Origin of the sequence: Mesorhizobium sp. CO1-1-8, from assembly GCF_020164875.1 — a bacterium.
In the GTDB taxonomy this organism is placed as follows: Bacteria; Pseudomonadota; Alphaproteobacteria; order Rhizobiales; family Rhizobiaceae; genus Mesorhizobium.
On sequence record NZ_JAIUGZ010000029.1, the window covers coordinates 1 to 57297 of the forward strand.

Annotated in this window: 54 protein-coding genes, 1 tRNA gene and 1 pseudogene (1 of these 56 only partly in view); 26 read left to right on the forward strand and 30 right to left on the reverse strand. The window is 62.2% G+C overall.

The window, feature by feature from the left end:
• Positions 1-384 precede the first annotated feature (384 nt).
• From leuA to LB558_RS32065, 4 genes are all read left to right on the forward strand, one after another.
• A complete protein-coding gene (gene leuA, locus LB558_RS32050; protein WP_224701308.1) occupies positions 385-2124 on the forward strand; it encodes a 2-isopropylmalate synthase in 1740 nt (579 codons plus the stop codon).
• 184 nt (positions 2125-2308) lie between these two features.
• The gene (locus LB558_RS32055) at positions 2309-4084 is read left to right on the forward strand and encodes a tetratricopeptide repeat protein (protein ID WP_224701310.1); all 1776 of its coding nucleotides are present in this window, start codon (positions 2309-2311) and stop codon (positions 4082-4084) included.
• Positions 4085-4279: 195 nt separating this feature from the next.
• Positions 4280-5083: an alpha/beta fold hydrolase gene (locus LB558_RS32060; protein ID WP_224701312.1), complete on the forward strand. Its 804-nt coding sequence runs from the start codon at positions 4280-4282 to the stop codon at positions 5081-5083.
• A 114-nt stretch (positions 5084-5197) separates the two neighbouring features.
• The gene (locus LB558_RS32065) at positions 5198-5815 is read left to right on the forward strand and encodes a hypothetical protein (protein ID WP_224701315.1); all 618 of its coding nucleotides are present in this window, start codon (positions 5198-5200) and stop codon (positions 5813-5815) included.
• Here the strand turns inward: LB558_RS32065 and LB558_RS32070 are convergent.
• Positions 5799-6722 carry a metallophosphoesterase family protein gene (locus LB558_RS32070; RefSeq protein ID WP_127257568.1) on the reverse strand — a complete coding sequence of 308 codons (924 nt, stop codon included), beginning with the start codon at positions 6720-6722 and terminating at the stop codon, positions 5799-5801. The two genes, LB558_RS32065 and LB558_RS32070, sit on opposite strands and share 17 nt — an antisense overlap.
• Before the next feature lie 53 nt (positions 6723-6775).
• Here LB558_RS32070 and LB558_RS32075 point away from each other — a divergent pair, with 53 nt between their 5' ends.
• A complete protein-coding gene (locus LB558_RS32075) occupies positions 6776-7270 on the forward strand; it encodes an NUDIX domain-containing protein (protein WP_224701317.1) in 495 nt (164 codons plus the stop codon).
• On the opposite strand, the pseudogene LB558_RS32080 reads toward LB558_RS32075, so the two are convergent.
• Positions 7271-8262, reverse strand: a pseudogene (locus tag LB558_RS32080) (glutathione S-transferase family protein).
• Positions 8263-8536: 274 nt separating this feature from the next.
• Here LB558_RS32080 and LB558_RS32085 point away from each other — a divergent pair.
• The 6 genes from LB558_RS32085 (at position 8537) to LB558_RS32110 (ending at position 13354) form a co-directional block, all read left to right on the forward strand.
• Positions 8537-9073 carry a GNAT family N-acetyltransferase gene (locus LB558_RS32085; protein WP_224701319.1) on the forward strand — a complete coding sequence of 179 codons (537 nt, stop codon included), beginning with the start codon at positions 8537-8539 and terminating at the stop codon, positions 9071-9073.
• A gap of 61 nt (positions 9074-9134) precedes the next feature.
• On the forward strand, positions 9135-9896 hold the full coding sequence (locus LB558_RS32090; protein ID WP_224701321.1) for a 3-hydroxyacyl-CoA dehydrogenase: 762 nt from the start codon (positions 9135-9137) through the stop codon (positions 9894-9896).
• 6 nt (positions 9897-9902) lie between these two features.
• Complete coding sequence (locus LB558_RS32095; RefSeq protein WP_224701323.1) at positions 9903-11078, forward strand: CaiB/BaiF CoA transferase family protein; 1176 nt, start codon at positions 9903-9905, stop codon at positions 11076-11078.
• 31 nt (positions 11079-11109) lie between these two features.
• Positions 11110-11889 (forward strand): HugZ family protein, encoded by a 780-nt coding sequence (locus LB558_RS32100; protein ID WP_224701325.1) that lies wholly within the window; start codon positions 11110-11112, stop codon positions 11887-11889.
• 152 nt (positions 11890-12041) lie between these two features.
• Positions 12042-12386 carry an ArsR/SmtB family transcription factor gene (locus LB558_RS32105; RefSeq protein WP_013529913.1) on the forward strand — a complete coding sequence of 115 codons (345 nt, stop codon included), beginning with the start codon at positions 12042-12044 and terminating at the stop codon, positions 12384-12386.
• Positions 12387-12550: 164 nt separating this feature from the next.
• Positions 12551-13354, forward strand: coding sequence for a TrmH family RNA methyltransferase (locus LB558_RS32110; protein ID WP_224701327.1), 804 nt, complete (start codon positions 12551-12553; stop codon positions 13352-13354).
• Between the two features lie 2 nt (positions 13355-13356).
• Here LB558_RS32110 and LB558_RS32115 read toward each other — a convergent pair whose 3' ends face one another.
• Both LB558_RS32115 and LB558_RS32120 read right to left on the reverse strand, forming a co-directional pair.
• The gene (locus LB558_RS32115) at positions 13357-14493 is read right to left on the reverse strand and encodes a hypothetical protein (protein WP_224701329.1); all 1137 of its coding nucleotides are present in this window, start codon (positions 14491-14493) and stop codon (positions 13357-13359) included.
• A 240-nt stretch (positions 14494-14733) separates the two neighbouring features.
• Complete coding sequence (locus LB558_RS32120) at positions 14734-15270, reverse strand: DUF1134 domain-containing protein (protein WP_224621527.1); 537 nt, start codon at positions 15268-15270, stop codon at positions 14734-14736.
• Positions 15271-15661: 391 nt separating this feature from the next.
• Here LB558_RS32120 and chpT point away from each other — a divergent pair, with 391 nt between their 5' ends.
• Both chpT and LB558_RS32130 read left to right on the forward strand, forming a co-directional pair.
• Positions 15662-16291, forward strand: coding sequence for a histidine phosphotransferase ChpT (gene chpT, locus LB558_RS32125; protein WP_224701331.1), 630 nt, complete (start codon positions 15662-15664; stop codon positions 16289-16291).
• A gap of 238 nt (positions 16292-16529) precedes the next feature.
• A complete protein-coding gene (locus tag LB558_RS32130) occupies positions 16530-16934 on the forward strand; it encodes a response regulator (RefSeq protein WP_224701333.1) in 405 nt (134 codons plus the stop codon).
• 102 nt (positions 16935-17036) lie between these two features.
• On the opposite strand, the gene ctrA is transcribed toward LB558_RS32130, so the two are convergent.
• Positions 17037-17732 carry a response regulator transcription factor CtrA gene (gene ctrA / locus LB558_RS32135; RefSeq protein ID WP_006203583.1) on the reverse strand — a complete coding sequence of 232 codons (696 nt, stop codon included), beginning with the start codon at positions 17730-17732 and terminating at the stop codon, positions 17037-17039.
• 452 nt (positions 17733-18184) lie between these two features.
• Here ctrA and LB558_RS32140 point away from each other — a divergent pair, with 452 nt between their 5' ends.
• Complete coding sequence (locus tag LB558_RS32140) at positions 18185-18562, forward strand: flagellar export protein FliJ (protein WP_127257582.1); 378 nt, start codon at positions 18185-18187, stop codon at positions 18560-18562.
• Positions 18563-18787: 225 nt separating this feature from the next.
• On the forward strand, positions 18788-19078 hold the full coding sequence (locus LB558_RS32145; protein WP_224701335.1) for a zinc-binding dehydrogenase: 291 nt from the start codon (positions 18788-18790) through the stop codon (positions 19076-19078).
• 92 nt (positions 19079-19170) lie between these two features.
• On the opposite strand, the gene LB558_RS32150 is transcribed toward LB558_RS32145, so the two are convergent.
• On the reverse strand, positions 19171-19446 hold the full coding sequence (locus LB558_RS32150) for a DUF1153 domain-containing protein (RefSeq protein WP_013529904.1): 276 nt from the start codon (positions 19444-19446) through the stop codon (positions 19171-19173).
• A gap of 288 nt (positions 19447-19734) precedes the next feature.
• Between LB558_RS32150 and mnmA the strand changes: the two genes are divergently transcribed.
• The gene (gene mnmA / locus LB558_RS32155) at positions 19735-20925 is read left to right on the forward strand and encodes a tRNA 2-thiouridine(34) synthase MnmA (RefSeq protein ID WP_224701337.1); all 1191 of its coding nucleotides are present in this window, start codon (positions 19735-19737) and stop codon (positions 20923-20925) included.
• A 57-nt stretch (positions 20926-20982) separates the two neighbouring features.
• Here the strand turns inward: mnmA and LB558_RS32160 are convergent, their stop codons facing one another.
• Positions 20983-21948: a Gfo/Idh/MocA family protein gene (locus LB558_RS32160; protein WP_024504501.1), complete on the reverse strand. Its 966-nt coding sequence runs from the start codon at positions 21946-21948 to the stop codon at positions 20983-20985.
• Positions 21949-22188: 240 nt separating this feature from the next.
• On the opposite strand from LB558_RS32160, the gene LB558_RS32165 reads away from it, so the two are divergent.
• The 7 genes from LB558_RS32165 (at position 22189) to LB558_RS32195 (ending at position 30737) form a co-directional block, all read left to right on the forward strand.
• A tRNA-Met gene (locus LB558_RS32165) sits at positions 22189-22265 on the forward strand.
• Positions 22266-22519: 254 nt separating this feature from the next.
• Positions 22520-22828, forward strand: coding sequence for a hypothetical protein (locus LB558_RS32170; protein ID WP_224701339.1), 309 nt, complete (start codon positions 22520-22522; stop codon positions 22826-22828).
• 6 nt (positions 22829-22834) lie between these two features.
• Positions 22835-23098, forward strand: coding sequence for a hypothetical protein (locus LB558_RS32175; RefSeq protein WP_224701341.1), 264 nt, complete (start codon positions 22835-22837; stop codon positions 23096-23098).
• 448 nt (positions 23099-23546) lie between these two features.
• Positions 23547-24194 carry a response regulator transcription factor gene (locus LB558_RS32180; RefSeq protein WP_224701392.1) on the forward strand — a complete coding sequence of 216 codons (648 nt, stop codon included), beginning with the start codon at positions 23547-23549 and terminating at the stop codon, positions 24192-24194.
• Positions 24195-24551: 357 nt separating this feature from the next.
• The gene (locus LB558_RS32185) at positions 24552-27503 is read left to right on the forward strand and encodes a DUF5801 repeats-in-toxin domain-containing protein (protein WP_224701343.1); all 2952 of its coding nucleotides are present in this window, start codon (positions 24552-24554) and stop codon (positions 27501-27503) included.
• A gap of 109 nt (positions 27504-27612) precedes the next feature.
• A complete protein-coding gene (locus LB558_RS32190) occupies positions 27613-29391 on the forward strand; it encodes a type I secretion system permease/ATPase (protein WP_224701345.1) in 1779 nt (592 codons plus the stop codon).
• On the forward strand, positions 29388-30737 hold the full coding sequence (locus LB558_RS32195) for an HlyD family type I secretion periplasmic adaptor subunit (RefSeq protein WP_224701347.1): 1350 nt from the start codon (positions 29388-29390) through the stop codon (positions 30735-30737). Before LB558_RS32190 ends, LB558_RS32195 begins: the two co-directional genes overlap by 4 nt.
• Positions 30738-30758: 21 nt before the next feature.
• On the opposite strand, the gene LB558_RS32200 is transcribed toward LB558_RS32195, so the two are convergent.
• The 8 genes from LB558_RS32200 to LB558_RS32235 all read right to left on the reverse strand — a co-directional run bounded on the left by LB558_RS32200 (position 30759) and on the right by LB558_RS32235 (position 39183).
• On the reverse strand, positions 30759-31595 hold the full coding sequence (locus LB558_RS32200) for a sulfite exporter TauE/SafE family protein (protein WP_224701349.1): 837 nt from the start codon (positions 31593-31595) through the stop codon (positions 30759-30761).
• 95 nt (positions 31596-31690) lie between these two features.
• Complete coding sequence (gene pldH, locus LB558_RS32205) at positions 31691-32437, reverse strand: pyridoxal 4-dehydrogenase, SDR-type (RefSeq protein ID WP_127265377.1); 747 nt, start codon at positions 32435-32437, stop codon at positions 31691-31693.
• 33 nt (positions 32438-32470) lie between these two features.
• A complete protein-coding gene (gene ppaT / locus LB558_RS32210; protein ID WP_224701351.1) occupies positions 32471-33649 on the reverse strand; it encodes a pyridoxamine--pyruvate transaminase in 1179 nt (392 codons plus the stop codon).
• Positions 33650-33674: 25 nt separating this feature from the next.
• Positions 33675-34481, reverse strand: a complete 807-nt coding sequence (pldA, locus tag LB558_RS32215; protein ID WP_224701359.1) for a 4-pyridoxolactonase — start codon at positions 34479-34481, stop codon at positions 33675-33677.
• Between the two features lie 47 nt (positions 34482-34528).
• Positions 34529-35464, reverse strand: a complete 936-nt coding sequence (locus LB558_RS32220) for a putative B6 ABC transporter permease subunit 1 (protein ID WP_224701361.1) — start codon at positions 35462-35464, stop codon at positions 34529-34531.
• A gap of 3 nt (positions 35465-35467) precedes the next feature.
• The gene (locus LB558_RS32225) at positions 35468-36565 is read right to left on the reverse strand and encodes a putative B6 ABC transporter permease subunit 2 (RefSeq protein WP_224701363.1); all 1098 of its coding nucleotides are present in this window, start codon (positions 36563-36565) and stop codon (positions 35468-35470) included.
• The gene (locus LB558_RS32230; protein WP_224701365.1) at positions 36562-38130 is read right to left on the reverse strand and encodes a putative B6 ABC transporter ATP-binding protein; all 1569 of its coding nucleotides are present in this window, start codon (positions 38128-38130) and stop codon (positions 36562-36564) included. Before LB558_RS32230 ends, LB558_RS32225 begins: the two co-directional genes overlap by 4 nt.
• Before the next feature lie 78 nt (positions 38131-38208).
• A complete protein-coding gene (locus LB558_RS32235; RefSeq protein ID WP_023809929.1) occupies positions 38209-39183 on the reverse strand; it encodes a putative B6 ABC transporter substrate-binding protein in 975 nt (324 codons plus the stop codon).
• Positions 39184-39335: 152 nt separating this feature from the next.
• On the opposite strand from LB558_RS32235, the gene LB558_RS32240 reads away from it, so the two are divergent.
• Positions 39336-39761, forward strand: a complete 426-nt coding sequence (locus LB558_RS32240) for a hypothetical protein (RefSeq protein WP_224701367.1) — start codon at positions 39336-39338, stop codon at positions 39759-39761.
• Positions 39762-39800: 39 nt separating this feature from the next.
• Here the strand turns inward: LB558_RS32240 and LB558_RS32245 are convergent, their stop codons facing one another.
• The 9 genes from LB558_RS32245 to LB558_RS32285 all read right to left on the reverse strand — a co-directional run bounded on the left by LB558_RS32245 (position 39801) and on the right by LB558_RS32285 (position 48898).
• Positions 39801-40811 carry an ABC transporter substrate-binding protein gene (locus LB558_RS32245; protein ID WP_224701369.1) on the reverse strand — a complete coding sequence of 337 codons (1011 nt, stop codon included), beginning with the start codon at positions 40809-40811 and terminating at the stop codon, positions 39801-39803.
• Between the two features lie 38 nt (positions 40812-40849).
• Positions 40850-41665 carry an ABC transporter permease gene (locus LB558_RS32250; RefSeq protein WP_224701371.1) on the reverse strand — a complete coding sequence of 272 codons (816 nt, stop codon included), beginning with the start codon at positions 41663-41665 and terminating at the stop codon, positions 40850-40852.
• Complete coding sequence (locus tag LB558_RS32255) at positions 41662-42492, reverse strand: ABC transporter ATP-binding protein (protein ID WP_224701373.1); 831 nt, start codon at positions 42490-42492, stop codon at positions 41662-41664. The genes LB558_RS32250 and LB558_RS32255 overlap by 4 nt, the downstream gene beginning before the upstream one ends.
• Before the next feature lie 130 nt (positions 42493-42622).
• Positions 42623-43552, reverse strand: a complete 930-nt coding sequence (fhmpcd1, locus tag LB558_RS32260; RefSeq protein WP_318011692.1) for a 5-formyl-3-hydroxy-2-methylpyridine 4-carboxylate 5-dehydrogenase — start codon at positions 43550-43552, stop codon at positions 42623-42625.
• On the reverse strand, positions 43552-44172 hold the full coding sequence (locus tag LB558_RS32265; RefSeq protein ID WP_224701375.1) for a glutathione S-transferase family protein: 621 nt from the start codon (positions 44170-44172) through the stop codon (positions 43552-43554). The genes fhmpcd1 and LB558_RS32265 overlap by 1 nt, the downstream gene beginning before the upstream one ends.
• A gap of 26 nt (positions 44173-44198) precedes the next feature.
• On the reverse strand, positions 44199-44609 hold the full coding sequence (locus tag LB558_RS32270) for a RidA family protein (RefSeq protein ID WP_013529860.1): 411 nt from the start codon (positions 44607-44609) through the stop codon (positions 44199-44201).
• Between the two features lie 6 nt (positions 44610-44615).
• The gene (locus tag LB558_RS32275) at positions 44616-45749 is read right to left on the reverse strand and encodes an LVIVD repeat-containing protein (RefSeq protein ID WP_224701376.1); all 1134 of its coding nucleotides are present in this window, start codon (positions 45747-45749) and stop codon (positions 44616-44618) included.
• A gap of 79 nt (positions 45750-45828) precedes the next feature.
• Complete coding sequence (locus LB558_RS32280; protein ID WP_024505127.1) at positions 45829-46980, reverse strand: cupin domain-containing protein; 1152 nt, start codon at positions 46978-46980, stop codon at positions 45829-45831.
• A gap of 289 nt (positions 46981-47269) precedes the next feature.
• The gene (locus tag LB558_RS32285; RefSeq protein WP_224701377.1) at positions 47270-48898 is read right to left on the reverse strand and encodes a GMC family oxidoreductase; all 1629 of its coding nucleotides are present in this window, start codon (positions 48896-48898) and stop codon (positions 47270-47272) included.
• A 204-nt stretch (positions 48899-49102) separates the two neighbouring features.
• On the opposite strand from LB558_RS32285, the gene LB558_RS32290 reads away from it, so the two are divergent.
• Positions 49103-49780 carry a FadR/GntR family transcriptional regulator gene (locus tag LB558_RS32290; RefSeq protein ID WP_013529856.1) on the forward strand — a complete coding sequence of 226 codons (678 nt, stop codon included), beginning with the start codon at positions 49103-49105 and terminating at the stop codon, positions 49778-49780.
• Positions 49781-49822: 42 nt separating this feature from the next.
• Positions 49823-51370, forward strand: coding sequence for a GMC family oxidoreductase (locus LB558_RS32295; protein ID WP_224701378.1), 1548 nt, complete (start codon positions 49823-49825; stop codon positions 51368-51370).
• Between the two features lie 58 nt (positions 51371-51428).
• Here the strand turns inward: LB558_RS32295 and LB558_RS32300 are convergent, their stop codons facing one another.
• The 6 genes from LB558_RS32300 to LB558_RS32325 all read right to left on the reverse strand — a co-directional run.
• Entirely contained in the window at positions 51429-52181 is a 753-nt protein-coding gene (locus LB558_RS32300; RefSeq protein WP_224701380.1) for a GGDEF domain-containing protein, read from the reverse strand.
• A 218-nt stretch (positions 52182-52399) separates the two neighbouring features.
• The gene (locus LB558_RS32305) at positions 52400-53080 is read right to left on the reverse strand and encodes a thermonuclease family protein (protein WP_224701382.1); all 681 of its coding nucleotides are present in this window, start codon (positions 53078-53080) and stop codon (positions 52400-52402) included.
• Between the two features lie 57 nt (positions 53081-53137).
• A complete protein-coding gene (locus LB558_RS32310; RefSeq protein WP_224701384.1) occupies positions 53138-54337 on the reverse strand; it encodes an ABC transporter substrate-binding protein in 1200 nt (399 codons plus the stop codon).
• Positions 54338-54426: 89 nt separating this feature from the next.
• Positions 54427-55182: a lytic transglycosylase domain-containing protein gene (locus tag LB558_RS32315; RefSeq protein ID WP_224701386.1), complete on the reverse strand. Its 756-nt coding sequence runs from the start codon at positions 55180-55182 to the stop codon at positions 54427-54429.
• Between the two features lie 32 nt (positions 55183-55214).
• Positions 55215-55586, reverse strand: a complete 372-nt coding sequence (locus LB558_RS32320; RefSeq protein WP_224701388.1) for a hypothetical protein — start codon at positions 55584-55586, stop codon at positions 55215-55217.
• A 60-nt stretch (positions 55587-55646) separates the two neighbouring features.
• The coding region annotated (locus LB558_RS32325) for a type I secretion C-terminal target domain-containing protein (RefSeq protein ID WP_224701390.1) crosses the window boundary (this coding region is incomplete at its 5' end): on the reverse strand, positions 55647-57297 show 1651 of its 2457 nt. 806 nt of the annotated region lie beyond the right edge of the window.

Genomic DNA, 57297 nt, shown 5'->3' on the forward strand with positions numbered 1-57297 from the left:
CCAGCCTCCGTTCGCTGAAGATCAAACCGGACAACTCACGTGCTACCTAATCCGGACAACTCGTGTGCTTACGACACCCGCCATGCGGCCCCACTTGCCTCTCACAAGCCGCTCCTGTAAGAGAACCGCCATGAACACGCGCGCCACCAACGCTTCCCGTCCGACCGGTTTTTCCGGCGAGACCGTGCGCGCGCTGGCTTCGACCGTGCTTCTTCTCGGCCTTATCGGCGATCGCCGGGTTCGCTGAAGGAGCGCCCGGCGGTCGAACCGCCGCGCAAGCGCATGCTCCTTGGCAATCACATCAAGCGAACGAAATTCTGGTAAAGGCGCCGCTCGCCATCAATCCACCGAAGGTGGATCCATGAGCCGCCGGGAGAAACGACGATGAACGCACGAGAAGAAATCCGCTCCGATGCCGCGGTAGCCGACACGGATTTGGCTAAAGGGATGCCCGACGCGGCCCGCAAATATCAGCCCTATCCGACCGTCGGCCTCACCGACCGGACCTGGCCGTCGAAGGTGATCGACAAGGCGCCGATCTGGTGCTCGGTCGACCTGCGCGACGGCAACCAGGCGCTGATCGACCCGATGGGTCATGAGCGCAAGGCACGCATGTTCGGCCTGCTGCTCGACATGGGCTTCAAGGAGATCGAGATCGGCTTCCCGTCGGCATCGCAGACCGATTTCGACTTTGCCCGCTGGTGCATCGAGGAAGGCAACGTACCCGCCGATGTCTCGCTGCAGGTGCTGGTTCAGTGCCGGCCGGAGCTGATCACCCGCACCTTCGAGGCGCTGAAGGGCGCCACCAACCCGATCGTCCATTTCTACAATTCGACCAGCGAATTGCAGCGCCGCGTCGTCTTCGAAAAGGACGTCGGCGGCATCAAGCGGATCGCCACCGACGCCGCCAAGATGATCACCGACATGGCGGCCAAGGCCGGCGGAGGTTTTCGTTTCGAGTATTCGCCGGAAAGCTTTACTGGCACCGAGCTGGAAGTGGCGCTGGAGATCTGCAACGCCGTCACCGAGATCGTCAGGCCGACGGCGGACAACAAGCTGATCATCAACCTGCCGTCGACGGTCGAGATGTCGACCCCCAATATATATGCCGACCGTATCGAGTGGATGTGCCGTAACCTCGACAACCGGGAGAACCTGCTGGTTTCGCTGCATCCGCACAACGACCGCGGCACCGGCATCGCCACCACCGAACTCGGCCTGATGGCCGGCGCCGACCGTGTCGAAGGCACGCTGTTCGGCAATGGCGAGCGCACCGGCAATGTCGACATCGTCACGCTGGCGCTGAACATGTACACGCAAGGTGTCGATCCGTTGATCGACTGCTCCGACATCAACCGGATGAAGGACGTCTACGAATATTCGAACCAATTGAAGATCCCCGAGCGCCACCCCTATGTCGGCGAACTCGTCTACACCGCCTTTTCCGGTTCGCACCAGGATGCCATCAACAAGGGCATGAAGGCGCTGAAGAAGGCCAATACGAGCCTGTGGGAAGTGCCCTATCTGCCGATCGACCCGGCCGATGTCGGACGCAGCTACGAAGCCATCATCCGCATCAATTCGCAGTCCGGCAAGGGCGGCATCGCCTATGTGCTGCAGGCCGATTACGGCCTCAACCTGCCGCGCAATCTGCAGATCGAGTTCAGCCAGGAAATCCAGGCGATCACCGATGCCGAGGGCAAGGAAGTGCCGGCCAGGCGCATCTACGAGCGTTTTCTCGAGACCTATGTCGACCAGCCCGGCGCGCGGCTGAAATTCCTCGATCACCACACCTATCCCAGCACCGAGATCAAGGGCCGGCGCGTCGTCGAGGCGGTCATCCTCGACAACGGCAAGGAAGTGACGATTACAGGCACGGGTACCGGCCCAATCGATGGCTTCGTCAATGCGCTGTCGCGCCATGTCGGTGTCGAGATGTCGGTGCTCGACTATTCCGAGCACTCTATGCAGCGCGGCTCGAACGCCTCGGCCATTTCCTATGTCGAGATGGAGTATCCCCAGGGCAAGTTGTTCGGCGCTGGCATCAACACCAACATCGTCGCTGCCTCACTGGAAGCGGTGATGTCCGCCGCCAACCGTATCGTCGGTAAAAAAGCCGGCTGACGCCCGCCGGGAACAAAGATCGGAACCGGCTCAGTCTCGTGATCGGTTCCGATCTTTCGGGCCATTAACCACCGCGGGATTATCCAGTGGGTACGTGATCGCATAATGGGGTGTACACTTGTGTGGGGGGGCGGGAGCTATATGATCACGCCTCAACCTGTGCCGACTTCGAGAGGATCGACACTTGCAGCATGCCACGCCTGCCGCCCCCGCAGTGCGCGAGACACTGGAGCGACTGCTTGCCAGCCAAACGTTCGGCCGATCCGAACGCGCGCGCAAGCTGCTGCGTTATCTTGTCGAACGTGAACAGGCCGGCGAAGCCGACAGGCTCAAGGGCTTTTCCATTGCCATGGATGTTTTCGGCAAGGACGGCGATTTCGATCCGTCCACCGATGCCGTGGTGCGGGTGCAGGCAGGCAGGCTGCGCGAGCTTCTGCAACATTATTTTGCCAATGAGGGAATTGCCGAGCCGGTCCGCATCGCCATTCCGCGCGGCGGCTATGTTCCTGCCTATGAATTGAACGCGATCCGCCTGCCGGATATTGCCGAGGCTGTTCCCGAACTCAGGCTGGACGGCGCCGCATCCGCCGATCGGTCAAACGAAGCCGGCACGGGCATGCTGGACGCGACGTCTCTGGCTTCCGTACCGTCTTCGCCTGCCCCCTCGGTGGCGCGCCATCTCCGCTTTTTCTGGATGGCGATCGCCTTGGTCATCGCCATGCTGGGCGTACTGATCCTTCGCCAGGGCAGCACTGCCTTGCTGGCAGGCGGCGACATCTCGGCAATGCCGGAGACCGCTGGCGCAACCGCAAGCATCACATCGTCGGCAAGGGCTGACGCCCTGCCGCAAGTCTATATCGGACTCAAGGCTGACGGCCCCGACGCCAGCCGTGTCGCCGCATCGCTGCGCGCCGGCCTGAGTGGCTTCGATACGATCGACTTCATCGGCCGCGACGCCGCCAGCGGTCCGGCCGACGACGCTGCGAGCTTCATATTCGACGTCCTGCCTGGACCGGACGCGGGCGATATCACGATCGAACTGCAAAGCATGGCGTCCGGACGGGTGCTTCTATCGCGCAATCTCACCCCCGCCGACAGCGCACCCGCCGCGGTCGAAGACCGTATCGCCGACATGCTGAGCTCGGCACTCCCCGCCTCCGGCACCATCTACAACTATATCGAGCAGACCGGCACACCAAACGGTCTGACGCAATGCCTGCTGCTCAACGGCAAATATTATCTCGACCAGAACGCCAGGACCCATGAGGCAGCCTATCGTTGCCTCGAGAAGCTGGCTAATGGTGGAACCAAGTCGTCGCTCGTCTATTCGGAACTTGCCTCCCTGCATCTCGAGGCGGTGTCCGATCATTACGCCTATCCGCCCAATGCGACGATTGAAACAGCCGTCGAGTTTGCCCATCGCGGCGTGCAGATGGGTCCGACCAGCCCTTATGCGCATCGCTCCTACGGCTATGTCAGTTCGCGCCTGGGCAATACGGACGAAGCGATCCGCTGGATGCGCAAGGCCTATGAACTCAACCCCTACGATCTCGGCATGGCCGCCGCTTACGGCTACGGGCTGATCTTCGCCGGACGATATGCCGAGGGAACGCCGATCCTCGATCATGCGGCGGAGACCTTCAGCGGGCACCCGACATGGTGGGATTATGGGCTGTTCGCCGGTGAACTCATGCTCGGCGACATGAACAAGGCAGTCGCGGCCAGCATGGCACTGAGAACGACGGCAACGAAATCACACTATCTGGCGGCACGGCTGGTCGGCGCCAAGGCTGCCGGACAGGATCATCTGGTGAGCACTCTGCTGAAACAGCTGACCACCGAGTTCCCCAAATTTGCCGCCGATCCGCGGGCGACTTTCGTCGAGCGGAAATATCCGGCCGACCTGACCGACCGTCTGGTCCAGGCACTCCGCGCTGCCGGGCTCGGCAGCCAAAGCTGACACCATCGACGTCCGCGCACTGGCTGCGCCACGCCCCGATGGATTTCCTGCGCTCCGATCGCCGATGCCGATTGGTCGCCAAGTTCTGTACACAATCGTACAAATCGCGAAAATTTTACTGGTCATCACGTTGGACTAGGCGCAATTCAGCCACGATTGGTGTCGCGCATTCTGCAATAACAAAAAATCAGCTTCATGACCGCATCACTTTTTGCCGCCGAAGAGGGTGTTGGCTCGAAGGCCATCGTCCTGCTGCACGGTTTCGGCGGCTGCCACGATGTATGGCGCGAGGTGATTTCCGCCCTGACGCCTTCCACGCATACGCTGGCCTATGATCTGCCCGGGCATGGGATGTCGCTCGATTTTCCTGCCGCCGGTCCGGCCAGGGTGGCGGCCAAGGCCGTTCTGGCCGATCTCTCGGAGCGTCGCCTGAAGCGCGTTCATCTCGTGGGCCACTCGATGGGCGGTGCCGTGGCGGCGCTGATGGCGCTGGCCGAGCCCGAAAAGATAGCCTCGCTGACGCTTCTGGCGCCGGGCGGCCTTGGCCCCGAAATCAATGGAGCGCTGTTGCGCCGCTATGCCGAAGCCGCGGATCGGTCCGAGATCCGCTCCTGCCTCGCCGTCATGTCGGGACCTTCAGCCCTACCGCTCGAACATACCGTGGACATCCTTTGGGAAATGCGCAGGCGACCCGGCCAACTCGAAAAGCTCGTAGAGATCGCAGCCGCAATGACCGTGGACGATCGGCAAGGCGTCATCCCGCACAATCGCCTTGACGGGCTGAACATGCCGGTGATGGTGGCATGGGGAACCAACGATGCGGTGCTGCCCTTTACCCAGGCGGATGACCTGCCGGCGCATTTTCACGTGCACCACGTGCTGGAGGCCGGCCATATGCTGGCGGAGGAAGCCCCCGACCTCGTTGCCGAGATCATTCGCCGCAACATCAACCGCCGCGCCAGGCCGCATCGCCAGAAATTCGCGGCAGCAGCCAGCTGACCTTTTTTCGCGCACGATAACCCTCCTGAGCACCCTATGCCGTCGATCTCGCCAGTGCATTTTGCCGGCGGCTGTGTTAACCCGGTGTTAACCAAACCCACGAGGCAGACGCCGATGAAGGAAGCAGGCGAGAAGACCATCGACCAGTCGAAGAAACTGTCCGACGCCATCCGTGACGTCAAAAATGCCTTCGCCGATCGCGACGACGTCGTCGTCGACATGCGCGAAGCGCATCGCATGCGTCTCGATTTGCTTGCCGCCGAGCTGGCGCCGGTTTTTGCCGATGTTCCGGCCGACATGGACAATTTCGACTTTGTCATCTCGTCCGGCTTGCAGCCGCGCCTGTGGATCGACGCCATCAGCCATGTCGCCATGGGCCGCGACCGCCGCACCTATCGCTTTCTCAAGGACACTCGCATCGGCCGGGTGGTGCTTGCCGAATCCACCGAGATGAAACCGGTTGCCGATTCCGTGACGCGCTATGTCGCCGAGCGCATCGTCGAGCGTCAGAGGATGCTGGAAGGCGGCGTCGAACCCGCCGTCGCCGGCCTGAAACGTGCGTATGTGCCAGAAGCCGAGCCGCCGCTGCACGCGACGGAGCGCGGCAAACGCTGGTCGGCCCTTCTGTCCGGGCTTGGCCTGGTCGCTGCCGGCGCACTGGTCGGCCTTGTGGTGTCGGTCGTCCTGTTCTGGGACCGCATCGTGGCCATGGTTGTCAATTTGCGGCCATAGCGGCCTCGGTGCCAAGCTCCACCGTCTGCAGATCGGATGGCGGTATGGACGGCCCGGTCAGGCCGCGCCGTGTCAGCCGGATTCGCCAATTTCCCTTTTCACCGTCGATGTCGAACAGATTATACTGCGCCGCCGGGTGCTTGCCGCCCGGCGCCTGGCCGGCGGCAGCGACACCGACCGCCGGGATCCTGACGCCTCGACCGCCGATGAAGAACAGCGACGGCAGATGCGAATGGCCGTGCAGCACAAGGTCGGCGCCGTGGCGGCGAATGATCTTGTTGAAGCGGGCGATGCCGAACAGCCGCTTGTGCTGCGGGACCGCGCCGCGCACCGGCGGATGGTGGATCATGATGGCACGGAACAGTCCCTGTCCGGCGGTGTTCTGGAGGATTTTGCCAAGCCTATCCGCCTGGCCTTCCATGAAGAAACCATTGGCCATGAAGGGTGCCGTGGCGCGTGCCGTCGAGACGCCGATCAGCGCGACATTGCCGCGTACACGCAGGTAGGGGAATGCGTTGCGGTCGACCGGCGTGTTGACGCCGTCGCCGCTCATCCACGCGGCCCAGGACCGGCAGACCTTGTCGAAGGCGCCTGGCACATAGGCGTCGTGATTGCCCGGAACGACCGAAACATCATGCGGCGGTCCCAGCGTCTCCAGCCAGTGCCTGGCCATCTCGATCTCGCCGTCGAGCGCCAGATTGACCAGGTCGCCGGTGACGGCGAGGTGGTCAGGCGTGTTCGCCTTGATATCGGCGACGATCGTGTCAATGACCGCATCATGCATATGGCGGCGGCGGTTGCGCTGCCAGTTGACATAGCCGAGCACGCGCTTGGAGGCGAGATCGCGATAAGATACATCGGGGAGCGGCCCCAGATGGACATCGGAAATATGCGCGAGCCTGAACATACAACCTTCATAGGCGACCCGCGCGCGGCTTTCCACCCACGGTTTCGCTATCAATGACGAGCCCTGGAGATGCCTTCCGCCAGACCGGCTGGCCAGGTTTGAGGGCCAGGCTGTTCCATCTCTATTTCGTGCTGCGGAGGCCGATGACGCTTGGCGTGCGCGGCTTGATCCACGACAGGGCGTCCAGATCCGTCTTCCTTATTCGCCATACCTATGTCCCGGGCTGGCAGCTTCCCGGCGGCGGCGTTGAAGTCGGCGAGACGATGAACGAGGCACTGGCCCGTGAACTGGCCGAGGAAGGCAACATCGCTCTCACCGCTCCGCCGGTGCTCAAATCGATGCATTTCAACCGCCGCTCCAGCCGCCGCGACCATGTCGGCTTTTATTTGGCCGAGCATTTCAGCCAGACGGCGCCGAAGCTGCCGGACCACGAGATCGCCGAAGCCGGCTTCTTCCCGCTCGACGGCTTGCCCGCGGGCACGACGCCGGCGACGCTGCGCCGGATCGCCGAGGTTTTTGACGGCGAGCAACCCTCGCCCTACTGGTGATCAGGCTGCTGCTTTCTCGAAGCGCGCCCGGTCATGCCGTGCGGCATAATCCAGATCCGGCCCGACAGGCACGATCCGCGTCGGATTGATCGTCTGGTGGCTGCCGTAATAATGTGCCTTGATATGATGCAGGTTCACCGTCCCGGCCACATCAGGCACCTGGTAGAGATCGCGCAGATAGTTGGACAGGTTCGGGTAGTCGGCGATGCGGCGCAGATTGCATTTGAAATGGCCGACATACACCGGATCGAAGCGCACCAGCGTGGTGAACAGCCGCCAGTCGGCCTCGGTGATACGGCTGCCGACCAGATAGCGCTGCTTCGACAGCCGCTCCTCCAGCGCATCCAGCGCTGTGAACAATTCACCGAACGCCTCTTCATAGGCGCGTTGCGTGGTGGCGAAGCCGGCGCGATAGACGCCGTTGTTGATGGCGGGATAGACCAGCGCATTGATGCGGTCGATCTCGCCGCGCAACGCCTTCGGATAGAAATCGAGGCTTGCGTCGCCCCATTCGTCGAAGGCTGAATTCAGCATGCGGATGATTTCGGAAGACTCATTGGAGACGATGGTCTGCTCCTTTTTGTCCCACAGCACCGGCACCGTCACCCTGCCCGAATAGTCGGGATCGGCCTTGGCATAGATCTGGTGCAGGAAGTCGAGGCCGTAGAGCGTATCGCCCGTGGCGCCGTCCTCAGCCACGAACGTCCAGCCGTTGGCGCCCATGAAATGATGCACCACCGACACCGATAGGACGCCTTCCAGCTTCTTCAGCGCGCGAAAGATCAACGTCCGGTGGGCCACGGACAGGCAAGCGAGACATAGAGATGATAGCGGCCGGGCTCGGCCTTGAAACCGCGCGTCCGGCCTTCGGCAGGCGCCCCGTCAACGGTGATCCAGTCGCGCCATTGCGACTGCGTCCGCACGAACCTGCCACCATTGTCCGCTGTATCGTACCAGCGGTCCTGCCATCTTCCTTCGACCAGCAATCCCATCCAAATCTCCTTGCGTTCTGTTGCTTGATGTAGGCGCAAGGCTGCCCTGTCGAAGACGTCAGGTGCTGAACAGACCGTCACTTGGCAGAAATGACGGACAGAAACGGCCGATTGCAGCGGCGGGAAATTGATGCTAGCGGACAATCCGCATGTTCGACTTTGCTTTGATCCGGTTTGACCGACGACGAAAGGGCGCCCGCGCTTGATGAAGCGCTGACTGGCGAATGCTGCCGTTTGCAGCAACCTTTCCTCCTTGTACCGGACCGCAAAGACCATGAGCCTTGCCGACGTGAAATACCTGCCGGAAGCCCCGGCGCACGACCCCGAGATCGAAGCCATCAATGACGAAGCCTTCGGGCCCGGCCGCTTTGTGCTGGCTGCTTACAAGATTCGTGAAGCCGGAGGGCATGAACGCTCGCTGTCCTTTGTCGCCGTCGACGGCGACCTTGTCGTTGCCTCGGTGCGCATGACCCGTATCGCCGCCGGTGCCGGCCGCGCATTGATGCTCGGGCCGCTCGCGGTGCGGCCGGCCTTTAAGAATCTCGGCATCGGCCGCCGGCTGGTGGCAATCGCGCTGGAGGCCGCCGCCCGGGCCGGCGCACCTGCCGTCATGCTGGTCGGTGACGAGCCCTATTATGGGCCGCTCGGTTTCAAGCGGATTCCGCGCGGCCAGATTTCGATGCCGCGCCCCGTCGATCTCGACCGGCTGCTGTCGCACGAGATCGCGCCGGGCGCGGTAGCCAGGCTCTTGGGCGAGGTCTGCCACGCCGATCAGGCCAGGGTGGCCGATCCTACCGCGGCGATGGCTTGACCTTTCCCTTCGATCTGGCGCCTGATCCGTCCCACTGTTCCTGAGATCAAAGGATGACGCCATGAACCCGAACGGCCAGATCGCGATCGTCACCGGCGGCGGCTCCGGCCTTGGCGAGGCAACGGCGCGCGCGCTGGCCGCCAAGGGCGCCCGCGTCGCCATCTTCGATGTCGGTATTGATCGCGCGGCCAAGGTCGCGGCCGAGATCGGTGGTATTGCCGTCCAATGCGACGTCAGCAGCGCCGACAGCGGGACCGCTGCACTCGCCGACGTCGCCGCCAACCTTGGCGAGCCGCGGATCCTGGTCAATTGCGCCGGCATCGCCATCGGCGTGAAGACCATCGGCAAGGATGGGCCCCATCCCCTCGATCAGTACCGCAAGGTGGTCGAGGTCAATCTGATCGGCACGTTCAACATGATCCGCCTCGTCGCCGAGCGCGCGTCGAAGCTCGAGCCGCTGCAGGGCGGCGAGCGCGGCGTCATCGTCAACACCGCTTCGGTTGCCGCCTATGATGGCCAGATCGGCCAGGCCGCCTATGCGGCGTCCAAGGGCGGCGTCGTCGGCATGACACTGCCGGTGGCGCGCGACCTTGCCCGTTCCGGCATCCGCGTCTGCACCATCGCTCCCGGCATCTTCAAGACACCGATGATGGCCGGCATGCCGCAAGAGGTACAGGATTCGCTGGGCGCCGCCGTGCCCTTCCCGTCGCGCCTGGGCGAACCGTCCGAATATGCCGCTCTCGCCCTGCACATCGTCGAGAACCAGATGCTGAACGGCGAGACCATTCGCCTCGACGGCGCCATTCGCATGGCGCCGAAATAGAAGGTCATGAGCGCCGGCCTGTCCGCTGCCGCTAAAACCGGTCCGCTGGCCGGGCTGAAGGTGATCGAGATGGCCGGGCTCGGCCCCGTGCCGCTGGCCGGCCTGATGCTGTCGGAGATGGGCGCCGAAGTGTTGCGCATCGAACGGGCGGGGACGAGCCAGCTCCTGTCGCTGCCGGATGAGTACAACATCGACCGCCATGGCCGCGCCCTCCTGCGCCTCGACCTGAAGCGCCGTGAAGGCACCGATCTGTTGCTGCGCCTTGCCGAAAAGGCGGACATGCTGCTCGAAGGCTTTCGCCCGGGCGTCATGGAGCGGCTCGGCCTCGGCCCGGAAGCGGTGCTGGCGCGGAATCCGGCGCTGATCTACGGCCGTATGACCGGCTTCGGCCAAGACGGCCCGCTCGCCGGCCGCGCCGGCCACGACATCACCTATCTCGCTTATAGCGGCGTGCTGCACGCCATCGGCCATGCCGACGGCCGTCCCGTCCCGCCGCTCAACCTTGTCGCCGACTATGGCGGTGGCGCTATGATGCTGATTGCTGGCGTGCTGGCCGCCCTGTTCCAACGTTCGCGCACGGGCAAGGGTGAAGTCATCGACGCCGCGACGGTCGACGGTGCCTCGATGCTGGCGGTGCCCCTGCACGCCTTGATGGCGGCCGGCTTGTGGAACGACAAGCGCGGCGCGAACCTGCTCGATTCTGGCGCCCCGTTCTACGACACCTATGAGACGTCGGACGGGCGGCATATCGCCATCGGCTGCCTCGAGCCGAAATTCTTCGCCGAATTCGCCAGGCTGCTGCCGCTCGACGAGCGCTTTGCATCCGGCCAGTACGACAAGGCCCTGTGGCCGCCGATGCGCGCCGCCATTGCCGATCGGATCCGGCAGAAACCACGCGACGACTGGGACCGGCTGTTCGCGCAAACCGATGCCTGCGTTGCACCCGTTCTGTCGCTGCAAGAGGCGAAGCACCACCCGCACAATCGGGCACGCAACGCCTCTGTGACGACAGATGCATTTGAGCGCCCCGCCCCCGCGCCGCGTTTCGCGAATTCGCAGCCGGCACCGGCCACAATGCCCGACAGCAGAGATCTGTTGCCGTCGGCAATGCTGGCGCGTTTCGGCTTTGCGAGAGCGGAGATTGACGACCTTGTCAAATCCGGCTTGCTGACCGATAACTAGAGAGGAAAAATCAACTTACTGTGGTGATGCGTTGGACGAGCCGAAGAAGAAGGTGATCCGCGAGACGGACGACGAAGCGATCCGGCTGGCGAAGGCGCTTCTGCGCAGCGCGCGCTTTGGCGCGCTGGCGGTGGTCGAACCGCAAACCGGCTCGCCTCTGGCCAGCAGAGTTGGTGTGGCCACCGACATCGACGGCGCGCCGCTGATCCTGGTGTCGATGCTTTCGGCGCACACCGGCGCGTTGCTTGCCGATCCGCGCTGTTCCCTATTGCTCGGCGAACCGGGCAAGGGCGACCCGCTGGCACACCCGCGCCTGACACTGGTCTGCCAGGCGGCACGGCTTGAGCGCGGATCAGGCGAACACGCGCGCGCCGAGCGCCGCTATCTCAATCACAATCCCAAGGCGAAGCTTTACGCCGGTCTCGGGGACTTTTCGATCTTTCGCCTCGGTCCGCAACGCGCCAGCCTCAACGGCGGCTTCGGCAAGGCCTATCAGCTCGATCAATCGGATCTGCTCACCAGCGGACCGATCGTCGAGGAACTCGCGGCGCGCGAACAATCGGCCATCGACCACATGAACGCCGACCATCTCGACGCCATCGCCGTTTACGCACAGCATTTCGCGAAAGTATCCGGAAACGGCTGGCGTGTTGCCGGGTTCGATGCCGATGGCATGGATCTGGTGTCGGGCGACGATGTTTGCCGGGCCTTTTACCCACAACCTTTGGCGGCGGCAGGCGGATTGCGGCACGTTCTGGTCGATATGGTCAAGGCCGGCCGAGCCATTGTCGACAGCAGGACTGAGACTTAATTATGCTGGATCAAAAGCAACACTTGAGATTTAAGTGAAATGCTCTACCTTTTGGTGACGCTGAATCGCCAGCGCCGATCGATAAGCGAATTTATGGAATCAGACGCCATTGCCCCCATGGCGTCGGGATGAACAAGAAGCATGGGGGATCGATGGTCTCGACAAAGCTAATCGTGAACGCCGAATCGGCGGCAGAGTTTCTCATGCTGATGGGCAATGAGAAGCGACTGTTGATCATGAGCTACCTCGCCGAAGGTGAAATGTCGGTTGGAGCCATCGCCGAAAAGGTGATGCTCAGCCAATCCGCCCTGTCCCAGCACCTGGCCAAGTTGCGGGCCCTCGACCTTGTCGACACCCGCCGCGACCGGCAGATGATTTACTACTCCTGCAAATCCGACGCCGTGCGCGAATTGCTTGTCATGCTGGACGGCATTTTCGGCAGCGGCAAGGATGACCTGTCCCAGATGGCGCACCGTTTGCGCCGTGCCGGAACCTGATCGTCTTGTAGCCCCCTCGCCGGCGATTTCAGAGCGACATGCGCCCATCCGGGGCGCACAAAGCTGGCTGATTGTCCCGAATTGTCGCATCGTGCTTTCCAAACAAGGTGAGCGCCGGGAAGCAGGCCGGATTTTCGGTCCGATGCGACGGTCGCGAGGAATGCATGGATCCCATTCGCATCGACGACCCGCAAGATCGGCGCGTCGCTGCCTATCTCGACATTCGCGAGCGTGACCTCGCCGGCCGGCAAGGCCGTTTCGTCGCCGAAGGCAAGGTGGTGCTCGACCTGCTGCTCTCGACCGGGCGCTTTGCCGCCGAATCGGTCCTGGTTCTGGAAAACCGGCTGGCAGGTCTCGACAACATCCTGAGCAAGGCGCCCGCCGACCTCCCGGTCTATGTCGCCACCAGCGCCGTGATGGACGCTATCGCCGGATTTCACATGCATCGCGGCATCCTGGCCATGGGCCGCAAGGGAGAGCCGCAGCCGGCCGAAGCCTTGCTCGATGGCTTGCCGCCCCGTGCGATGGTCGTAGTGCTCGTCGGCATCGCCAACCATGACAATGTGGGCTCGATCTTCCGCAACGCCGCCGCCTTTGGCGCTGACGCGGTTCTGCTGGATGCGACATGCTGCGATCCGCTCTATCGCAAGGCGATTCGCGTTTCGGTCGGCGCCGCGCTCAAGATCCCTTTCGCATCGTTCACCGACACCGCCGGCTTCACAACGGTGCTCGCCCGACGTGGCTTCGAACAATTCGCGCTGTCGCCACGCGGGAAGACCGACATCCGCGATGCGCAGCGCAGCGAGCGCCTGGCGCTCTATCTCGGCACCGAAGGCGAAGGCTTGCCGGGCAACCTGCTCGCAAGCCTGCACAACGTGCGGATCACCATGGCGGAAGGCTTCGACAGCCTGAATGTCGCCGCGGCTTCAGCCATCGCGCTGCATCATTTTTCGGCAAAAGAGGCCTGATCTCAGCTCGTCGCGTCAGCCTTCTGCAGCGCGCGCACGCGGTCGGCAAGACTGCGGTCACCATTGCCGGAGCGTGCGTCCGACGGTACCGCCAATGCCTTGGCGATTGGCGAACCAGGCCCCTCGAGCTTGGCCGTCAGATGGACGACCTCCGCCGCCAGTTCGTTCATCTGCTCGCGCAAGGCGGAGCTGCTGTCCGTGGCCTTGGACGCTGCCAGTGCGGTGAGATCCGCCTTCAGCCGCTTGTTCTCGCGCGCCAGCGCCGTCAGCCTCGCCTCGAGCTGCTCACGGTCGCTGTCGAGCTTGGCGATTGCCTTGTCGAAATTATCGCTCTTGGCGACATCGCCGCCCTTGCCGACCAGTCGCAAGGCTGGCGCGCTGTCCTCGGATTTCGATCTTTCGCGCATGCGTTCCAGTTCCTTTTCGCGGCGGTCGAGTTTGTCCTCGCGATCGGCAAGTGTGGCCAGCAGCCGTTCGACCTTCTTGTCGAGTTCGGCGGTTTTTTTCTTCTCGGCTTTCAGGGCGTCCCGCGCGGCCTTGCTTTCGGCCGCGATTTCCTGGCCGCGCCTGTCGGCTTCCTTGCGCTGGCCGCGCAGCATCGCAATGTCACTGGCGAGTTTCTGCATTTCAGACTCTCGCGCCACGAGCTCGATCTGCCGGCTGCTCGAGGAAAAACTGGCGTCGTCATACATGCGCTCCAGCTTTTCCAGCTCAAGGGCGCGCTTTTCCAGCTTGCGTTCGGTTTCCTTCAGACGCTCCGAAAGCTGCTGCAACTCGCCCTCTCGTTGACGCAGCGCTTCGTTCTTCGCGCCCAGCTCGGTCAGCGCCTGGTTCTTGTCCGTCCGCTCGACCGCCAGGCCCTTCATGGCCTCGCGACCGCGATTGATCTCAACCAGTTGTTCGGCCGCCTTTTCACGCAACGCCTTGACGCTGATTTCCAGGCGGCGCGTCGTCATCGCGTATTCGGCGCGGATGCGATCCTTGTCCGCCTGGATTTCGGCCTGTGTCAGGGGGATCGAGGATTCGACGCGTTTGCGTGTAAGCGCGACCGCACGACGCCATATGGCTGGAGCCACCATGAGCGCCAGAAAGCCAGCGCAGAGAAAGCCGAGAACGAAGAACAGGACCGACTGGACCAAGTGACTACCCGTTGTGGCCGGTAAGCATCAAACTAATGCATGTCGCCGAAGTGGGAACTGGTTTTGGAACAACGACATGCAACAAGATAAACCAAAAGCGCATAGAGCGCTTTGACTGTGCCACGTTGACATGGCGGAAATCCAGCGTTGCGGCAAGGGTTTGCCGCAACGCTACGAGTTTAATGCATGTCGAACCAAAAGCGGTCCCGGTTTTGGGCAACGACAGCCAAGGACTTCAGCTTAGAACGGATTCCACGTGGCCCGCTCGGTAAGCTTCAGATAGCCGAGATTGACGCCGAGCCGGGCACCGACGCCGGTGCGAATCGGCACCAAGAGCACGTTGTTGTTCTTCAGCACGTTGAAGCCGACGCCCGCCACCACATAGGCCGAACCGGCGACGCCGCCATAGCGGTTGTAGAGGCTGCCCACATCGTCGAGATTGTAGACCAGCATCATCACCCGCGAACCCTCGCCGCCAAAATCCCAGCCGAGCGACGGACCTTGCCAGAACACTTTGTGATCGCCGGCATTCTTGGTGTAGAGCGTGCCTTCGCCATAGGTCAGGCCGCCGATCAGCGCGCCCGAGCCCTCTTCGCCGAGCAGATAGCCGTTGGGCAGGCCGTAGGAGGCAAAAATCTTCTCAATCACCGTGGCGAGTCCGCCCGATGTCGCACCAAAAAATTTGTGACCGGAATCGACAATCTCCTGAGCGGTGTATTCCTGGGCCCGCAGGGCTGAAGTCGAGAAGACGAGAACGCCCAGGAGCGTGACCGCCATTGAGAAGACACGGAGAAAGCTCCGGTCGTAGTATCGGGAAAACATGCTTCCAATCTCCGTCAGGGAGCACCTTCGCCGACGCCTCGCACCCCGTACGGCTCTTTTAGCCGGCCGTTAAGGGTAACTGTTAGGGGCAAACTATGCCGTAATCCTTTTTCAACCATTAAGCTCACACATGAACATGGCGGTTCGAAGGCTGTTTGGGGCCGCTCAAGTGGGGTCGGCGGCCTGCGTGAACACGCCATTTGCCATAACCACAATCTGGATTTGTTGCTGCACGCACGGGCGCTGTGTATTCAGAAAGCCCGAGGAGAGAGTGCGTGATTCGTGTGGCAGGTGACGATCGATCGCCCGGCCATGAGTTGTGAGATTTTGCAGGGATTTTTCGCCGATGGCCGATCTGTTCACCCTTTCCGCGCCCGATCTGGCAGCGCTTTTGTGCAGCCGGGTCTGCCACGATATCATCTCGCCGGTCGGCGCGATCAACAACGGGCTCGAATTGCTCGATGAAGGCGGCGCCGATGAGGACGCCATGAAGCTGATCCGTCAGAGCGCCCGCAACGCATCGGCCCGCCTGCAGTTCGCTCGCATCGCCTTCGGTGCCGCCGGCTCGGCCGGCATGTTGATCGATACCGGCGATGCCGAAGCGGTCGCCATCGCCTTCCTCAAGAACGAAAAGCCGGAACTGACCTGGAACGGGGCCCGCGCGTTGCTGCCCAAGAACAAGGTCAAGCTGCTGCTCAACCTGATCCTCGTCGCCAATGCCGCCATTCCGCGCGGCGGCAAGCTTTCGGTGACGCTGGAAAATCTCGAGACCGAGCCGCGATTCGCGCTTGCGGCGGCTGGCCCGATGCTGCGTGTGCCGCCGAAGTTCCTCGAACTGCATTCCGGACACAAGCCGGAGGAACCGATCGACGCGCATTCCGTGCAGCCCTATTACACGCTGCTTCTGGCGCGCGAAGCCGGCATGACGATATCGATCCACGCGACGCCGGAAGAAATCGTGCTTTCGGCGGCCTGATTGCGCGGCCGATAAAGCGAAGTATTTCTACATTGAAATCTGCAATTCCAGCTCATCGACTTGAGATGCGCCTGATCGTCCAGGCATCGCCAAAGCATTCGTGAATAAAAGCAGGCAGCTGCCCATCTTTGTAAAAATTTTACCTAACGCCTTTTCGGCTTCTTTACCAGATTAGCCTATGGTGCGTCCTGGATGCCCCGACGCTACCGGACTGCCAGAAGGCAAAGAGGACCCGGAAATGAAACGCTGCATGTTCGTCGACGATTCAAGCGTCATCAGGAAGGTTGCAAAACGCATCCTGGGCGGCTCCGGAATGATTGTCATCGAGGCCGCCAGCGGACTTGACGCGCTGGAGATGTGCGCCGCCGACATGCCCGACATCATCGTCGTCGATGGCGCCTTGCCCGACGTACCGGCGGTCGATCTCATCCGTCGCGTCCGCGCCATGGAGAGCCCGATAAGGCCGCAAATCCTGATTTCGCTGGTCGAGCTCGATATTGCTTCGATCATGCGGGCCAAGCGAGCCGGCGCCCAGGGCTATCTCTTGAAGCCGTTCAACCGTCCGCAGCTGCTCGAGCGCTTTCGCACCTTGAAGAGCGCACCTGATTCGGCATCTTTGAGCAATTCCAGAAAAAGTGCGTGACGGTTTCCTGCTCGGAAGCCCCAAAACAGACTGTTCCAGCCCATCATGCAAAAACCCGGCCGAAGCCGGGTTTTTCATTGAAAAGTTCGAACGATTCGTCGCTCAGGCGCTGACGCGAATGTCTTCCGGTTCGCGCAGCACATAGCCGCGCCCCCAGACCGTTTCGATGTAGTTCTGACCGCCCGATGCCGCATCGAGCTTTTTGCGGAGCTTGCAGATGAAGACGTCGATGATTTTCAGCTCAGGCTCGTCCATGCCGCCATAGAGGTGGTTGAGGAACATTTCCTTGGTCAGGGTGGTGCCTTTGCGCAGCGAAAGCAACTCCAGCATCTGGTATTCCTTGCCGGTCAGGTGCACACGCTGGCCGCCGACTTCAACTGTCTTGGCATCGAGGTTGACCACCAGGTCCCCGGTGGTGATGACCGACTGGGCGTGGCCCTTGGAACGCCGCACGATGGCATGAATGCGGGCAACCAGCTCATCCTTGTGGAACGGCTTGGTCATGTAGTCGTCCGCGCCGAAGCCGAGGCCGCGCACCTTGTCCTCGATGCCGGCCATGCCGGAGAGGATGAGAATGGGTGTTTTGACCTTGGAAAGGCGAAGCGTTCTCAAGACCTCGTAGCCCGACATGTCAGGCAGGTTGAGATCGAGAAGAATGATATCGTAGTCATAGAGCTTGCCTAGATCGACGCCCTCTTCACCGAGATCGGTCGTGTAGACGTTGAAACTTTCCGATTTCAGCATCAGTTCGATGCTTTGTGCGGTTGCACTGTCATCTTCTATCAGCAGAACACGCATTTCATTCCCCTTTTCTGCTGCCGGACCATTTCACGACCCGTCCGGACCCGGAGCAGTGGTTGCCTTGTGCAGAGGCTGCCATTGAATGGTTAACAAATCCTAATTTCCCGTCCATGACGGTACCAGATTTTTTAACCTCTTTCTACACCCTCTTGAATCTAATAACGAATCTCAGAACCAAATTCCTAATGCAACACATTAACAACCTGGACTAAGCGACTCCAGGGACTCATCGACGTCGCTTCCGCATCGGTGGCCGGAATTTTTACCCGGCCTTAAGTCCTGACCCGTATGATTAACAATGCCCGTAAACGAATGGTTACCGCCGGCAAAAAACTTTAGGGTTTTGTTTCCCATAGTTCGGGGAAAGCCGGTGGACACGGGTGCGGCCTGGGCGTTTCCAGGTGGTTTGGACGATAAGTGCGGGTGTGCGTTTCCGGGAGTACCGAATCATGAAGTCACGTGAAAACCTCGTTCGGCTGAAACAGTTTCAGGTGAATGAGAAGCGGCGGCAGCTGCTGCAGCTCGACATGATGATCGCCGAGTTCGAACGCATGGCCGTCGAGCTGGAGCTTCAGATCACCGCCGAGGAAAAGAAGGCTGGCATCACCGACATCAACCATTTCGCCTATCCAACCTTCGCCAAGGCGGCTCGCCTGCGCCGCGACAACCTCAGGAACTCCCAAAGCGACCTCGCCCAGCAGCGAAGCGCCGCCGAATCATTACTCGGCGAAGCTGAAGCGGAGCTTTCCAAGGCGGAAATGCTGGAATCGCGCGACACGAAGATCCGCGAAACCGAAGTCGGCGGCCGCAGCGCCATGATCGGCTAAAACCCTGCCGTTGGCGGCGTCAACGCTTGCCATCAGGCTGGCGCATTGCCGTGGCTTGCGACCCCGGCGGGAATACGCCAAGAAAAATGAAAACCGCCCTACGCGGCCCAATCCCCTTCATTCCCCGCAATTGCCCTTGCACGGGCATCCTTGATATCCGGCGCATTCTGCTCCGCCCATGACCTGATCTGGGTAAGCAGCCCCGCCAGATTCTGACTGGATCCAATGGGCGGCGACCACGCCCAACGCTCGCTGAAGGTGCTCAAGCGTGGCGGCGCACTGGTGTCATTGCTCGATGTCAGCAACGACACCAGGGCGCAGGCCAGTGCGCGCGATATCCGGGTCGAGCGTATGTCCGTCGTGCCCGACAGGGAGGGCCTGCTGGAACTGGCTCGGTTGATCGATGCCAACAAGCTCGCCGTCCATGTGGCGAAGAGCTTCCCGCTGGACCAGGCGGGGGCGGCTCACGCCTTCCTCGCCACCAAGCCGATTGGCAAGGTTGCACTGACCGTCTGAGCGCCAGAAGGCTCGCTTCCAGAAACGAAAAGCGTTTTGGAAAACACGAAGGGCGCGGAGTTAGCCGCGCCCTTCGTCTAAATTCGCAATGGTTAGTGCCGGTATTGCTGGATGCGCGTCGTGCGCAGCCCGGCAAGGCCATATTCGTCGATCGACGCCTGCCAGGACAGGAATTCCTCGGTGGTGAGCTTGTAGCGTTGGCATGCCTCGTCCAGGCTCAAAAGCCCGCCCCGCACAGCCGCAACCACTTCCGCCTTACGCCGGATAACCCAGCGACGTGTATTGGTCGGCGGCAGATCGGCAATCGTAAGAGGGCTGCCGTCAGGCCCGATAACATATTTGACTCTCGGTCTAACCAGATCGGTCATCGTACTCTCTACAAAAAACTCAAAGACCCAATCCCCGCCACGTTACCGCCACAGCTTTAAAAATTGCCTAAGCAGACCCTAATGACTAGGTAAGGATCATGAACGCCGCGTTAGTCTTTTCGCCGGCATTTGAAACATCTGCCCGCAAACCCTGATTTGCCGGGGAAAATGCATCCCTTGGCGAAGATCGGCCGCGATCGGTGAATCGCCCTGCACGCTGGCGCGCCGGTAAAGCTTGAACTATATTCTCGACATTGGCATTGAGGCGCCGCGCAGAACGAAAGCATCATGAACAGTCTCGATCTTCCCGGACGTCCCGAAAACACCCGCATCGTCGTCGCCATGTCGGGCGGTGTCGATTCCTCGGTCGTCGCCGGCCTGCTGAAACGCGAGGGCTACGACGTCGTCGGCGTCACCTTGCAGCTCTACGACCACGGCGCGGCGACGCACCGGGCCGGCTCATGCTGCGCCGGGCAGGACATCGACGATGCCCGCCGTGTCTCCGAGACGCTCGGCATCCCGCATTATGTGCTCGACTACGAGGAGCGCTTCCGCAAGGCGGTCATAGATCCCTTCGCCGAGAGCTACGTCGCCGGCGAGACGCCGATCCCGTGCGTTTCCTGCAATCAGACGGTGAAGTTCGCCGACCTCTTGGCGACCGCCAAGGAGCTCGGCGCCGACGCGCTGGCCACCGGCCACTACATCCGTTCCGGCGCCAATGGCGCCCACCGCGCTCTCTACCGTCCGGTCGACGCCGACCGTGACCAGAGCTATTTCCTGTTCGCCACCACGCAGGCGCAGATCAATTATCTGCGCTTTCCCCTCGGCGGCCTGTCGAAGCCTCAGGTTCGCGCCATCGCCGAGGAGATGGGGCTGGCGGTTGCCGCCAAGCAGGACAGCCAGGACATATGCTTCGTGCCGCAGGGCAGGTATTCCGACATCATCGCCAAGCTGAAGCCAACCGCAGCCAATCCGGGCGACATCGTCCACATCGACGGGCGCGTTCTCGGCCGCCATGAGGGCATCCTGCGCTACACGATCGGCCAGCGCCGCGGCATCGGCATCGCTTCCGGCGAGCCGCTTTACGTCGTCCATCTCGATGCCGACCGCGCTCGCGTCGTGGTTGGCCCGCGCGAGGCGCTGGAGACGCACAAGATCTATCTGCGCAATATGAACTGGCTGGGCGACGGATCGCTCACAGACGTCCCTGCAGGCGGCCTGGAGCTGTTCGCCAAGGTCCGCTCGACGCGGCCGCCGCGTCCGGCCGTGCTGCATCATCGTGCTGGTGCCACATGGGTGGAACTGGTCGACGGCGAGTCCGGCATCGCGCCGGGCCAGGCCTGCGTGCTCTACTCCGATGACGGCAACGAAGCCCGCGTGTTCGGCGGCGGCTTCATCGAGCGTTCGGAGCGTGGCGCCGAGGCCGAGGCCATGCTGACCCGGCTTGCCGCCAGGCCGGCCCAGATTCCTGCGGAATAAGATTCCTGCCGAATAAGATTCCTGCCGAATAAGATTCCCGCCGAATAGATCCGCGCTTCAGGAATTCGACTTGGTGTGGGTGACCGTGCCGGCGGTCAGGATGCGCAGCACTCTGATCGCTTCCTCGCCGCTGGTACGCGGTTCGGCACGCGTCTCGATGCACTGGATGAAGTGCTCCAGCTCGCGTGTCAGCGGCATACCTTGGGCAACCGCGACATAGGACGGCTCATTGGTGGTGAAGGCCCATTGGCCGCTGTCCTGCCACACCGCGTGGCGGTAGACGGCTAGCTTGCGTTCCCATGGCTCGACATCGTCGAACACCGCCATCGCCTTGGTGCCGACCACGGTCAGCCGCCGCTCGCGATAGGGATTGAGACGCGAGGTGAAGAGATGACTACGCAGGCCGTTGGGAAAGCGCATGTGCAGATGCGCGAAGTCGCTGAGATTGTCGAGCAAGGCGGCCCCCTCGCCGCGCACCTCGATCGGCTCTGTGCCGGTGATCGCCAGGATCATCGACAAATCGTGCGGCGCCAGGTCCCACAGCGCGTCGTTCTCCGTGTGGAACTTGCCGAGGCCGAGCCGATGCGAGTGGATGTAGCGGACTTCGCCGAGTTCGCCCTTGTCGATCAGCCCTTTCAGCGTCTCGAACGCCGGATGGAACCGCAGCACATGGCCGACCATGAAGACGCGGCCATTGTCCTTGGCCGCCTGCACCGCACGCTCGGCATCCGCCACCGTCAGCGCGATCGGCTTTTCCACCAGCACGTCCTTGCCGCTCTCGACGGCACGCACGGCAAGGTCGGCATGGAATTGCGGCGGCAGTGCCATGACGATGGCGTCGATATCGTCGCGGACGAACAGCTGGTCCGGCTCGATCGCCAGGCAGTCCTGCTCACTGGCGAAGCCTTCTGCGCGGGCCCGGTTGGTATCGGAGACCGCGTGCAGCGCGCCGAGCGCCTTGAGAGTGCGGATGTGGTTGCTGCCCCAGTATCCGCAACCGAGGACTGCTATGCGCGGCTTCATCTGTTTCAAACTCTAAAAACTCGTGGCCGAGACATAGCGACGTGACCCTTCGAACTCAACCCCGGCGCCGGCAACCAAATGTCCGCACGGCAAAGCTTTTCGATAATGACGATAAGCCGGCAAGCCGGTTGCTTCGAAGCTTGACAGGCTCACCCTCCCAACCTTATATCCGCGCGACCTTGGCGAACGCCCCCGACATGCCTTTCGATTTGAGGCGGATTTCGGGCCTTTCGCCGCCCTGGCGGGGTAGCTCAGTTGGTTAGAGCACGGGAATCATAATCCTGGGGTCGGGGGTTCAAGTCCCTCTCCCGCTACCAAATTTCTTCAAATAAAATTAGACATTTAGGCGACATCCGGCGCGCCTTCTTTCCCATTCTCAAGTCGCACCATGTTGCAAATGACTACCGTTGATTTCCAAGGGTTTCCTGCAACTATGGGCAGGTCCATGCGACATGGATGCGACCTGAATCCCTTTTCGATGAGCGAAATAGAGACCGTGTGTTGAAGGCTAGGCAACCGGAGATAATGCTCGACCTCGTGTTGGCCTAGGCTTCGTTGGACGGCGCTAGGCATGCTGCTTGCCCACGTGCCTGGCTTGCCGATGGTCGAGGGTGCTGCCATCGTCAAGAGAATCCCCCACGTCGGCCGACAGCGCTACTTGGCCGGTCAAGGAACGATTCCGCCTTCCGTGGGTTACAAACTCATGATGAACACCATCAAACCCCACGGAATTGGGATTGCGTCCGATGTCGCCAATGCCAAGCAGCGCTTCGAACGGGCGGAGCTCGCGATTGAACGCGCGGAAAAGATAGTGGCCCAAAACATCGAACGGTCCGGCAGGATTCGGCGTCTGGTCGAGACCGCCAAACCAGATCGATAGCCCTAAATGACAATGCTGTTCGAACCCTTGGACTCGGATTATCACAAACGCAGCGTACTTTACCACGCGGCCCGGCTTTCGATGCTCCATGATCGAATGATGATGCGATTCGACAAGGTCAACGAAGCGGCCAACAAAGTTGAAGCTGCGGCGACCGTGCTGGTCGACGTCACCCATGGCTCTGCCGTCGCCGCGTTCCAGGACGCTGTGTTCCGGAATTCGTCGGCACATTTCCTTCAGATTGAAGCGGGCCAAACCCTCGGGCTCTGAACTGCGAGGAATGGCGGTGATACAGAACCCGCAGAAGGCAACATGCGTTGCCCATGGTTGATATCTCAAATCGGTTGTCCGGGAACTCATGCTAAATCTCCGACAGTTCCTTCCGGAACCAGGGCTTTGGTTGTTTGCTCATGTCGCGCTTCCTGGCGCCGGCAAGGCCGCTGTGATCAGCTGCCTCTCGCGTTTCTGAATATGCAGCGGATCCTCGCGCGATCGAAACGCTGACATTTCAATCAAGTCCAGCATCGCCTCTGCAGGAATCGGAATCGTCAGCCGGCCTGTTGCGGTGCGAGGCGCTCGCCGGGCCGCCTGGCAGCCTCGGATTGCTATTATAGCAATATGTATATTAGCTATTCCTTGACAATCGATCTAGGCTCTGGTTTCCTGATTTTAACGGGTGCTTAACCAAGTTCGGTGCGTTTTTTCGGACGGTGTTGGTATGTCGACTTTGGTTGTCGCCGACCCGCGGGGGGTGTATCTCGCCGGTCTGGAGTGGGTGTTGCAGAAGGCTGGACACGATGTTGTCGCCCAGTGCCGCCGTCCTGTCGACGTGGTACCTCATGTGGAGCGCCATCGGCCTGACATCGTTATCGTCGGTCTGGATATGGCGGATCCGCAGACATCAGGTCTTTCTTCCCGCCTCAAGGCCTGTAGCATCACTCTCGGCATCATCTTCATCGTCCAGCCAGCCGGCAGGATCGACATCAAGGAAATACAGGCGCTCGACAGCGACGGTCTGCTGCTGGACGGCATCAGCCACCGCTATCTCGTCGAATGCGTGAGCGCGGTGGCGACGGGCAAGAAATGGATCGACAACAAGATCGTCCAGCAGCTGCTGATGCCGGAAACGCAGCCTCAACCGATGTCCAGACTGACCGGACGGGAGACCGAAATTGCCAACCTCGTCTCGCGCGGGTTGCGCAACAAGGCCATCGCCCAGCGGCTGCACGTATCCGAAGGCACGGTGAAGATGCACCTGCACCACGTCTACGAGAAGCTGCACCTCGGCGGCCGGGCGGAACTGGCCTGGATGGCGCATGGCAAAGGCGCCGAGCGTCCAGGAACGGGCCGAACCGGCCTGCTCTGACCGCCCCACTCCCCTCGCACGGACATTGTACGCACGGCAACGGCCGGAAAGCCGCCTGACGGCATCGCGGGCTCTCCCAGCGCCGCCAGCCTGATCTATCGAAGGATATATATCGTTCGATCAGGTGCGGACATTGACCCCAATACTATCCAACCGGGAATGGACGCGCCCTCTGCCTCGGCGGCACATTGAGGGATGGTGGGCCGAAGTCGGCACGCCATGACGCCCACGGGCTAGGGTTCGGGGCGGACCCAAGGGGAAGAGGGGCTTTCCAAAAACAAACAGTGAACGTGGACCCGCGTGAGCGTGAGTCCGAGTGTGAACAATTGGTCAACCATCCCGGAAAGGACGAACGTTATGGCTACCATTAATATCGTTGGCGAGTTGGTTAACGACCAGACTGCCGGTGTACAAAACACCGCTACCGGCGACCCAGATGGCGATGATGTCGCCGTAAGCGTCTCCGGCGGTTTGCTGGTCAGCGCTAACCTCAACCCCGCCTTTGTGACCTATCTGAACACTCTCGGCTTGACCTCAGGGCAGCTGGCGTTCGCCGACTCCGCTGAGGCGGCAAGTCAGGCCGATCTCATCCACGTGACGGCGGGAACCGACGAAGTCGTCGACAGCCTGATATTCGCCCCTCTGTCACACGTGGATTCCGGGTTGAACACCGTGGGCGGCGAGGACATCTTCCTCACCACGTCGGCGGACGGCAAATCTGTGTTGGCGACCGATACCAGCGGTGACGTCGTCGCCGCTTTCTACATCATACCCAACAGTGACAATACGTTGGGGACGGTGCAGATGGTCACTTTCGCGCCAATCGCCCACCCAGACAATCTCAGCCCGGATGACCGAGTGGACTTCAGCGACATCCTGAAAGTCCGCGCGTTGTCGCACACGGATGAGTCCGTCGGTGGCGCCATCAATGTTGACGACGACGGCCCGACAATCAGCCAGGCGACCGATAACGTGAACCTGATCGTGGACGAGACGACGCTGGGCACAAACCCCTTCGCTGACTTCTCGACCCAGTTCACCAAGAACGGCGGCACCGACGGCGAGGCTTCGACCGTTCACACTCTGAGTATCACAGGGGGAAACGGTACGGATTCGGGTTTGGATCTCACAGCAACCGGTGAGGCGGTCCTCCTGTTCAACAACAACGGCGTCATCGAGGGTCGTACTGTTAATGCCAGCGGTACATTGGTGTTCACGGTCACGACTACTGCCGCTGGCGTCGTGACGCTCGATCAGTTGCAAGCGGTTGTTCATCCCAACCCGAACGCGGATGATGAGTCCGTGACGCTGTCGGCGGATAACCTCATCGTCCTGACGGCGACCATCACCGACGGCGACGGCGATACTGCCAAGGCTGACCTCAACATCGGCCAGAACCTCGTCTTCCACGACGACATCCCGTCAATCCACACGACCGGCACGGCGCCGACCATTCTGGATGACGAGTCGTTGCTGGGCACCAATAATACCGGCGATTATGCACCCAACTTCGCTGCCCTGTTCGGCGCGGACGGCGCAGGTGCAGGTGGTGTCACCTTCGCCCTCAGCGTCGGCGCAGGCGGGATCAATGTTCTTGACTCCGAGTCCGGTCAGGCGATCAACCTGTCGGCCAACGCCGGCGTCATCGAGGGCCGCACGGCCACCAGCAACCTGCTGGTGTTCTCGGTCAGCGTGACCGCTGCCGGCGTCGTGACACTCGATCAGGTACGGTCGATCAGACACCCCGACCCCAACAACGCGGATGACACCCTCACCTTGGGTGCCGTCAACAGCGTTCTTCTTACGGGGACTGTTACCGACGGTGACGGCGATCACAAGTCGGCCGTTCTCAGCATCGGCAACCTGCTTCAGGTCAAGGATGACGGCCCGTCGATCGTCGACCAAGATGGCGTCGCCGGCGGTATCCAAGGGTTCGATGGCGATCCCGGCGCCGCCGGGGCTCAGGGCGAGACTATCGCCGCGACCGGTGGTACGGCTACTGGTAACTTCTCGTTCAATATCGGGGCGGACGGCCACTTGGCAGCGTTCTACACGGGTGGTGGCTCAGATTTCGCCGACCTCGACGCAGGTGCAGGTGTCCAACGGTTGTCCCTGACCGGCACGGTCGACAACGCGCAGACCCCGGCTATCACCAACGTCCAAACGGCACTCGTTTCGGAAACCGCTACATCCGCACAATTCTCCTTCTCGTTCCATTACGACAAGGACCCGATCACGGCCGGAGTGCAGGACGCGACGGCAGGTGGCACTCTGACCTTCGACAAGACGGCGGGAACGTACTCCCTCGCCTTGACCGACGCGATCGACGGGTTCAGCTTCAACGTCTTCCATTCCTCGGAGTTGACGGCGAAGGCACCCCCCGGCAACACCGGTCACCCCGAACTCGTGGTGACGCAGTTGGACGCCAACCCCAACACACCCGCTGACCACGACGGGTTCTACGTGCAGTTCACGGCGAACTCGAACCCCAACGGCAGCCCCTTCGGGTTTAACGGGACGGGCGACGGCAACCCGATCGCCGGGGACACCACGTTCAACAACGGTCAGTTCGTTGCCAGCGCTTTCGAGGATTGGGTCTCCGCCACCCAGTCGACCAACGGCGTGGCCGGTGACACGATCCAGAAGGGCGAACTACTCACCCTCCGGTTCTTCAACGAGAACATTCTGGGCGACGTCAACCCCGGCGCGCCCGGTGGTGGCACCGAGAAGATCGTGCCGACGGACAAGGTGGACGCTATCGCCATCAAGTTCGACGGCATCGGGAACGCCGAGAACCTCATCGTGGTTCTCGACCTGATCGACGACAAGGGCACGGCATCTACCGCCGACGACGTCCACACGACGCGGTCGCTCATCGTGGACAACGCGGACTTCTTCAAGGGGAACACAGTGCCGTCCCCATACAGCACGGAGTTCTCGCTCGACAATAACGACGGTCTCGTGATCATCGAGAAGGGTGACTACAACAACGCCGCTCTCGGTGAGAACTTCTCAATCCAGGGTATGCAGATCATGCAATCCAGCAACGGGCTGACGGGATCCGGTATCAACCTGACCAAGGCGACCGACAACCCGAACACCGTCGCGGTGGAGGGTAACAGCCCGGTGACCGGCCCGCTGCAATCGTGGGGATCCACGGATAACGACGTTCTCAAGATCACGGATATCGGCTTCATCCAGACGACTTCCGGGCAGATCGGCGCGCACCTGGACTTCGGAGTCAACATCCAGGACGGCGACGGCGACACGACGGGCATCCAGAGCCTGCATGTTGATGTCATTGCTTAGCATTGCACCAACGGGAGGCGACTCACGCCGCCTCCCGTCTCCATAATCTCGCGCCCTGCGCAAAACCGGCTCAGGCAAAGGCACGACCCCGCACACAGGCAGATACATCATGATGAAATCCCCACGACCCTCTGCCCTGCAGGCGGTGATCAAAGAGGCCAAGCGCGCCATCAAACCGCTCATCTGGTTCAGCGCCGGCATCAACATACTGATGTTGACCGGCGCGTTCTACATGCTCCAGGTCTACCACCGCGTTTTGGGCAGTCACAGCCTGGAGACGCTGGTGATGCTGTCATTGATGGCGGCGACGGCGCTCGCGACAATGGCGGGGTTGGAGGTCGTGCGCGCGCGTCTTCTGGCTAAAGTCGGGACGTGGCTGAACGCGCGATTGGCACCGGTTCTCCTGACGGCATCGGTTGAATACGCAGCCTCGGCGCCCGGCCAGATCAACGGTCGCGCGCTGCGCGACCTCGACCAAGTGCGGAATTTTTTTACCAGCCCGAGCATCTACCCGATCCTCGACGCGCCTTGGGCACCGATTTTCCTGGGCGCTATCTTCCTCATGCACCCCTGGTTGGGTTGGCTGGCAACCTGCGGCGGGGTCGTGCTGTTCGCGTTGGCGTTGCTCACCGAGTACCTGACCCGTAAGCCAATGACGGAAGCCGCAATCGCGCAGACGCGGGCGTACATGCAGGCCGAGCAAACGATCCGCAACGCTGAGGTCGTCCAGGCCATGGGCATGTTGAATCCCCTGCTCGAGAGCTGGAAGGCGCAGCAGGACGAGGCAAATAATGCGCAATCGAGCGCCAGCAACCGATCCAGCGTCATCTCGGCTCTCGCGCGCTCTTTCCGGCTGGCCCTGCAGATGGCCGTGCTCGGCGTCGGCGCCTACCTGGTGTTGAAGAACGAGGCTTCGCCCGGCATCATGATCGCCGCCTCGATCCTGATGGGCCGCGCATTGGCCCCGGTCGAGCAAGCGATCGGTACGTGGAAGGCGACGATCGGGGCACGGGCTGCTTATAGGCGTCTCGCCGCAATGGCCGGTCAGCGACCGGAGGCCACACCGGCTCTGCCGTTGCCGCGCCCCAAGGGTAGGTTTGAGGCTGAGAACATTATGCTCGCCAGGCAGGGCGGCGAACCGGTCTTGCGTGGAATCAGCTTTCAACTCATGCCCGGTGAAGCGATGGCATTGGTCGGCCCGAGCGCGGCCGGCAAGACGAGCCTGGCGCGAGTATTGGTCGGCGCTTGGCGCCCATCCGGAGGGCGCGCGTTACTTGACGGCATGAGCGTTGTCGAATGGGCGGCCGAGGACAGGGGTCGACACGTCGGCTATTTGCCACAGGACATCGAACTCTTCGCCGGCACCGTCTCCGAGAATATCGCCCGTTTTGCGTCGCTCAACCCTTCGGTTTTCAACAACGTAATCAAGGCCGCGCAGTTGGCGGGAGTCCACGAACTGATCAAGGGGTTGCCGAAGGGCTACGCCACCGAGATCGGTGACGGTGGTGCGGCGCTGTCCGGCGGGCAACGCCAGCGCATCGGACTGGCTCGAGCCCTCTATGGCGACCCGGCATTCCTAATCCTCGACGAGCCTAACTCGAATCTCGACCACGACGGAGAGCAAGCACTGGCTACAGTCATCGGGGGGCTCAAGGCGGCAGGGACGACCCTGATCTTGATCTCGCACCGACCAAGCATTTTGGAAAAAGTTGACAAGGTGTTGGTGCTTAATCACGGCGCACAAGACCTGTTCGGACCGCGCGACGCCGTGTTCAACGAACTCGCCAACCGGGCCCGCAAGGTGACCCAGATGCCGAAGGTAGCCCAGTTGCCAAGCCTCGAAGTGGTCAAGGAAGTCAAAGAAATCGAAGAGGTCAAGGAAGCATGAGCCGCTCCGCGGAATTGAACGTCGTGCCGTTCCCCGTCCAGCCACCCTCGCTGCTGGAACCGGTGCCGCTGCGTCTCACCGGCGTGACCTGCACCGGCTTCGCGATCATGTTCCTGTTCTTCGGCGTGGCCGGGGGCTGGGCGGCGTTGGCGCCGTTGGACAGCGCCGCGGTGGCGCCGGGCGTGATCAAGGTCGCGGGCGACCGCAAGCTCATCCAGCACCTGGAGGGCGGCATCATCGCGGCGTTGAACGCCGCCAACGGGGATATCGTCAAGGCCGGCAAGATCCTCGTCCGGCTCGACGACACGCAGGCAAAGGCGCAGCTCGACCTGATCCAGAACCGGATAGCAACGCGTGAGGCGCTGGCCGCGCGTCTCAGGGCCGAGCGTGACGGCAAGACCGAGATCGAGTTTGATCCGGCGTTGCTCGCAAACCCCGCCAATGCCGCGAAGGACGCGGTTGCCTCGCAGCGTGATGTGTTCGCTGCGAAGCACCACAACTTGACGGACGAGCAGGAAATTCTCGGCCAGCGCCGTCACCAGACCGAGGAGGAGATAACGGGGCTGGAAGTGCTTATCCTCACCAAGGACAAACAGATCGAGGCGATCGAGGGTGAAACTAAAGACCTCGAGAGCCTGCTCAAGAAGGGGCTGACCACCCGCGAGCGGAACCTGTTGCTCAGACGACAACAGCAAGAGATCGAGGGCGAGCGTGCTACCAACATTGCCGCAATCGCTCGTGCCAGAAGCGCCATGGCCGAGATCGACATGCAGATCCTGAACCTCGACACAGTGCGTCTGAACGAGGCCGTCGACGAGTTGAGCAAGGTCGAGGCGGAGTTGTTTGACCTCGGACAGCAGGAGCGTGCCGCCAGGGACGTGCTTAGCCGTACCAACGTCGTCGCGCCCGTTGACGGCATCGTCATGGACCTGAAGGTCCATACGGCGGGCGGTGTCGTGAAACCCGGTGAGACATTGATGACGATCGTACCGCTCGGACAACAACTCGTGGTCGAGGCTATGGTCAAACCGGAGGATGTCGAGACGATCGCGCCCGGACAGCCCGCGCGCGTCAGCTTCCCGGCCTTCGCCCGCTACAACCTGCCGCCGCTCGAGGGCATCGTGGAGATCGTGTCGGCTGACCGCATGGTTGAGGAACGAAGCGGCGCACCGTATTTCGCCGCGACGGTCCTGATCGACAAGAGCGAACTCGCCAAGCTGGAGGGCCGCAAGCTGCTGCCCGGCATGTCGAGCGAGACGATGATCCGGACGGGGGCTCGCACCGTGCTCGCTTATCTCGCCGAGCCGATCACGCAGAACTTCCGCCGGGCCATGCGGGAAAAATAGCCGTAGGCCGCCCAACGAAATTCAGGAAAGCAACATTCGCCCGGCCGTGATCGCCAGGAAAAACGCAAAGGCAAGTTTCAGATAGCGCGGGTTGAGCGCGTGGGCGAGCCTTGCGCCCAGAGGTGCGAACAGAAAGCTCACGGGCGCTATGATGGCAACGGCCGGCAGGCTGACGTAACCCAGGCTGAGCGGAGGCCTGCCGGCAATCTCGAGACCCGACCAGACGAAGCCGGCCACCGCCGGAAGCGCGATAAGCAGGCCAAGCGCCGATGATGTGCCGACGGCCCGGTGGACCGGAAAGGAAAAGCTAGAAAGCGTCGGCACCGAGAGCGTGCCGCCGCCGATTCCCATGAGCGAAGAGACAAAGCCGATGACCGAGGCGATAGCACGGTTGATCCAGCCGCTTTGCGGCAGGTGATCGGAGATCACGAGGTGCTTCGGCAGCGCCATGTTGACGGCCACCAGCAGGCCGACGACACCGAAGACCAGCCGCAAGCCGGCGCCCGGGATGAATTTCGACATGATGCCGCCGATCAGGGCACTGGCGAAAATCGCCGGTCCCCACAGGTTGAGCAGAGGCCGATCGACATTGCCGCGCCTGTTGTGCGACCGCATCGACGAGATCGAGGTGGGGATGATGATCGCAAGCGATGTCGCGACAGCCAGATGGCTGATCACAGCAGGCGAAAAGTGGAACAGGCTAAGCACCCAGAACAGCACCGGGACGATGACGATGCCGCCGCCGACCCCCAGCAGACCGGCGAGCACGCCGGACGCCATTCCGGTCATGGCCAAGCCAGCGACCAGCATTGCAATCGTCAGCCCGTCGAAAGCCGACGTGTCGAATCCGAAGTCCACTATGATTTTTCCTTGATTGGCCGCGCCCGTCCGCTGCTGCGGCCCCGATGCAGGTCGCCCGGAAATGCGCAACAGTTTTTGGGATGCGCTTTTGGCTAGTGGCGCACCATCCCGGCGTCAACATTGAGCGTCTGGCCGGTGATCCAGCGCGCATCGTCGGAGGCCAGGAACGAGACCACATCGGCGATATGTTCGGGCTGCCCCTTGCCTTTCATCGCCTGAAGCATCTCGACGAAGCCGAACGCCTCGTTGTGCGGGCTAGCCTTGACGCCGTCGCTCTCGATCAGGCCGGGCGTCACCGCGTTGGCGGTTATGTTGTATTTGCCGAGTTCCGTGGCGAGCGCCCTGGTGAAGCCGATGACGCCGCCCTTGGCCGCGACATAGGCCGCCATGTTCGGCGTGCCGGCAAAGAAGGTGTTGGATGCGATGCTGATCACCCGTCCGGCCTTCCCCGCCGCACGCATCTGGTCCGTGCCGGCACGGCTGACGATGAAGGTGCCGGTCAGATTGACGTCGATGATCTTGCGCCAATGGTCGAGATCGACATCGTCCCAGGCGACGAACGGTACGATGCTGGCATTGTTGACCAGGATGTCGATGCCCCCGGTCAGGGCCTGGATTTCGGCGAACAGTGCCTTGACCGATGCCGGGTCGGAAATGTCGGCCGCGATCGCCCGCGCCTTCCCGCCTATCGCCGCGGCCGCCGCCCTGGCGCCTTCGGCATTGATGTCGCTGACGATGACGGTTGCCCCGTCGGCGGCAAGCCGCGCTGCGATCGCCTTGCCGATACCCTGCGCGGCGCCTGTAACCAGGGCCGTCTTTCCCGCAAGCCGTTCAGTCATGAAAATGCTCCCTCAATCCGTGGTGATGTCTGTTCAGGCGTCGGCGTCGATCACGGCCAGCGCCGCATCGATGCCCTTGCCGATCGCCAGTTTCTGGCCGGCCGCGTTCATGGCGCCGCCAAGTGCCGTCAGCGCCGCGATCGCATAGATCGGCTGGGCGGTCGGACCCATGTGGCCGATGCGTGTCAGCTTCCCCAATGTTTCGCCGCGGCCAGACGAAAACACCACGCCGTAGCGGGCGCGCGCGGCTTGGCGAAGCGCCTTCTCGTCGACGCCGTCGGGCGTGCGCACGGCGGTCGTGGTCGGCGACGCGATCTTGTCGCTGACAGCCCAGATCGACAGGCCCATCGCGGCGACGCCCGCGCGCATGGCCTTGGCGGTGAGCGCGTGGCGCGCCCACACTGCCTCCGGCCCTTCATTGAGATAGAGGTCGAGCGCGACATCGAGCCCGTTGATTTCCGAGACCGACGGCGTGAACGGGAACGGCTTGTCTCGCGACCACGCATTCTCCCAGTCGACGATGCTCAGCATCGACGCGCGCGGCGCCAGGGGATTTGCCTTCATCTTGGCCCAGGCCCGCTCGCTGACGCCCATCATCGTCAGGCCGGGAGGTGCGCCCAGGCATTTGTTCGGGCCGGTGACATAGATATCGGCCTTGCAATCCTCGGGATGCGTCTTCATGCCGCCAAAGGACGAGACGGCATCGACGATGAGGTAGCCGCCATGCGCTGAAACCAGCGCACCGATGGCGTCGATCGGATTGATGGTGCCGGACGGCGTGTCGTGGTGGCAGACGGAAACGACGGTGATCTCCGGATGCGCCTTCAGCATTGCCTCGACCGCCTGCGGATCGATCGCCTCGTTATAGGGCACCTCGATCTCGAGCAGACGTGGCGAATAGCGCTTCGCCCAATAGCCGAACCCCTTGCCGTAAACGCCGGAGGCAAGGTTGAGCACGACATCGTCCGGAGTGATCAGCGAGGCCGCGGCGGCCTCCAGGCCCAGCACCGGCTCGCCATGCAGGATGACCGGCTTGTTCGACAGCCGCATCGCCTTTTGCGCCTTGTCGACCACACCCTCATAGAAGAGCTGGAACGCCGGGTCGTAGTCGTAGAGCACCGTGCGCCCGAGACCGCGCAACACTTCGGCATAGGCATTCACCGGCCCAGCGGTCAGGGTGATGACCGGATCGGCGTGTTCGAGATAGCGCATGGTCTTGTCTCCCGATTGGCGGCGGTCAGCCGTAGAATTGCGTGCCGGTCCTGTAGGTCTTGAAGTTGTCCATGTCGTGCGAGTACATCAGCTCGGCGCCATGGTCTTCGGCGAGTTTCTTCACCTTGCGCATCGAATTGACACCCGCCACCGGATCGATATGGAAGGCCGCCTGGCACAGCGTTTCAAGGCTCTTCTGCGTATAGGCTGCATCGATCGTGAACATGATCGGCTTGCGCTTGGGGAACTCGACCAGCAGGCTGTAATGGCCGATCGAATGACCGGGCGTCGAGATCAGCCGGACGCCCTTGGCAAGTTCGACGTCGCCATCGATGCCTTCGAAGGTCGAATTCGCCCGTGTCGTTCCCGCAAGCAATTGCCCGGTCGCGCCACGCGCTTCGGCAGCCTCCGCCGAAAAGCTCAGATCGGAATAGCCGAGATGTTCGAAAGGCTCCGGATTGCACGCCTGCGGCACCTCGGTCCGGTGGCAGATCTTCTTGGCATGCGGAAAATACTTGTTGCCGCCGCAATGATCGAAGTGGAAATGCGAATTGACGACGACGTCGATGTCCTTCGGTTCGAGGCCGAGCAGCGCCAGGGCGCCGGGGATGGTCTGGTGCTTTTCCTGGATCGGCTTTTCGAACGGCAGCACCTTCATCACGTGGTCGTAGTCGTAGCCGGTGTCGATGAGGAACCGGCCCTCGGCATGTTCGATCAGGATCGAATAGACGGGGAAGCGCACTTCGCCTCCAGGGCCGCGATTCCAGAACACATGATAGCCGTCGAGAACGAGCGAGCCGCCGTCGAGCAGGTAGACTTTGGTATCCGACATTCTTGCCTCCTTTATTGGCGCGGGTCCCGTCCGCGCATGAATTGTGCTCAGCGCGCGCCGCGCTCGTATGGAATGCCGAGTGCTGCCGGCAGGCTGGCGCGCCGGCCGAACAGCACCAGCATGATCATCACCGCCAGGAACGGCAGCATCTGGATGATGTCGGTCGGTATGTTGATGCCGGCCACCTGCATGGCCGTCGTCAGCGACAGGCAGACGCCGAACAGCAACGCGCCGAACAGCACCCAGATCGGACGGCCGCGCGCCAGCATGGCCAGCACGATGCCGAGAAAGCCCGCGCCATTGGTGATGAACGGAATGAACAGGCCGGCGCCGACATTGGCGAGATAGGCGCCGCCGAGCCCGGCCAGCGCTCCGGTCGTCAGCACGGCGATGGTACGGGTCCGCACGACATCGATGCCGGCGACATCGAGCGCGGCCGGCTTGTCGCCTGCTGCTTGCAAATTGAGACCCAGCTGCGTCCGCCGGTAGATGTAGCCCATGCCGAAAACCAGCGCGACCGCCAGATAGACGATCAGATGATGCTTGAACAATGCAGGCCCGATGACCGGGATGTCCGAAAGCAGCGGAATGACAGTCGCATCCGACGCGGGCAGGCGCGGGTAGCTGCGCGAGAACTGGAAATGGTGGAGCAGTGCCGTCAGGCCTTCCAGTCCCAAAGTCAGCGCGATGCCGATGACGATCTGATTCAGCCCGATGCGCACGCAAAGCAGCGCCATGACAAGCGCCACCGCGGCACCCCCGGCCGCACCGGTGAGAAAGCCCAGCCACAGCGATCCGGAATAGAAAGCACCGACAAAGCCGAGATACGCGCCGGCCAGCATCATGCCTTCGATGCCGATATTGAGCACGCCCGCCTTCTCGGAAATCTGCTCGCCGAGCCCGGCCAGCAGCAGCGGGATCGCCGCGGTGACGGCGCCGAACAGCAGCGCGCTGAGAAAGACTTCGCTGAACAGCCCGGTCATGCCCTAGGCCCTCCGCGACTGGTTGTATCGGTGATCGAAATATTCGGCGAGCGCGAGCACGATCAGCACGATGGAAACCAGCACCAGCGTGAAATGGTTGGGTACGCCGAGCCGGCGCGCAGCGCTCTCGCCGCCGATCGAAAGCACCGAGAGCAGGAACACGAAACCGATGGCCGCAAAGCCGTTCATGCGGGCGAGAAACACGGCGGGTATCACGGCAAGCCCATAGGCGGGATTCCAGTCGGCGCGGACATTGCCCTGGACGCCGATGATGTCGACGGCGCCGGCCAGCCCGGCCAGCCCGGCCGAAATGGCGAAGACGGCGACGGTCAGGCCTGGGACGCCGAGCCCCGAGTGAACCGCCGCGCGTGGATTGGCGCCGACGATCCTCAGCTTCAGCCCGAACGCCGTACGCGTCATCACCAGATGCACGATGACGATCGCCGCCAGCCCAAGCAGCAGGCCACTGGTGATGGTCGTTTCGAACAGGCGCGGCAGCCGGTCTTCCACCGGCAGCGTGCGCGTCTGCGGCACGGTCGTGCTTGGGTCGCGAAACGCCAGCTTGACCAGCACATTGGCGAGCGAGGTGCCGAGGAACGTCATCATCAGCGTGGTGATGATCTCGTTGACGCCCTGATAGGCCCGCAGCAGGGCCGGCACCAGCGACCAGATCATCGCCACCACCATGGCCACGAGGAACGAGCAGACCAGCGCCAGCCAGGCTGGCATGATCTGCACGAACACGGGAGCGCCGGCAGCCGCCGTCACCGCGCCAAGCAGGAACTGCCCGTCGCCGCCCAGATTCCACATGCCGGCGCGAAAGGCGACGATCAGGCCAGCGGCAAGAAACAGCAGCGGCGCCATACGCGTCAACGTCTGCTGGATGCCGAGCGGCGAGAACAGTCCTTTCTCCAGCACGAAGCCATAATAGGCGAGCGGGTCGACGCCGACGGCAAGCAGGATGCAGCCGGCTATGACCAGCGCGATGAAGATCGGGCCGAGCGTCATCACCATCCGGTGCGCGATGTCGCGGCGCGTCGTCGCCCCGCTCGTGGCATCGAGTGCGGTAGCACTGACCGTGGGTGCGGTATCGATGCTCATGCGGCAAGTCCGATCATCAGGCGACCGACCTTTGTGCGGGCGTCGTCTACGTTCTCGACGGTGCCGACCAAAGCGCCGTCGGCGATGACGGCGATGCGGTCGCACATACCAAGCAATTCCTCGAGGTCGGTGGAGATCAGCAGCACGGCAAGGCCACGCGCCGCCGTGTCGCGAATGCGCTGGCGCGACGCCAATGTGTTGGCGAGATCGAGCCCATAGGTCGGCTTGTTGAAGATCACCACCTTGGCGCCCTCGGCCAGTTCCCGTGCCAGAAGCACCTTCTGGATGTTGCCGCCGGACAGCCGCGCGACAGGCGTCTTCAGGCTCGGCGTACGCACGTCGTATTCGCGCACGAGCTGGCCGGCGCGCTTGTCGATCTCCGCGCGCTGCTCGACGCCGTTGCGCCAGAACGGGGCCGCGCCGACCTGCTTGAGGAAGAAGTTGATCGAGACCGGGAAGGTGCCGACAGTGCCCTCGCCCAGCCGGTCGTCGGTCAGGTAGCGAAGGCCGCGCCGGCGGCGCTCGCCGACGCTCAGCGCCTCGATGGCGGCGCCGTCCAGCCGCACCGAGCCGCTGGTGGCTGTGCGCTGGCCGGCCAGCGCTTCGGCCAGCTGCTTCTGGCCGTTGCCGTCGATGCCGGCTATGCCCAGAATCTCACCCGGGCGGATGTCGAAGGAGATCGACGCCAGGCCCGGCGCATTGTCCGTCGGTGCGACCGTCAGATCCGCGACCTGAAGCAGCGGGGCCGCTTCTGCTCGGGCCATGCGGACCGGACGCTCGACGGCTTCCGGATCATCCTTCTGCTTGCCGAACATCAATTCCACGATCTCCGAGACGATCTCCTGTTCGCCCAGCGTGCGAAACCGCTCGGGCGGGATCTCGCCGACCTTGCGGCCGAGCTTCAGCACCGAGATGCGGTCGCCGAAGGCCGCCGCCTCCTTGAGCTTGTGGGTGATGAAGACGATCGCCAGACCCTGCTCGACGAGGCGGCGCATCAGTGCCCCCAGTTCGTCTATGCCTCTCGGCGTCAGCATGGAGGTGGACTCGTCGAGGATGAGCAGCCGGCTGTTGCGCAGCATCGCGCGCAGGATCTCGACCTGCTGCTGCTCGCCGAGCGACAACTCCGATACCTTGGCTTGAAGCTTGACGGTGATGCCGAGCGTGCCCGTGATCTCGGCGACGCGCGCCGCCAGTTCCTCGGTCCTGGGGCGCTGCCACCACGGCCCGCCAAGCAGGAGGTTCTCCGCCACCGTCAACGTCGGCACCAGCATCATGTGCTGGAACACGGTGCCAATGCCGAGTGCCAGCGCATGGCGCGGCGAGGTGATAGGGGTCGGTTTGCCGTCGACCAGTATGCGTCCTTCGTCCGGCTGCTGCAGGCCGGACAGCATGCCGATCAATGTCGATTTTCCAGCACCGTTCTCGCCCAGCAGCACATGCACTTCGCCCGGGCGGATCGACAGGTCGACGCTGTCATTGGCAACGATGCCGGGGAACCGTTTGGTCACGCCTTCAAGCGCGACGATGTCGCGCCCGGCAACGGACGATGAAGAAAAAACGCTCATGAAAGCCCAGCACCAAAAAAACGGGAATCGTCCGGAGGGGTGAACGGATCACCCCTCCGGCAGCTGACCGTGATCGCCTTACTGGGCGACGCTGGTCATCAGTGCCCTTACGGCGGCCGCGTCATAGACCGGCTCGACCTTGATCTTGCCGGAAATGACATCTTCGCGCAGCGCCTGGATTTCGGTCCAGACATTGTCCGGGATCGCAGCGGTCTTCAGCAGCTTCACCGAGTCGTCCTTGAGGCCGATCGTATAATGTTTGGTGCCGAACGTGTCGGCCTTCAGGTCGGCAATCATTGCCGCATAGACCGGCTCGATGTTCCACACCACCGACGACAGCAGGAAGCCCTTGTCGATCGGCGACTTGTCGCCGATGACGTCGATGAAATAGACCTTGCCGCCATCGGCTGCCTTGGTCGTCTCGACCGCCTGCAGCATGCCGAAGCTCGAACCGTTGCCTTGGCCGAAGATGATGTCGGCACCCGATGCGATCACGCTTTCGGTGACGCGCTTGCCGCCGGCCGCGTCGCTGTAGGCGGCAGGGCCGATCACCGCATAGGTGATCTTGACGTCCGGGTTTTCCGCCTTCACGCCTTGTGCGAACGCCGCCGACTGCGAATTCCATGATGGCGGCTCGCCCGAGACGACGATGCCGACCGACTTGGAACGCGACACCTTGGCGGCGAGACGGCCGGCGAGATAGGCACCCTCGTGGCCGCTCAGCGTGTAGTCGGCGACAAGGCCCTTCTCCAGGCCGGCTGGCGTGTCGACGATCGCCACCGGAACTTTCAATTCCTTGGCGATTTCGGGAGCCGAGGTGTTGTAACCGCTGGCATGCGCGATCAGCAGGCTGGCGCCGTCGGAGGCAAGTTCCCGCAGGGTCGGACGAACGTCGCCATAGCCGAGGCCCTGGGCCACGACCACTTCGACGCCGGCGGCCTTGCCCGCCGCCTTGGCGGCGTCGATGCCTTGCTGGTTCCAGCCATAGTCCGTGCCTTCTTCGGGCGTCAGGATGGCGATCGACTTGACCTCGCCGGCAAGCGCGCCGCTCATCAAGACACCGGTCAATATAACTGCACTTACACTGCTCTTAAGTAGCTTTAACATGTTACCCTCTCCGTTGTTTTACCAATCAATATTCTTATTGTTATTGCGCGAAAGCGAGATAGACTGCCTAGGAAAATTACATATGGAGCTCAGGCAAAGTGAAGATCCGTTATGCCCTTCCGGTGATGCTGGCGTTATCGTCCTTCGCCAACGCGGTTGAGTTGCACCATGTCACCGTCCGCACCGGCACTGACGGGCTCGACATGGTTCCGTTGACGATTTCGAATGCGGGCCGGGAAGGCCTGTCTTGCAACGCCGACTTCGCCCACTGGTATTCAGCCGGGATCGCAACGGTCGAACCTGGCAAAAGCGCTCGCATCGAACTCTGGTTCGATGCGAAGACCGGCACGTTCACGATCCTCAACGACAAGCGCGAGAACCTGCCGGTCGAGCGGCTTTGGTGCGGCCTGTCGGGTCGCGCATATGTCACCCGCGTGCAGGTCACGCTCGACCGCACCGATGCGGCGAAAGGCGAGCGTGATGTGTCCTGCGCCATGGCGCAGGACAGCCTGGTCTGCCGGTAGGCGCTCATCGATCTTTCCGTTCGAACACCGCTCGCCCTCTTATTCTTTTGCCAGGAATGCGTCGGTGAAGACGTCGTCCGCCGACAGAGCCGCCTTGAGCACGCCCTGGTCCGTCAGCGTCTTTAGGGTCTCCTCCCACTGCGTCTTCGTCATCCAGCCGAGACCGTGTTCCTTGGTGTCGGGGCTGCTGAACGTCGAGGCGATGTCGGCGTTGATCTGCGCCAGCAGCACGTCCTTCTTGTCCGCATAGCCGGGCGCTGCCTTGGCCGTGATCTCGGCAGCCTCTTCCGGATGAGCCACGACATAGTCGAACGCCTCCCTGTAGGCCTTGACGAAGCGGCGCACGACGTCCGGCTTGTCCTTGATCATCGCCTGCGAGGTGAACAGGCCCGAGCCATAGGCTTTCCACCCATGGTCCGCCCCCATCATGATGCTGAGCGAGCCGGGGCCTCCCGCCTTGGCCTCCAGTTCGGGAACCTCTGCATCGATATAGCCGACGACCGTCTGAACCCGGCCAAGCAGCAGATAGCTTTCATAGGGAGGCGAGACGCTGTTCAGCGTCATGTCCTTTTCGGTCAGGCCATTGGCGGCCAGGAAGCCCTTGAAGAAGATGTAGGTGGAGCCGGCCGGATGAATGCCGATGGTCAGTCCCTTGAGGTCGGACGGCTTGGTGAGTTTCAGCGTCTTGGCCAGCGAAATGATCCCCAGCGGTGACTGCTGATTGACGGCCGCCAGCGCCACGACCGGGACATTCTGCGACCGTGCGACGGCGAGCGTGGGAAGATCGCCGAACCCGAAATCCGCGTTCTCATTGCCCACCAGCCGCATCGCGTCCGGCGAGCCGGATCCCTTGCGGATCTCGGCCACATCGATGTCGTTCTTGGCGAAGAAGCCCTTTTCCTTGCCGACGAAGAACATGGCGTGATTGCCGCGCACCACCCAATCGAGCTGGACGTTGACTTTGTCGGCCGCCAGAGCCGCGCTGGAAAAGCCGAGTGCTGCGACAAACGCCGCGAAGGTAACGGCCTTGATAAGTGAGCGTCTCAGCATTTTTTGTTCCCTTTATGAATTTGGTTGATCGAGCGGACCTAGGACTGGCTGAATTTCGGCGCCCACGGCACCACGATGCGTTCGAGAATTTCGGCTGCGTAATAGAAGGCGATGCCAAGCACGGAAACGAGCAGCAGCGCTCCAAAGACCAGAGCCGTGTCGAGCTGGGTCGAAGCGAACTGAATGACGTAGCCGAGACCGTCCGACGCCCCGGCGAACTCACCGACGATAGCGCCGATCACGCTCAACGTGGCGGCGATCTTGGTTCCGGCCATCAGGTTCGGCAGCGAGTGCGGGACGCGGATCCTGAACAGGATCTGCGTCGGGCTGGCACCGACCGAATTCATCAGCGACAGCAGCGAACGGTCGACCGATTGCATGCCCGCCAGCATCGACAGTGTCACCGGGAAGAAGGCGATGACCAGGATCAGGCCGATCTTGGGCGCCAGCCCGTAGCCGAACCAGAGGATGAAGATCGGCGCGAGTGCGACTTTCGGCACGTTCTGGAACAGCACCACCAGTGGATACAGCGCGCGTCCCAACCAATCGAAGCGCACGATAATCAGCGCAATGGCAATGCCGACCAAGACCGAGACCAGGAAGCCGAACAGGATCTCGCCCGCCGTCACCAGCGTCGCTTGCATCAGCGTGCCCCATTGCGCCACCAGCGACTTCGCGATCTCGGACGGGGCGGGAATGATGAAGGCGGATATGGCAAAGATCCGCACGGCGGCTTCCCACACCACGATCGTCACCAGCAGCAGGATGACCGCCGGAAGCCAGCTGCCGGTCGCCGCACTCCAGCTGGAGGCGAGGCGCGGCTCGGAAAGGTCCGTGATGGGTTGGTCGCTCAAGACGCGCCTCCCGGCTGATGACTGGAGCGCAGCATCGTTCGCAACTGGACCACCAGCCTGACGAACTCCGGATCCTCGGTGACCGACAGGTCGCGCGGATAAGGCAGCGCAATGTCGAGGCTCTCGGTGATCCGCCCTGGCTTGATCCCCAGCACGTGAACATGGCGCGACAGATGGATGGCCTCGTCGATGGAATGGGTGACAAGCACGATCGTCTTGCCGGTCCGCTGCCAAATCTCCAGCAGCGACTGGCCCATCGAATCGCGGGTGATGGCATCGAGCGCGCCGAAGGGTTCGTCCATCAGCAGCACCGCCGGATCGAGCGCCAGAGCCCGTGCAATGGCGACCCGCTGCCGCATGCCGCCCGACAGCTCGTTTGGCCGCTTGTGGGCGCTATCGCCCAGCCCCACCAGTTCCAGCATCTCCTGCCCGCGCGCCCGCAGATCCGAGCGCGACAGCGACTTGTCGGCGATGCCGAGCAGCATCGAGGCATTGTCGACGGCGTTTTTCCAGGGGAGCAGGTTGGCATCTTGAAAGACAAGGCCGATCATGCGCTTGCGCGCCGCCTCGACCGGCGCGAGCCCGGCGATCGAGACGCTGCCCTGGGTCGGCTGCACCAGCCCGGCCAGCACCTTGAGCAAGGTGCTCTTGCCACAGCCGGAAGGACCGATAAGGGAGACAAACGACCCCTTCGGCACCGAGAGATCGATATTCCTGAGGATCAACTGCCGGGCGATGACCACCGAAACGCCTTTGGCGGAGATCAAATCGTCATGGCGGATATGGGCCGGCTTGTCGCCGGCGGCTCGGATGGTTTCAATGCGCATGGTTTGTCGCCCCGCGCGCTGTTTTCTGCCGCACCCGCACCATCTTGATGGCGAAGGCGCCCTTCACACAAACAGCCGACCGGTGGAACTCCTCAAACCGGCCTGCCCTGTGCGCACCATGTGACATTGGCTACTCCCGGCCTTCCAGGATGCGCCGCACCGCAACGAGCTTGCGCGCCCGTTCACCTTGCAGCGCCTTTGTCTGCTCGGGCGTATAGGCAAACATGCCCTCGCCCGACTTGATGCCGAACTTCGAGGCAGCCGTCTTCTCCAGCACCATCGGCGCGACATCGTCGCGGTTGGAGAGATCGGCGTTCAGGAAGGACGAGACGGACTTGTAGATGTCCAGCCCCGCCATATCGAGCAGCGCCATCGGGCCGATGACGGCAATCTTGTAGCCGATGCCCCACGACACGCAGGTGTCGAGGTCTTCCGGCTCGATGACGCCGCGCTCGACAAGATCAACCGCCTCGCGCAGCAGCGCATAGAGCACGCGGTTCTCGACGAAGCCCGGCACGTCCTTCTTCACCACCACCGGCAGCAGGCCGATCGAGCGGATCAGATCGCGGATAACAGCCACGGTTTCAGGCGCGGTCTTTTCGCCGCCGATCACCTCGATCATCGGGATGATGTGCGGCGGGTTCGACCAGTGCATGCCGACCATCCGCTGGGGATGCGAGATATGCGCCTGCAGCTTGGTGATCGGGATGCCTGACGTGTCGGAAGCGACGATGACCGACGGGCCGATCAGCGGATCGATATCACGATAGGTCTGCGCCTTGATGTCGATATTCTCGGGCACATTCTCGATCACCAGTTCGGCGCCATCGACGGCCTCGGCGATCGTCTCGACGAAACGCACGCTGCCTGCGCCTGTCCCGGGCGCCTTGATATCGAGACGGTCGAGCACGCCGCCAGCGAGATCAAGCATGCCGCGGGCACGCTCGACTGACGCCTGCGAGACATCATACGCCGTGACATCGAGCCCGCCGCGCGAAAGCCGCGCGGCGATGCCTGGACCCATCGTTCCCAGTCCGATGAGAGCGGCGCGCTTGATCATCATGCCGCCTTTGCTGGAGCAGCAGTGGTTGCCGCCTTGAAGGCAGGCCGGGCGGCGATCGCGGCCACCCAGCGCTCCAGATTGGGCATCGACGGCCGGTCGATCTTGAAGTCGACGCAGCGCTTCAGGATCGGCGCGCAGGCAATGTCTGCAAGCGTCAGCTTGCCGAGCGCCAGGAAGTCCTTGCCGGTCAGGTGGCCGTCGACGATCTTGAGTTGCGCGACAAGGTCCTTCACTTGTTCCTTGTATTCGGCGGTCTGTTCCTCGGGTGTGAGCTTGGCGCCTTTGAAGGCCGCCAGGTAGCCCGGATTGACCGCCGCCAGCAGGAAGTCCATCCAGCGCTCGACCTCGGTCTTTTCCGCCGGCGTGGCGCCGTTCAACTGTTCGCCGCCAAATGCCGCGAGATAGCGCAGGATGGTGTTGGACTCCCAGATCACGGTGTCGCCGTCGACCAGCGTCGGCACCTTGGAGGTCGGGTTGAGCGCCTTGTATTCCGCCGTCTGCGTGTTCTCGAACTGGCGGCCATAATCTTCGCGCTTGTAGGATGCGCCCAGCTCTTCGAGCATGAAGAGGACCTTCTGGACGTTGCCTGATGTCTGGCGGCCTAACAGCTTGTACATGTTGTCTCCTCGATTGTGTCCAAGGCCTACTTGCTCGCCGGGAGCGGCTTGTAGACGATGGCGTCCATTTCGATCTTGGTGTTGATGACCGCTTTCGCCTCGACGGTCGTGCGTGCCAGAACGGCGTCGCCGATCCCTTCGAGAAACGCCTTGTTGTAGCGGCCGAAATCGCGCGTATCCTCGAGATAGGTGGTGATCCGTACAACATCCGACAGCGTCGCGCCTTCATGCGCGATGACGCGCGCGATGGTCTTCAGCGTCGCCAGCGTCTCTTCCTCGATCGTGCCGCTGATCATGTTGTTGTTCTCGTCCTTCGGCACCTGGCCCGAGACGAAGATGAAATCGCCAGCACGGACCGCCGGATGAAACGGCAGGTTCGGGTTCTTGTTGCCGATGGCGTAGTGGCTGGCGGATTTTCGCGTGCTGTCGCTCAACATACCCCCCTAGAGAACGCTGGTTTCGATGATGTCGACGCCGCGGATGCGATCAATCAGGTAGACGATGCCGCGGTCATCGATGGTCACGTCGTTGGACGAGGAACGCTCCGCCCCCTCCGGCGCGTCGGGCATGAAATGGCCGACTTCCTTTGGCGCGAACGGATCGGCGATGTCGACGAGGCGCAGCCCCTGCGCGAACCACGCAAAGGGAATGACGGTTCCATTAAACCGCTCGGAGGGCTGGTGGCAGCCGGTCATCGGCGGTTGCGGCGCGCCATCCGGGTCGAGGCCAGGCACCTGGAAGGTCGAGATCGGCAACGGGTTAGTCTCGTCGGTGATGTCGTAGATCCAGGTGAAGGCCGGCGGTGAAGGTCGCAGTTTGGCAACATCCTCGTCCGCCACCACCATGATGTTGCGGCCCTTGAGCGGCTGTGGGATCGGCAGGCAGGTGTGGGTGGGATGCGGAAAGCTCGGGCTCGAATTGACGTGCGAGACCAGCTTTGGCTTGGTGATGTCCGAAATGTCCAGGATGAACAGGCCGTGATGCCAGTAGCTGACATAGAGCCTGTCACCCATACGCAGCGGATGGTGGCAACGCGGCGTGACATAGTCATGCCACGGGTATTCTTCGCCGCCCCCGGTCCACTGGCCGGGTATCCACCAGCGGCCTACCTCGACCGGCTTCGCGGGATCGATCAGGTCGAGGATCATCACGATGTTGCCGACATAACCGTCGGCGGTCGGCGAGATGTAGACGTAACGGCCGTCATAGTCGTAGCGGTGGACGCCCTTGCCGCCGGTTATCCATTTCGAGATGAGCTTGGGCTGCGCCGGCTTGGTTGTGTCGTAAAGCGCCAGTCCGCCGCCGAAATCGGCCGGGCCGGCATCACCAAAGCGCTCGTGGTTGATGATCATCAGCCCGTCCTTGGCGCGCACCTTGTGCGAGTGCCAGCCCGGCGGAACATCGATCGTGGCTATCTTGCGCGGATTGCGCGGGTCGGAAATGTCGACCAGCGTCGTGCCGCTCGGCGGCCGCATGTGGCCGATATAGAGGATGTTGCCGTCGACCCAGACCTGGCCGCCGCCTGGGCAGTCGACATGGCCGATCTGCTTGGTGTTGAACGCCGAAACCAAATGCATACGCCCCTTGCTGCTGAAACGTCATTTCGATGTCCCGCCGCCAATCGCGGCGGGACAGTGCTTGCCGAAGGACCGGAAACTAGACGAGGCGGAGAAGATCGCCGGCCTGGTTGCGGCCCCAGCGCTTGTAGAGGAGCAGCGCCTTCTGCGTCGGCGCATCGGTGGCGCCGAAGAAGATCACCGGCTCGCTCGACGAGCCGTTGACATGCTCGACCCAGGAACCGCCGGGTATGGCGATGGTGTCGAACTGGTTCCAGTCATAACGTTTGCCGTCGATGATCGAATGGCCGTTGCCGCGGAACGGCGCCAAGAGCAGGCTGGCGGTCTCGCGCTGCGGCAAGGTCTTCTCGCCGGGGCGCAGCATCTGCACATAGAAATTGATGGTGTGGAAGACGGGTCCGCCGGTCGTCGGATCGACATAGTCGATGACGATGCCTTCATGGGGGTCGCCATCCCAGTCCTTGTGGGCATCGAGGACCGCTTCCATCTTCTCCCAGCGGTAGACATACATCGGCGACGACAGGCCGCCGCCACGCTTGTGGTCGACGAAACGCGGCATCAGGCCGCCCTCGCCGTAGATGCGCTGTGAGTAGTCGCTCGGATAGCGGGCGGTCTGCACCTTCTTCTCGACTTCCTTGCCATCGACCATCTCGGTGTATTTGTGGTCGAAATGGACGGCATGCAGCGTTTCGACCAGCGGCAGGTCGAGCACCGACAGGTTGACCGCCTGCTCGCCGCCGACGGTGCCATGATTGTGCCAGGCGTCGTTGGGCGTTAGCACCATGTCGCCCGGGCCGAAGACCACGTCTTCGCCCTCGACGCCGGTGAAATTGCCCTTGCCGGTCAGGCCGAAGCGGATGGCGCTCGGCGAGTGCTTGTGCGGCGGCATGATCTCGTCGGGATCGTTCAGGCGGTAGGCGGTGTACATGGTGCTGACCGATGCACGCTTCGGCGCAAGGCCAGGATTGACCAGGATCAGCGAACGGCGTTCGCTGTCGTCCATGGTCACCAGTTCGGCGGCGCGCTGCAGCAGCGGCTCGATGTCCGAATAGGACCACACGAAGGGAACGGCCTTCGAGGTCGCCATCAGCTGCTTGATCTCGTCATGGTCTACGCCTTCAGACGTGGCCCAGAACGGAAACATGTTCTTTGCGTAGAGGGCGTCATAAAGGCCCTTGAGTGCTGCCTTCTTGTTGGTGAGCACATCGTTAGCTGGTTGCGCCAGGGACATATCGGACACCTCTCGTCACGAAGAAATACTTCTAACCAGCCCAACCGTATTCGCATTGGTTTTGCTCGACAATACCCAAACTGCGAATTTTATAAGTTTTTGGTTGAGGTGCATTTTCAACAGGCAAATGCTCAGAAATAGGCAGAAAATGGCCAAATCACACCCAAAACACCACCAAGAAGGCAGAGTGAAGCCTATCCTTCACGGCCGTGCGGGCTCACACGGCAGTCCAACCAACGTAGGTTTTACTCTCAACCAAAAGATTTTGGTTGCATTCCGGCCGCCACTATCAGGCCGCCACACTCTGTTGAGCGCGGCTGCGGATCAGATCCACGGCCTTTTCGGCGATCATGATGACCGCCGCATTGATGTTGCCGCAGACGAGATCCGGCATCATGGAGGCGTCCACGACACGAAGTCCGGCAACGCCGCGCACCCGCAATTCCGGATCGACCACCGACCCTGCATCGACACCCATGCGGCATGTGCCGGCCGGATGATGCACGGTGATCGACGTCTTGCGGATATGCTCGTCGATCTCTTCGTCGCTCTCGCATTTCGGGCCGGGGAAGAATTCCGCGCCGACGAACGGGGCCATGGACGGCTGGCTGGCAAGGTTGCGCGCGACACGAAAGCCGGCGCGAAGCGACTGCCAGTCGCGCTGCGAGGACAGGAAGTTCTGATGGATCAGTGGAGCGGCGACCGGATCGCTCGACGCCAGCTTGACGCTGCCGCGGCTCTCCGGCTGCACGGCAACGATACGGGTCGCAAAACCGTCGGCGAACGGCGCCTTGAACGGCGACATGTAAGGCCATGCCCCGAGCGGCGCAGCGGTGAAAAGCAGCTGGACGTCCGGCAACGGCCGGCTTGCATCGCTTTTCAGGAATGCCACGACGCCGCCAGGCACATCTCCCGAAAAGCCCTTTCCGGTGAGATAGGTCTTGACGAAATCCAGCCCGATACGATCGGCCCGCATCATCTTGAGAAACGGTCCCGGCTGTTTGCGCCGATACATCAGGATGACCGAAACATGGTCCTGCAAATTCTTGCCGACCTGCGCACGATCGACCTTCGTCTCGATGCCATGCGCCGCGAGCTCGCCGCCATCGCCTATGCCTGACAGCATCATCAGCTGCGGCGTGTTGATGACGCCGCCGGCAAGCAGGACTTCGCGCCGCGCCAGAACTTCATGGCTCGCCCCGCCTCTGGTGTAGGCAATGCCCGTTGCGCGGCCATCCCTGAGCAGGATCTTCGTCGCCATCGCGCCGGTCAGCACCTTGACGTTGCCGCGGCGCATGGCCGGCCGCAGATAGGCGGTCGCGGTCGAGCAGCGGCGGCCGTTCGCAATTGTCATCTGCAGGCGGCCGAAGCCTTCCTGTATGGCGCCGTTATAGTCGTCGGTCTGCGGATATCCGGCATCACGGCTGGCCGTGGCGAAGGCATCGATCAGTTCGTCCTTGTAGCGGCAGAACTGGGTGTTCAGCGGCCCGCTGCCGCCGCGATACCGGCTTTCGCCTCCTTCCCAGCGCTCCTGCTTCTTGAAGTAGGGCAGCACCTTGTCGAACGACCAGTCCGTCAGGCCACTTGCCGCCCAGCGATCGTAGTCGCCGCGATTGCCACGCACATAAGCCATGGCGTTGGTGGAGGAAGAGCCGCCGATGACCTTGCCGCGCGCGCATTCGACCTTGCGGCCGCCGACATTGGCCTCGGGCTCGCAGAAATACATCCAGTCGTGGCGGCGCTCGGTCAGTATCTTGCCCCAACCGAGCGGGATGTGGATCATCGGATCGCGGTCCCAATCCCCCGCCTCCAGCAGAAGCACCGACACGGCAGGGTCTTCGCTCAGCCGGTTCGCCAGCACGCAGCCGGCCGATCCCGCGCCGACAATGACGTAGTCAAAGGTTTCGCCAGCCGGCATGCGTGATCCTCGGGAGAAAGACGGTCCGCCGCGATGGCAACCGTCGACGTGACCAGTCAACCATCGCGCAACTGGTGTTGTCAACCATTGCGTACAGTTGTAGATTGGTTGAATTGGTTGAGTGCCGTCGAACAGGTTTTCGTGTCACAATATGATGTCGGGACGTTGAGTCGGCGGTCTGCCGATCGGACAGGAGATTTGGTTTTGAGCGCATTCGAGCCGCAGGTCGGACCATCGGATCTCGACGACATCATCGCCGCGGTCCGCCAGTTGCAGCAGGGCGGCGGCAAGCTTCCGTCCGAGCGCGATCTTGCGGAACATCTGAGCGTCAAGCGCCATCAGCTTCGCAAGGCGCTTGAAGTGCTGCGCCTTTCGGGCGACCTCAAACCGGCGCGTGCCAGGCGGGCGCCAACCGCCCTTCCAAGATATGGCGAGGAACTGGTCAGGGTAACCAATCCGATCGAGGTCCTGGAATTGCGTCTGATCATGGAGCCGGGCCTTGCCCGACTGGCGTCGCTGCGCGCCTCCTCTTTCGAGACGGCGCGGATCCTCGACGCGGCAACCACGCCGGAGAACGCCCCGTCGGGTGAGGTCGACTTCGCTTTCCATCTCGCGATCGTTGCCGCGGCCCGGAACCACCTCGCCGCGGAATTCTACAAGATGCTGCGCCAGGTCGGTGTCGATGCGCGGGTGAAGGTTGCGCGCACCGCGGCACCCACCTGCCCCAAGCGGATCGCCCACCGCGACGGCGAGCATCGCCTGATCGCCGAAGCGATCTCGCAGCGCGATCCCGAAGCGGCAGAGGCCGCAATGCGCGCGCACCTTTTGTCCGTGCAGAGACAGATCATGGAACGGTCGAATGCCGGCGCCTTTGCCGCCTGATCGTATCACCTCCGACGTCGAGCCTGTGCGGGGAATTTCAAATTGAAACGTCATTTCGACGTGCTGGTGATCGGCGCGGGATCCGCCGGCTCGGTTGTTGCCAGCCGGCTCAGTGAAGAACGGTCGTGCCAGGTCGGCCTCATCGAGGCCGGGGCGATGCCGGCCGATCCCGACATCGCCGATCCGCTGAAATGGACGATGCTCCAGGGCCGCGCCTACGACTGGAGCTACCGGACCGTGCCCCAGCCCTTCACCGCCAACCGCGTCCACGAATGGCCGCGCGGCAGGATCGTCGGCGGCTCGAGCTGCCTCCATGCAATGGCCTATGTGCGCGGCCATGCCGATGATTTCGAGCCCTGGGCGCAAGCCGGCGGCGAGCGCTGGTCCTATCGGGGATTGTTGCCGGGCTTCATCCGCAGCGAAGCCTTCACTGCCTTCGACGGGCCGACACGCGGCAAGAGCGGCCCGCTGGACGTCTATCTGCCGGACGCCGAGGTCAGTCCGGTCGTGCGTGCCTATATCGCCGCCGGGCGCGCCATGGGCGCTCCCGCCCTGACCGACCACAACAGCGGCGAACTGGTCGGCACCAGTCCCAATTCACTCAACATACGCGACGGCAAGCGCCTGAGTGTCGCCGACGCCTATCTGCCGCCGCGGGTCATGGCGCGGCCGAACCTGACCTTGCTCACCGGCCACGAGGTCGAGCATCTGGTGCTGGACGGCCACAAGATCACGGGCGTGAGAGTGGTGTGCGAGGGTGAGACCGGAACGCTCTCCGCCGACCGGATCGTTCTTTGCGCCGGCGCCGTGTCCACGCCGCTCATCCTCATGCGGTCGGGCATTGGCTGTCCCGATACTTTGAAGCAGGCGGGGATACGTTGCCTTGCCGATCGCGGCGATATCGGCCGCAACCTGCAGGATCATCTGCTGGCTCTCGGAAATGTCTACACCACGAAGAAGCCGGTGCCGCCTTCCCGCCTCCAGCACTCCGAATCGCTGATGTATCTGCACAGCGACGACCCGACCCGCTCCATGGGAAGTCCCGATATCGTGCTCGCCTGCGTCGTCGCTCCGTCGGCGGCCGAGGGCCTGAATGCCCCGCCCTATGGCTCGGCCTTTACCATCCTGTGCGGCGTCACCCATCCGACAAGCCGCGGGCGCATCACACCGAGCGGCCCGGGCCGCAACGATGCGCCGGTCATCGACCCGCATTATCTCGAAACCGAACACGACCGCACGACATTCAGGATGGCGTTGAAGCGGGCGCGCATGGTCGGCCATCATGCGGCTCTGGACGAGTGGCGCGATACGGAGATCCTGCCAGGTGCACCGGTTCAGTCCGATGCCGAACTCGATGCTTTTATCGCCAAGGCTGCTTCCACCCATCACCATCCGGCCGGCACGTGCCGGATGGGTCGTGACGCCGAAGCCGTCGTCGATCCTGACTTGCGGCTGAACGGCTTCGACAATGCCTTTGTCGTCGATGCCTCGGTGATGCCGGCGATCCCGAGCGGACCAATCAACGCGACGATCGTCGCCATCGCCGAAACGTGGGCGGCGTCTTCACAGGTTACCCCGTCGGCAGCGTGACGGCGGCCGCGTCCCACAATTCCCCTGGGTTCCGAATGGCTCTGGTTCCCAGTGACTGTCAGCTATGGAGATGCGTCAGCTCAAACGCGGCTCCGTCCTGGACGCCGGCCATGCGCTGCTCGGCGGACCGGAACATGTCCGCGAACTCCACCTGGTTCTCGAACACCACGCCGCCGACCTTGACGGTCAGGGCATCCTCGGTCCCTTTTGGCGCGAAATAGACTTGCGCGATGCGCGCCCTTATACGCTCGCCGATTTCCCTGGCTTCTGCTTCGGTCGCGCCGGCGAGGAAAACTCCGAACATCGACGTCCCCATGCGTCCAACCAGATCCTCCGCGCGCACCGACGATTGTATGGTTGAGGCTATGAGCCGCAAGGCTTGATCGCCCCATTCAAGACCAAAGCGCAGGTTGATGGACCGTAGATGTTCCGAATGGATGACCAGGAAGGCGCCCGATTTAGGCCCCGGCACCGACGGCCTTGCTGTTCTTCTCTCGACCATCGACGTGAAGACCGCTCCGTTCAGGCAGCCGGTCGTGGTGTCGAAGGTTGCCGACTTGTCGAGCTCCCGGCGATAGCGACGAAGCTCGATCTGTTTCAATCCAACGAACAGAAAAAGCGGAACACCAAGAACAACAGGCAACAGGATTGCCGTGATCATGCTGCGCCCAAATGGCGTCAGCGCCTCGGAGAACAGGAGCAGATAATTGAGGCCGACGGAAACGCCCAGGATTGCAGTGGTTCCCAGAAAGGTCAGCAAAGCGACGTCTTTCCATGCCTGGTCGGTGCTGCTCGCCATAGTCTTTGTCACTGGCCGATCTCCTGTGGATGGACTGGTATAAGGCCGGTGTGTTGCAATTTCAGTTTCAAGGAACTTTGCAATTTAATCGATTGCGCGATGACCCCATCAAGGCTGCGGACGAAATTGGCTTGCTCCAGACGCATGACCTCGGCTTTGGGAAAGGACATGCATAAAAGACAAGACGCAAAGCTGCGCCCGTGGCGGTTAATAAGGGATTGAATGGCAGGCTATTGTGCCGGGCCGAATATGCCCATCTCAGCCTTTCGGGCTGTCGCCTCCGCCTTGTCGTAGATGCCGCTCGGCAGCGCCGTTGCCCAGCCGTTGGAGACAAGCCAGGCGCCAACATCCTGCTTGCCCAGCCTGCACGGGGCGGCGACGGCAAAACGCTCGACGTCCGGAGGTACGAAACAGTGCAGCGCGCGTCCCCTCAGCCAGGAATTGAAAACGGCGCGTGCGCGCAGGCCGCAAGGCCAGGTGACGTCATGAAACGAGCAGGAGCTGTCGAGATCGATGCTTCGCACGCCGCTGATGGTCACCTTGCGGCCCATGGATTCGAACATCGCCGACGATGTGGCAACCGGGCGGTAGAGCAAGACCTCCCGCCAGTCCCCAGGCATTGGCGTTTTCGGGGGCACGGCGAGACCGAGCTCGCTGAGTGGCGGACGGGGCTCGGCCCGTTCGATCTCAGCGGGATCAAGCCGTGGCGGAGCGATCAGGTCTTGAGCAACCTTGCGCGTCGGCTCCAGGCCTTGTGCGCCGGCAACCGGGGCAACCGGCCGGATTGGCTGCGTATCGTCAGCATCCAGCGACGGGGCACGGACAGGCCGATCGACCGAAAGCAACGCCCCGCCTTGAATGATCAGCAGTATCCCGGCCAGAAGCAGCAGGCTTCCGAACGTGATCGCCAAACGGCTGCGGTCCGGACTGCCCATCAGCTTGAACAGGATCTCAGGGATTTGCGCCGGTCAGAAACCCGACGTCGATTTGGCAACCAGCTTGAGAGCACCTTTTTCAATCCGATAGAACGGCATCGATCGTTCGCTGGACCCGTCAGCCCGAAACCGGAACAGGCCTGTCGACCCACGAAACCCGTTTGGATTTTCGAGAACCTTTTCGCTGAAGCCATCAGGCCCGACCGCGCTGGCAATCCCTGCCGTCAGGGCAACCATATCATAGGCATAGGCCACATTGACGTCAGCCGGATAGTTGTATGTCGTCCTGAAGCGGTCGGCGATCGGCCCGGTTTCACTTGGATCGAGCGTGGCGATAAACGCCCCCTCGAAGAGCGGATCCATGGGGTGCTCCAGCCAACGGTTCGTTCCGACGACGGAGATAGTCTTTCCCGGAATGCCCTTCGATCTGAGGGCGGCAAGGATGGGCGACGGACTGCCATTGCCGCTGGCGACAATGACGGCGTCGGGGGCGTCCACGAGTGAGCCCATTTCGTCGACCGCCTTCGCAGCACCGTCGCCGGCAGAATATCGGAGAGTGACCGCGAGCGCCGCGCCGTAGATGCTGAGGCTGTTTGCGACCCGCTTCTCCATGGCGCCGGCGTTTGGGCCATCCGCGACAAGCAGTACGAACTTCTTGCTCCCTTTCGCCGCCAGTCCCGCGGCGCCCGCGGCGGCACTGTCCGCTTCGCCAAGAAGCACGGCATAGACCCCGGCGCCGCCGGCGAAATTGTCGGCAAGCGCCAGAACCGGTGGCCGCTTCGATCCCGAAAGCGTGGCAATATGCTGGGCTGCCGGCAGCTCGGTCGGGCCTATGACGACTTTAGATCCCGTCGTAATGGCCGTTACCGCCATTTTGCTGGCCTGCGCGCTGTCGCCCTTGGTGTCCTCTACCGTCAGCGTCAGCAATCCGTTGCCGATATCCGTCATCGCCAGCTTGGTCGCATCGAGCATCTTCCTGCCGTTTTCCCCGGCCGTTCCAGGGGCGGATAGTGGCAGCAGCATCGTGACTTTGGTCGACCCGGTGCCCAGCGACTGGGTCGCCTGGACGGGACCGCCACCGGCGGCGCCATTCTGCCCGGCAGGCTCGGCAACCGCCGCCGGATCGAGCACTTCGGACACGCCACCCTTCGACTGGCAGCCCGACAAGATCGCGGCGAGCGCCAAGGCGATTGCCCATGTCCGCGGACAGTGGACCTGTCGGCCAGCTTCCATGAATGCTCCACCCCTATGTGCCGCCGGATATTCCCGGTCTGGTCTTCAACGCATGTTACGGCGGACTTGCAGTGCCGTCTGTAGTTCTTTTAGCCGCCGAAAAGCCTGCCTCTGAGCGCCCTGATCTGCCTTGCTTGCCCGGCAGTCCGATAGTCGGCGCATTTCATGTATCGTGGCCCCGGCACGAACAGGCGGCGCACGCAAACGCCCTTTCCCTGGGCAGGGACTCCGCCCTCCCCTCCTGGCAAAAATGCGGAAAAGCCAAATGTCGCCACCGGCAACGGCCCGGTCACTTCAATCCCTTCCCTTGTCAGGATTGCCCGTGCACGCTGGCAGTAGCGAACCGAAAGGGCCGAGAACCGGCTTTCATTATGTCCGGCGCGATATTTCATGACGGTGGTGCACAGATCGCCCGCGGCGAGCCTGTTGGCCTGTGCAAGATATTTGACCCCAAGCGCGATGTTGGCCGCCGGCGCGCTCAGATCGTCCAGGGAGCCTCGAAAGCGGAGCATTCTGGCCGTCGCCGGCATCACCTGCATCAGGCCGACTTCGCCGTCGGCGCCTTGCACGCCGGGATCGAAGCCGCTTTCGATCTCCATCACGGCATGCGCCAGCAGCGGCTCCAGGCCATAGATCAATGCCTGGCAACTCGCAAATGCCTTGAAAGCCTGCCGGGTCCACTCCGTGGCCGGATCACAGCGCACTGGTTGCTTCAGGCCGGGCGAAAGCTGTCGTTTCAAGGACGGTCGTTCCAGCCAGTTGGCGCGGGCCAGCGTGACGGTTTGGACAAAGCCGACCAGCGCGATCGCTCCAGCGATCGCCCTCAGGAGTGATCCGTCGGTCATGATGGCCAACAGGCGTGCGTTCGCCTATCCGGTCAGTGCATGTACTCGACCATGCGATCGTGAAAACACTCGCATTTGTTGAGGGTGTCTTCGTCCTTGTAGTTCGTCTTGAGGTAGCCGTAAGCCATGCCACAGGCGACCTTGGCTTCCGACGCCCAGACGAAGACGGGCCGGGACGAGTTGATCCACTCCGAGCTGTTGGCGGCGGCGACCGACTCGTCCATCAGCTTCACCACCTGCTCCTTGAGATCGACGATGTTGTCGTTCAGCACCAGGTTGGACGTGCCGACGGTGCGGCAATAGTCGCCCGTCGGACCTTCGATGATGTCGGCGGCATACCCCGTCGACCCGACTGCCAGCAACAGCGTCGCAGCGGAAACCAGCAGTCTTGCAGAACGTTTCATTTTGAGCTCCCCTAAATATTAGCGATGTATAACATAGTCGCGTGGCCACGCGCTATGGCGTTAGATCGTTACCGTGTGTTGTGTATGGGTCGTGTCGTCATAAAGTATCGTGATCGTGCCTGCGGCAGGCGCGTTCTGCAGCGCGGCGACGTCGACGAAATTGGCCTGGTTGCCCGAACCAGTGGTATCGACGCTCAGTGTCTTCGTTTCTGCGTCGTAGTGCACATAGTCATTGATGTCCCCCCCCGGCGCCGTGTCGAACAGCGCGCTCAGGTCGATCTTGTCGCCCTCACCACCAGGCCCGGTGCCGTGGTAGTCGGTGATGAGATCCTTGATGTCGAGGTTGTCGAGCTTGAAGGTGTCGGCGCCCGTGCTGCCGGCGGTCTGCTCTGCCGGTGCAACAAGTGAGGTGTCGAGTTCGACCTCGACATAGTTGCCCGTCGTGCCGTCGGCCATGTGGAAGGTTCCGTTGCCTGTCACGGTCTGTCCGTCGATTTCGCCAACAGTCGGAGTAGCCGCTGTGCTGATGGAGACGATACCGTTGTCAGCGAGGTGTGACAATTCTCCGGCTTCACTGGTGCCATTGGCATTGGCGTCTTTCCAGATCAGCAGGCTGTCGAAGGCGGTATCGTTGTGGTCGATGACACCGTCATGGTTGCTGTCCAGCGAAGCCAATGCCGCCGCGCCGCTGGCGAAGTTGCCACCGCCGAAGTTCGGCGTGAACAGTTCGGTGCCATCGTCGATCTTGCCATCATGGTTGAGGTCGACCGCCAACATGCCATCATGGGATGTGTTCCAGGCAACCTGATCCTTTACTCCATCGCCATTGATGTCGAACTGGACGCCATGGCTGAGATCGGAGAAAGCGAACCCATCATGGTTCAGGTCGAGGATGATGGGATCGGTAGCGCTGTTATAGACGACGAAATCCGCGCTGGTAAGCGTGGTAAGCTGCCCCAGCGTGGTGATGTTGTCGAAGGTTGCCACCTGGGTGCGACCAGCGGCGTCGCTCCAATTCGTATCGAACCAGAGTTCGCCGTGCCCGGTGGTCGAGTTGAAGACAAGTACATAGGTGTTGGCTGCGGCCGCCAGTGTCGCCGTTATTTGCGCCGACGTCTGCCCCGCGTCGATTCTAACGACGTGCGTCGAGTCGCCGGCCGCGAGAGCGGAGATCGAGGCCCGGATTAAGAAGTCGCTTGCATTGAGGGCGGTACCGGCGGAAGTCCCGATCGTGTTGGCGAAATTGACGCTGCCGCCTCCAGTCGAATTCGTGTCAAGCAGGCCGATCTTGTCGGTGCCCGAGGTGAAGTCCTTAACAGTGTCCGTTCCGGTATTGGTCGCGAGCCGGAATTGATCAACACCGAGGCCGCCAATCAGGACGTCGTTGCCGCCGGCGCCACAGATCGTGTCGTTGCCGGCACCGCCGACCAGAGTCTCGCCGATAGCAGTGCCAGCCAGAATGTCATTTCCGGAAGTCCCAGCGATAGCTTCAACTGTCAGCTGATTGCCCGTTGTGCCATCAATATGGACATTGAAGGTTTGCGAAGCGGTATCGCCGTCGTGATCGGTGATCGTTACTTTAATGCCGTTGAAGTCGAGATCTGCCGGTGGGTTTTCAGACGCGGCGCCGACCTCGACACCATTCAGACGGAACCCGCCAGTATTGGTGCTGCCGCTGATGACTTTCACACCGTAGATAGCATCGCCGGAA

Excerpts from the sequence above, each read along its gene's own strand:
- leuA (WP_224701308.1), top strand. The coding sequence starts at position 385 with ATGAACGCACGAGAAGAAATCCGCTCCGATGCCGCGGTAGCCGACACG.
- LB558_RS32060 (WP_224701312.1), top strand. The coding sequence starts at position 4,280 with ATGACCGCATCACTTTTTGCCGCCGAAGAGGGTGTTGGCTCGAAGGCC.
- LB558_RS32065 (WP_224701315.1), top strand. The coding sequence starts at position 5,198 with ATGAAGGAAGCAGGCGAGAAGACCATCGACCAGTCGAAGAAACTGTCC.
- LB558_RS32070 (WP_127257568.1), bottom strand. The coding sequence starts at position 6,722 with ATGTTCAGGCTCGCGCATATTTCCGATGTCCATCTGGGGCCGCTCCCC.
- LB558_RS32075 (WP_224701317.1), top strand. The coding sequence starts at position 6,776 with ATGACGAGCCCTGGAGATGCCTTCCGCCAGACCGGCTGGCCAGGTTTG.
- LB558_RS32085 (WP_224701319.1), top strand. The coding sequence starts at position 8,537 with ATGAGCCTTGCCGACGTGAAATACCTGCCGGAAGCCCCGGCGCACGAC.
- LB558_RS32090 (WP_224701321.1), top strand. The coding sequence starts at position 9,135 with ATGAACCCGAACGGCCAGATCGCGATCGTCACCGGCGGCGGCTCCGGC.
- LB558_RS32095 (WP_224701323.1), top strand. The coding sequence starts at position 9,903 with ATGAGCGCCGGCCTGTCCGCTGCCGCTAAAACCGGTCCGCTGGCCGGG.
- LB558_RS32105 (WP_013529913.1), top strand. The coding sequence starts at position 12,042 with ATGGTCTCGACAAAGCTAATCGTGAACGCCGAATCGGCGGCAGAGTTT.
- LB558_RS32110 (WP_224701327.1), top strand. The coding sequence starts at position 12,551 with ATGGATCCCATTCGCATCGACGACCCGCAAGATCGGCGCGTCGCTGCC.
- LB558_RS32120 (WP_224621527.1), bottom strand. The coding sequence starts at position 15,270 with ATGGCGGTCACGCTCCTGGGCGTTCTCGTCTTCTCGACTTCAGCCCTG.
- chpT (WP_224701331.1), top strand. The coding sequence starts at position 15,662 with ATGGCCGATCTGTTCACCCTTTCCGCGCCCGATCTGGCAGCGCTTTTG.
- LB558_RS32130 (WP_224701333.1), top strand. The coding sequence starts at position 16,530 with ATGAAACGCTGCATGTTCGTCGACGATTCAAGCGTCATCAGGAAGGTT.
- ctrA (WP_006203583.1), bottom strand. The coding sequence starts at position 17,732 with ATGCGTGTTCTGCTGATAGAAGATGACAGTGCAACCGCACAAAGCATC.
- LB558_RS32140 (WP_127257582.1), top strand. The coding sequence starts at position 18,185 with ATGAAGTCACGTGAAAACCTCGTTCGGCTGAAACAGTTTCAGGTGAAT.
- LB558_RS32145 (WP_224701335.1), top strand. The coding sequence starts at position 18,788 with ATGGGCGGCGACCACGCCCAACGCTCGCTGAAGGTGCTCAAGCGTGGC.
- LB558_RS32150 (WP_013529904.1), bottom strand. The coding sequence starts at position 19,446 with ATGACCGATCTGGTTAGACCGAGAGTCAAATATGTTATCGGGCCTGAC.
- mnmA (WP_224701337.1), top strand. The coding sequence starts at position 19,735 with ATGAACAGTCTCGATCTTCCCGGACGTCCCGAAAACACCCGCATCGTC.
- LB558_RS32160 (WP_024504501.1), bottom strand. The coding sequence starts at position 21,948 with ATGAAGCCGCGCATAGCAGTCCTCGGTTGCGGATACTGGGGCAGCAAC.
- LB558_RS32170 (WP_224701339.1), top strand. The coding sequence starts at position 22,520 with ATGCTGCTTGCCCACGTGCCTGGCTTGCCGATGGTCGAGGGTGCTGCC.
- LB558_RS32175 (WP_224701341.1), top strand. The coding sequence starts at position 22,835 with ATGACAATGCTGTTCGAACCCTTGGACTCGGATTATCACAAACGCAGC.
- LB558_RS32180 (WP_224701392.1), top strand. The coding sequence starts at position 23,547 with ATGTCGACTTTGGTTGTCGCCGACCCGCGGGGGGTGTATCTCGCCGGT.
- LB558_RS32185 (WP_224701343.1), top strand. The coding sequence starts at position 24,552 with ATGGCTACCATTAATATCGTTGGCGAGTTGGTTAACGACCAGACTGCC.
- LB558_RS32190 (WP_224701345.1), top strand. The coding sequence starts at position 27,613 with ATGATGAAATCCCCACGACCCTCTGCCCTGCAGGCGGTGATCAAAGAG.
- LB558_RS32195 (WP_224701347.1), top strand. The coding sequence starts at position 29,388 with ATGAGCCGCTCCGCGGAATTGAACGTCGTGCCGTTCCCCGTCCAGCCA.
- pldH (WP_127265377.1), bottom strand. The coding sequence starts at position 32,437 with ATGACTGAACGGCTTGCGGGAAAGACGGCCCTGGTTACAGGCGCCGCG.
- ppaT (WP_224701351.1), bottom strand. The coding sequence starts at position 33,649 with ATGCGCTATCTCGAACACGCCGATCCGGTCATCACCCTGACCGCTGGG.
- pldA (WP_224701359.1), bottom strand. The coding sequence starts at position 34,481 with ATGTCGGATACCAAAGTCTACCTGCTCGACGGCGGCTCGCTCGTTCTC.
- LB558_RS32220 (WP_224701361.1), bottom strand. The coding sequence starts at position 35,464 with ATGACCGGGCTGTTCAGCGAAGTCTTTCTCAGCGCGCTGCTGTTCGGC.
- LB558_RS32225 (WP_224701363.1), bottom strand. The coding sequence starts at position 36,565 with ATGAGCATCGATACCGCACCCACGGTCAGTGCTACCGCACTCGATGCC.
- LB558_RS32230 (WP_224701365.1), bottom strand. The coding sequence starts at position 38,130 with ATGAGCGTTTTTTCTTCATCGTCCGTTGCCGGGCGCGACATCGTCGCG.
- LB558_RS32235 (WP_023809929.1), bottom strand. The coding sequence starts at position 39,183 with ATGAGCGGCGCGCTTGCCGGCGAGGTCAAGTCGATCGCCATCCTGACG.
- LB558_RS32245 (WP_224701369.1), bottom strand. The coding sequence starts at position 40,811 with ATGCTGAGACGCTCACTTATCAAGGCCGTTACCTTCGCGGCGTTTGTC.
- LB558_RS32255 (WP_224701373.1), bottom strand. The coding sequence starts at position 42,492 with ATGCGCATTGAAACCATCCGAGCCGCCGGCGACAAGCCGGCCCATATC.
- fhmpcd1 (WP_318011692.1), bottom strand. The coding sequence starts at position 43,552 with ATGATCAAGCGCGCCGCTCTCATCGGACTGGGAACGATGGGTCCAGGC.
- LB558_RS32265 (WP_224701375.1), bottom strand. The coding sequence starts at position 44,172 with ATGTACAAGCTGTTAGGCCGCCAGACATCAGGCAACGTCCAGAAGGTC.
- LB558_RS32270 (WP_013529860.1), bottom strand. The coding sequence starts at position 44,609 with ATGTTGAGCGACAGCACGCGAAAATCCGCCAGCCACTACGCCATCGGC.
- LB558_RS32275 (WP_224701376.1), bottom strand. The coding sequence starts at position 45,749 with ATGCATTTGGTTTCGGCGTTCAACACCAAGCAGATCGGCCATGTCGAC.
- LB558_RS32280 (WP_024505127.1), bottom strand. The coding sequence starts at position 46,980 with ATGTCCCTGGCGCAACCAGCTAACGATGTGCTCACCAACAAGAAGGCA.
- LB558_RS32285 (WP_224701377.1), bottom strand. The coding sequence starts at position 48,898 with ATGCCGGCTGGCGAAACCTTTGACTACGTCATTGTCGGCGCGGGATCG.
- LB558_RS32310 (WP_224701384.1), bottom strand. The coding sequence starts at position 54,337 with ATGGAAGCTGGCCGACAGGTCCACTGTCCGCGGACATGGGCAATCGCC.
- LB558_RS32315 (WP_224701386.1), bottom strand. The coding sequence starts at position 55,182 with ATGACCGACGGATCACTCCTGAGGGCGATCGCTGGAGCGATCGCGCTG.
- LB558_RS32320 (WP_224701388.1), bottom strand. The coding sequence starts at position 55,586 with ATGAAACGTTCTGCAAGACTGCTGGTTTCCGCTGCGACGCTGTTGCTG.